This is a genomic window from Corallococcus sp. AB038B (assembly GCF_003668955.1).
GTDB classification, from domain to species: Bacteria; Myxococcota; Myxococcia; order Myxococcales; family Myxococcaceae; genus Corallococcus; species Corallococcus exiguus.
Genome location: NZ_RAWO01000004.1, coordinates 1 through 56,658, shown reverse-complemented (window position 1 = coordinate 56,658; position 56,658 = coordinate 1). Strand labels below are relative to the sequence as shown.

The 56,658-nt window shown below is 68.4% G+C and carries 51 protein-coding genes, 1 tRNA gene and 1 pseudogene (1 of these 53 only partly in view); 13 read left to right on the top strand and 40 right to left on the bottom strand.

The genetic code is table 11. The annotated features are described in order from the left end of the window. Positions 1–266, top strand: the end of a protein-coding gene (locus tag D7Y04_RS19515) for an alanine racemase (protein WP_199749701.1). It extends 829 nt beyond the left edge of the window; the window shows 266 of its 1,095 coding nt (coding positions 830–1,095); its start codon lies beyond the left edge, outside the window; its stop codon occupies positions 264–266. Positions 267–418: 152 nt separating this feature from the next. Continuing rightward, complete coding sequence (locus tag D7Y04_RS19510) at positions 419–1,588, top strand: right-handed parallel beta-helix repeat-containing protein (protein WP_120599109.1); 1,170 nt, start codon at positions 419–421, stop codon at positions 1,586–1,588. Positions 1,589–1,601: 13 nt separating this feature from the next. Here D7Y04_RS19510 and D7Y04_RS19505 read toward each other — a convergent pair whose 3' ends face one another. Next, on the bottom strand, positions 1,602–2,597 hold the full coding sequence (locus D7Y04_RS19505) for a hypothetical protein (protein ID WP_120599102.1): 996 nt from the start codon (positions 2,595–2,597) through the stop codon (positions 1,602–1,604). A gap of 212 nt (positions 2,598–2,809) precedes the next feature. Between D7Y04_RS19505 and D7Y04_RS19500 the strand changes: the two genes are divergently transcribed. Next, positions 2,810–3,709 (top strand): cyclic nucleotide-binding domain-containing protein, encoded by a 900-nt coding sequence (locus D7Y04_RS19500; protein ID WP_120599103.1) that lies wholly within the window; start codon positions 2,810–2,812, stop codon positions 3,707–3,709. Between the two features lie 43 nt (positions 3,710–3,752). Here the strand turns inward: D7Y04_RS19500 and D7Y04_RS19495 are convergent, their stop codons facing one another. Both D7Y04_RS19495 and D7Y04_RS19490 read right to left on the bottom strand, forming a co-directional pair. Next, a complete protein-coding gene (locus tag D7Y04_RS19495) occupies positions 3,753–4,100 on the bottom strand; it encodes a hypothetical protein (protein ID WP_233601504.1) in 348 nt (115 codons plus the stop codon). A gap of 151 nt (positions 4,101–4,251) precedes the next feature. Continuing rightward, positions 4,252–4,752, bottom strand: coding sequence for an NUDIX hydrolase (locus D7Y04_RS19490; RefSeq protein ID WP_121760526.1), 501 nt, complete (start codon positions 4,750–4,752; stop codon positions 4,252–4,254). Between the two features lie 79 nt (positions 4,753–4,831). On the opposite strand from D7Y04_RS19490, the gene D7Y04_RS19485 reads away from it, so the two are divergent. After that, entirely contained in the window at positions 4,832–5,521 is a 690-nt protein-coding gene (locus D7Y04_RS19485; RefSeq protein WP_121760291.1) for a hypothetical protein, read from the top strand. 21 nt (positions 5,522–5,542) lie between these two features. Here D7Y04_RS19485 and D7Y04_RS19480 read toward each other — a convergent pair whose 3' ends face one another. After that, positions 5,543–6,175, bottom strand: a complete 633-nt coding sequence (locus D7Y04_RS19480; RefSeq protein WP_233601503.1) for a YdeI family protein — start codon at positions 6,173–6,175, stop codon at positions 5,543–5,545. Between the two features lie 58 nt (positions 6,176–6,233). Here D7Y04_RS19480 and D7Y04_RS19475 point away from each other — a divergent pair, with 58 nt between their 5' ends. After that, positions 6,234–6,983, top strand: coding sequence for a hypothetical protein (locus D7Y04_RS19475; RefSeq protein WP_233601502.1), 750 nt, complete (start codon positions 6,234–6,236; stop codon positions 6,981–6,983). Here D7Y04_RS19475 and D7Y04_RS19470 read toward each other — a convergent pair whose 3' ends face one another. Then, positions 6,984–7,991, bottom strand: coding sequence for a DUF4105 domain-containing protein (locus D7Y04_RS19470; RefSeq protein ID WP_120599106.1), 1,008 nt, complete (start codon positions 7,989–7,991; stop codon positions 6,984–6,986). 189 nt (positions 7,992–8,180) lie between these two features. On the opposite strand from D7Y04_RS19470, the gene D7Y04_RS19465 reads away from it, so the two are divergent. Further along, entirely contained in the window at positions 8,181–8,408 is a 228-nt protein-coding gene (locus D7Y04_RS19465) for an MbtH family protein (protein ID WP_014397734.1), read from the top strand. Positions 8,409–8,469: 61 nt separating this feature from the next. Here the strand turns inward: D7Y04_RS19465 and fruA are convergent, their stop codons facing one another. Further along, positions 8,470–9,156: a response regulator transcription factor FruA gene (gene fruA / locus D7Y04_RS19460; protein WP_043321786.1), complete on the bottom strand. Its 687-nt coding sequence runs from the start codon at positions 9,154–9,156 to the stop codon at positions 8,470–8,472. A 485-nt stretch (positions 9,157–9,641) separates the two neighbouring features. On the opposite strand from fruA, the gene D7Y04_RS19455 reads away from it, so the two are divergent. After that, a complete protein-coding gene (locus D7Y04_RS19455) occupies positions 9,642–10,412 on the top strand; it encodes an RDD family protein (protein ID WP_171809293.1) in 771 nt (256 codons plus the stop codon). Position 10,413: 1 nt separating this feature from the next. Beyond that, on the top strand, positions 10,414–11,424 hold the full coding sequence (locus D7Y04_RS19450; RefSeq protein ID WP_121760290.1) for a stage II sporulation protein M: 1,011 nt from the start codon (positions 10,414–10,416) through the stop codon (positions 11,422–11,424). On the opposite strand, the gene D7Y04_RS19445 is transcribed toward D7Y04_RS19450, so the two are convergent. Further along, positions 11,340–11,855 carry a J domain-containing protein gene (locus tag D7Y04_RS19445; protein WP_120599108.1) on the bottom strand — a complete coding sequence of 172 codons (516 nt, stop codon included), beginning with the start codon at positions 11,853–11,855 and terminating at the stop codon, positions 11,340–11,342. The genes D7Y04_RS19450 and D7Y04_RS19445 overlap by 85 nt on opposite strands. A gap of 146 nt (positions 11,856–12,001) precedes the next feature. Between D7Y04_RS19445 and D7Y04_RS19440 the strand changes: the two genes are divergently transcribed. The 5 genes from D7Y04_RS19440 to D7Y04_RS19420 all read left to right on the top strand — a co-directional run bounded on the left by D7Y04_RS19440 (position 12,002) and on the right by D7Y04_RS19420 (position 15,529). Beyond that, positions 12,002–12,580, top strand: coding sequence for a HEAT repeat domain-containing protein (locus D7Y04_RS19440; RefSeq protein WP_121760289.1), 579 nt, complete (start codon positions 12,002–12,004; stop codon positions 12,578–12,580). Positions 12,581–12,675: 95 nt separating this feature from the next. Continuing rightward, positions 12,676–13,203, top strand: a complete 528-nt coding sequence (locus tag D7Y04_RS19435) for a DivIVA domain-containing protein (protein ID WP_014397740.1) — start codon at positions 12,676–12,678, stop codon at positions 13,201–13,203. A 9-nt stretch (positions 13,204–13,212) separates the two neighbouring features. Next, positions 13,213–13,512, top strand: a complete 300-nt coding sequence (locus D7Y04_RS19430) for a DUF167 domain-containing protein (protein WP_121760288.1) — start codon at positions 13,213–13,215, stop codon at positions 13,510–13,512. 8 nt (positions 13,513–13,520) lie between these two features. Beyond that, positions 13,521–14,804, top strand: coding sequence for a hypothetical protein (locus D7Y04_RS19425; protein ID WP_121760287.1), 1,284 nt, complete (start codon positions 13,521–13,523; stop codon positions 14,802–14,804). Between the two features lie 182 nt (positions 14,805–14,986). After that, positions 14,987–15,529: a hypothetical protein gene (locus D7Y04_RS19420; protein WP_171809797.1), complete on the top strand. Its 543-nt coding sequence runs from the start codon at positions 14,987–14,989 to the stop codon at positions 15,527–15,529. Between the two features lie 328 nt (positions 15,530–15,857). Here D7Y04_RS19420 and polA read toward each other — a convergent pair whose 3' ends face one another. From polA to tuf, 33 genes and pseudogenes are all read right to left on the bottom strand, one after another. Beyond that, positions 15,858–18,563 carry a DNA polymerase I gene (polA, locus tag D7Y04_RS19415; protein WP_121760286.1) on the bottom strand — a complete coding sequence of 902 codons (2,706 nt, stop codon included), beginning with the start codon at positions 18,561–18,563 and terminating at the stop codon, positions 15,858–15,860. Between the two features lie 59 nt (positions 18,564–18,622). Beyond that, the gene (locus D7Y04_RS19410) at positions 18,623–20,836 is read right to left on the bottom strand and encodes an FHA domain-containing protein (RefSeq protein ID WP_120599610.1); all 2,214 of its coding nucleotides are present in this window, start codon (positions 20,834–20,836) and stop codon (positions 18,623–18,625) included. Between the two features lie 7 nt (positions 20,837–20,843). After that, the gene (locus D7Y04_RS19405; RefSeq protein WP_120599611.1) at positions 20,844–22,601 is read right to left on the bottom strand and encodes an ATPase, T2SS/T4P/T4SS family; all 1,758 of its coding nucleotides are present in this window, start codon (positions 22,599–22,601) and stop codon (positions 20,844–20,846) included. A 151-nt stretch (positions 22,602–22,752) separates the two neighbouring features. After that, a complete protein-coding gene (locus D7Y04_RS19400) occupies positions 22,753–24,201 on the bottom strand; it encodes a type II and III secretion system protein family protein (RefSeq protein WP_120599612.1) in 1,449 nt (482 codons plus the stop codon). 46 nt (positions 24,202–24,247) lie between these two features. Beyond that, on the bottom strand, positions 24,248–24,784 hold the full coding sequence (locus tag D7Y04_RS19395; protein WP_121760285.1) for a prepilin peptidase: 537 nt from the start codon (positions 24,782–24,784) through the stop codon (positions 24,248–24,250). Between the two features lie 112 nt (positions 24,785–24,896). Continuing rightward, positions 24,897–25,751 carry an FHA domain-containing protein gene (locus D7Y04_RS19390; RefSeq protein ID WP_120596194.1) on the bottom strand — a complete coding sequence of 285 codons (855 nt, stop codon included), beginning with the start codon at positions 25,749–25,751 and terminating at the stop codon, positions 24,897–24,899. A gap of 63 nt (positions 25,752–25,814) precedes the next feature. Then, positions 25,815–28,043 (bottom strand): hypothetical protein, encoded by a 2,229-nt coding sequence (locus tag D7Y04_RS19385; protein ID WP_147454573.1) that lies wholly within the window; start codon positions 28,041–28,043, stop codon positions 25,815–25,817. A gap of 2 nt (positions 28,044–28,045) precedes the next feature. Beyond that, complete coding sequence (locus D7Y04_RS19380; protein ID WP_120596196.1) at positions 28,046–29,575, bottom strand: hypothetical protein; 1,530 nt, start codon at positions 29,573–29,575, stop codon at positions 28,046–28,048. A 165-nt stretch (positions 29,576–29,740) separates the two neighbouring features. Further along, positions 29,741–31,849 carry a glycine--tRNA ligase subunit beta gene (gene glyS / locus D7Y04_RS19375; RefSeq protein WP_121760284.1) on the bottom strand — a complete coding sequence of 703 codons (2,109 nt, stop codon included), beginning with the start codon at positions 31,847–31,849 and terminating at the stop codon, positions 29,741–29,743. Beyond that, the gene (gene glyQ, locus D7Y04_RS19370) at positions 31,839–32,831 is read right to left on the bottom strand and encodes a glycine--tRNA ligase subunit alpha (RefSeq protein WP_121760283.1); all 993 of its coding nucleotides are present in this window, start codon (positions 32,829–32,831) and stop codon (positions 31,839–31,841) included. The genes glyS and glyQ overlap by 11 nt, the downstream gene beginning before the upstream one ends. Positions 32,832–32,920: 89 nt before the next feature. Continuing rightward, positions 32,921–35,209 carry a protein kinase gene (locus D7Y04_RS19365; RefSeq protein WP_370457154.1) on the bottom strand — a complete coding sequence of 763 codons (2,289 nt, stop codon included), beginning with the start codon at positions 35,207–35,209 and terminating at the stop codon, positions 32,921–32,923. 70 nt (positions 35,210–35,279) lie between these two features. Next, positions 35,280–36,071, bottom strand: a complete 792-nt coding sequence (locus D7Y04_RS19360) for a DNA polymerase beta superfamily protein (RefSeq protein ID WP_199749700.1) — start codon at positions 36,069–36,071, stop codon at positions 35,280–35,282. Continuing rightward, entirely contained in the window at positions 36,068–37,357 is a 1,290-nt protein-coding gene (locus D7Y04_RS19355; protein ID WP_121760281.1) for a DNA polymerase beta superfamily protein, read from the bottom strand. Before D7Y04_RS19355 ends, D7Y04_RS19360 begins: the two co-directional genes overlap by 4 nt. Before the next feature lie 78 nt (positions 37,358–37,435). Continuing rightward, the gene (locus tag D7Y04_RS19350; protein ID WP_121760280.1) at positions 37,436–38,449 is read right to left on the bottom strand and encodes a carbohydrate kinase; all 1,014 of its coding nucleotides are present in this window, start codon (positions 38,447–38,449) and stop codon (positions 37,436–37,438) included. Positions 38,450–38,481: 32 nt separating this feature from the next. Further along, on the bottom strand, positions 38,482–39,216 hold the full coding sequence (recO, locus tag D7Y04_RS19345; RefSeq protein WP_121760279.1) for a DNA repair protein RecO: 735 nt from the start codon (positions 39,214–39,216) through the stop codon (positions 38,482–38,484). Positions 39,217–39,225: 9 nt separating this feature from the next. Beyond that, the gene (locus D7Y04_RS19340; protein WP_120596202.1) at positions 39,226–39,612 is read right to left on the bottom strand and encodes a RodZ family helix-turn-helix domain-containing protein; all 387 of its coding nucleotides are present in this window, start codon (positions 39,610–39,612) and stop codon (positions 39,226–39,228) included. A 21-nt stretch (positions 39,613–39,633) separates the two neighbouring features. Beyond that, positions 39,634–40,392, bottom strand: a complete 759-nt coding sequence (gene tgl / locus D7Y04_RS19335; RefSeq protein ID WP_121760278.1) for a social motility TPR repeat lipoprotein Tgl — start codon at positions 40,390–40,392, stop codon at positions 39,634–39,636. A 23-nt stretch (positions 40,393–40,415) separates the two neighbouring features. Continuing rightward, complete coding sequence (locus D7Y04_RS19330; protein ID WP_120526752.1) at positions 40,416–40,880, bottom strand: social motility and stimulation tgl protein; 465 nt, start codon at positions 40,878–40,880, stop codon at positions 40,416–40,418. A 23-nt stretch (positions 40,881–40,903) separates the two neighbouring features. Next, positions 40,904–41,596, bottom strand: a complete 693-nt coding sequence (locus tag D7Y04_RS19325; protein WP_121760277.1) for a hypothetical protein — start codon at positions 41,594–41,596, stop codon at positions 40,904–40,906. A 160-nt stretch (positions 41,597–41,756) separates the two neighbouring features. Next, positions 41,757–42,518, bottom strand: coding sequence for a lytic transglycosylase domain-containing protein (locus D7Y04_RS19320; RefSeq protein WP_120596205.1), 762 nt, complete (start codon positions 42,516–42,518; stop codon positions 41,757–41,759). Continuing rightward, positions 42,515–42,865 (bottom strand): phasin family protein, encoded by a 351-nt coding sequence (locus D7Y04_RS19315; RefSeq protein WP_120596206.1) that lies wholly within the window; start codon positions 42,863–42,865, stop codon positions 42,515–42,517. Before D7Y04_RS19315 ends, D7Y04_RS19320 begins: the two co-directional genes overlap by 4 nt. 104 nt (positions 42,866–42,969) lie before the next feature. Further along, entirely contained in the window at positions 42,970–43,431 is a 462-nt protein-coding gene (locus D7Y04_RS19310; RefSeq protein WP_121760276.1) for a hypothetical protein, read from the bottom strand. A 177-nt stretch (positions 43,432–43,608) separates the two neighbouring features. Continuing rightward, positions 43,609–47,820: a DNA-directed RNA polymerase subunit beta' gene (gene rpoC, locus D7Y04_RS19305; protein ID WP_120596208.1), complete on the bottom strand. Its 4,212-nt coding sequence runs from the start codon at positions 47,818–47,820 to the stop codon at positions 43,609–43,611. A 132-nt stretch (positions 47,821–47,952) separates the two neighbouring features. Then, positions 47,953–52,179 carry a DNA-directed RNA polymerase subunit beta gene (gene rpoB, locus D7Y04_RS19300; protein ID WP_120577863.1) on the bottom strand — a complete coding sequence of 1,409 codons (4,227 nt, stop codon included), beginning with the start codon at positions 52,177–52,179 and terminating at the stop codon, positions 47,953–47,955. Between the two features lie 181 nt (positions 52,180–52,360). Beyond that, positions 52,361–52,732, bottom strand: coding sequence for a 50S ribosomal protein L7/L12 (gene rplL, locus D7Y04_RS19295; RefSeq protein ID WP_120568129.1), 372 nt, complete (start codon positions 52,730–52,732; stop codon positions 52,361–52,363). Between the two features lie 89 nt (positions 52,733–52,821). Then, entirely contained in the window at positions 52,822–53,343 is a 522-nt protein-coding gene (rplJ, locus tag D7Y04_RS19290; protein WP_121760275.1) for a 50S ribosomal protein L10, read from the bottom strand. 396 nt (positions 53,344–53,739) lie between these two features. Beyond that, positions 53,740–54,453 (bottom strand): 50S ribosomal protein L1, encoded by a 714-nt coding sequence (gene rplA / locus D7Y04_RS19285; protein WP_120577860.1) that lies wholly within the window; start codon positions 54,451–54,453, stop codon positions 53,740–53,742. A gap of 28 nt (positions 54,454–54,481) precedes the next feature. Then, positions 54,482–54,928 (bottom strand): 50S ribosomal protein L11, encoded by a 447-nt coding sequence (rplK, locus tag D7Y04_RS19280; protein ID WP_120596209.1) that lies wholly within the window; start codon positions 54,926–54,928, stop codon positions 54,482–54,484. Between the two features lie 108 nt (positions 54,929–55,036). After that, positions 55,037–55,585 carry a transcription termination/antitermination protein NusG gene (nusG, locus tag D7Y04_RS19275; RefSeq protein WP_120596210.1) on the bottom strand — a complete coding sequence of 183 codons (549 nt, stop codon included), beginning with the start codon at positions 55,583–55,585 and terminating at the stop codon, positions 55,037–55,039. Beyond that, entirely contained in the window at positions 55,585–56,028 is a 444-nt protein-coding gene (gene secE / locus D7Y04_RS19270; RefSeq protein ID WP_120596211.1) for a preprotein translocase subunit SecE, read from the bottom strand. Before secE ends, nusG begins: the two co-directional genes overlap by 1 nt. A gap of 88 nt (positions 56,029–56,116) precedes the next feature. Further along, positions 56,117–56,192: transfer RNA gene (locus D7Y04_RS19265), tRNA-Trp, on the bottom strand. Between the two features lie 22 nt (positions 56,193–56,214). Further along, positions 56,215–56,379 carry a 50S ribosomal protein L33 gene (gene rpmG, locus D7Y04_RS19260; RefSeq protein WP_002617522.1) on the bottom strand — a complete coding sequence of 55 codons (165 nt, stop codon included), beginning with the start codon at positions 56,377–56,379 and terminating at the stop codon, positions 56,215–56,217. A 94-nt stretch (positions 56,380–56,473) separates the two neighbouring features. Then, positions 56,474–56,658, bottom strand: a pseudogene (gene tuf / locus D7Y04_RS19255) (elongation factor Tu); the annotation flags it as partial.

Genomic DNA, 56,658 nt, shown 5'->3' with positions numbered 1-56,658 from the left:
CGGGGGCCAAGGCGCTGGTGAAGGAGGAAGGGCTGTCACCGGGCTATGGCGTCCTGCTGGACCGGCCGGAGATCGTGGTGAAGAACCTGTCGGAGGAACACGGCCTGCTGGACGTGTCCGGCACGACGTGGCGCCCGCGCATTGGCGAGCGGGTGCGCGTGGTGCCCAACCATGTCTGTGTTTCCGTCCCGCAGCATCCCCGGCTGCACATCGTGCGGGGTGACACGCACGTGGGCACGTGGGAGGTCGCCGCGCGCGGCTGGTGACCCCTCCCCTGGCGCCTGCCTGTCCCGCCCCATCGTGCCCCCTGGCCGTCAGCTTCTGGCTGCTCTGCTGCCACTGGCAGGCAGGAACCCGGCCACTTCCCCTTGTCTAGCATTGCGCCAATCGCCGGAAGGACTTCCGGATGGGAGGCGGCATGCACAAGGCAAAGGGCTTCTTCGTCACAATCGCCATCGCGGGACTGTCCCTGGGAGCACCCCCGGCACTCGCGGAGGACAGGGCGGCGCTCGATGCCCGGCTCCAGCAAGCAAAGCCTGTCGAATGCGACGTCCAGTGCGGCGATGTCATCACCCAGCATACGAAGCTCACGCATGACCTCTCCTGCCCGGGGTCGCCCGAGCCCGCGCTCCGCATCGAAGGTGACGGCATCGTCCTGGACCTGGGCGGCCACACCGTGCGCCGCTCGGGTCCGGACCAGTTCGGCACACGCGGCATCGTGGTCACCAGCGGCAGCTACATGGTGCGCAACGGCACGATTCGCGGCTTCGACCGGGGCGTCCAGACCTTCGGCACCAACCAACTGCGACTGCACGCGCTCACGTTCACGGACAACTTCGCCGCAGTCTACAATTTCGTTGGGAACGCCTTCCTCATCACCGATTCGCGCTTCATTGGCAACAACCTCGGGTTTACCAGTGAGTTCGATGTAGCGATGGGAACGCTCGACGTGAGGTCGAGCCATTTCGAGAACAATGGCCGCGCGCTCTTCCTGAACAGCCACATCGCTGACGTCCTCGATTCGACCTTCACGGCGAACGGCATCATCCTCGACTGCCTCAATGGCAGCGCGCGCGTCCGCTCGAGCATCCTCACAGGGAACGAGGCGGTGGCCCTCGCGACCGACCCCGCCGGGGGCCCCAACATCTGCGGCATCCTGCGGTTCGAGGACTCCCTCCTCGCGAACAACACCTCGTTCGGGCCCACGGGCGCGTCGGTCTGGGTGCTGATCCAGTTCGACATGATCAACAACCTGCTCGTGGGCAATGGGAGCAGCCTCGAGGTCGGAACCTTCACGACCTATGTGCATGGCAACACCTTCTGGGACAACGCAGGAGGGTTGACGCTGAGCGACTATCCCAACGTGTTCATCCCTCTCACCGGCATCGTCCGCGCCAACCAGTTCCTGCGGAACGACGGTGATGGCCTGCGCGTCCTCCCACCGAGCACGCCCACGGTGATTGGCAACGTGGCCCTGGGGAACACGGGCTGGGGCATCCATGCGCCCACCGCCTTTGACGGCGGTGGCAACGTCGCGCGGGACAACGGCGCGGGCAACTGCGAAGGCATCCTCTGCGCCCCCTACTGACCGGGCCGCGCACTCAACCGATGCGCCTCAGCTCCTGCGTCAGCAACTCCTCCAGGTGCCGGATGTTCCGGTAGACAAGGCACCGGTAGCTGGACACGTCGAAGCGCAACTCCTTCACGTCGCGCACCAGCATCAGGGTGGGCTTGCCGCGTCCCCAGGCATAGCCCACCTCCAGATAGACATTGGGATTCGCCAATGACAGGTCCGCGATGACGACCTTCGCGGTGTCGATGCGGTCCCGGATGCGTTGGATGATGGGACCGTCGAAGACGGCCTGGTCCACCCGCTCGCACAGGAGCCCCGCCGCCTTCACGGGGTTCAGGATGCCGTAGTGGTAGGTGTCCTCCAGCTCCTGCGCGAAGGGCATCGCCACGAAGGCATGGGGCTTCTCGTGGGAGTTCGCTCCCGCGGAGGCCATGGGCGGCGCCTGGACGAAGCGGGACGTCCGCCGCACTCGGAAGCCCGTGGCCCCCATCAGCGGCTCCACGCCCGGCGTGAGCCCCAGCCCCAGCGCCATCGCCTTGCGCAGCCGCTCCACGCGCTTGGGGTTCAGCTCCACCACCGTGATGCGCTCCAGGTCGCGTGGGCCACTGCCGCGCTGGAACGCGTCCACGAAGCCGCCCACCAGGGCCAGCACGGCCTCGTCCTCGTCCAGGCCGTAGTTGGGGCCGTGCACCGTGCACGCGAGGTGACGCACGTCCTGCCGGGGCTCCAGCAGTTGGAGCGCGCGCACGGAGAACTGGCGGATCTCGTGGTAGCCGAACTGCCGCAGCCGCACCGTGCCCAGGAAGAGCACCCACGGGGCGCCCAGGCTCCGGCGCGACTCGATGAAGCGGTGGTCCCCGGGGAGCAGGTCGAAGGCGTCCATGGCCACGCCCGCCCCCTCCAGCCGGCGCGCCACCGCGCCGTCCGCCCCATGGAAGCCCTGCGCGTACTTCAGCAGCACGGCATCCGCGGCCGTCTCGCCCACATCCCCCAGGTCCACCACGACGTCCAGCGTGTCTCCCATGGGCCCGGGACTGTAGGGCGTCCCGGTCCGCCCACGCCATCCCCGGCGTCCGTCCCACCGCGTCAGGTGGGATGAACCCAGACGTGGCGAACGCCCGTCAATCCCTGCTCAATAACGCCTCCTGCCCGCCTGGCTCTCTTTCAGGCCGCCTCCGCGCTGCCTGTGAAGCGCTTCACAGTTTCCGCCCGGCCGGGTCGGTAGCATTTGCGACCATGTCCCTGTTCGCGCGCCTGCAGGCCCTGCTGTCCGCCCACCCGTCCGCTCCGGCCCCGGAAGCCGGACAGACGCCCGCAGCCGCCGCGGCACCCTCGGCGGCGACCAGCAGCGCCCCGGCGGAGACGGAAGGCGCCCCCGCGCCGCCGCCCGTCTGCACACGCTACCTGCCCGCGGGCCAGGTGGTGGTGCGCGAGGGCGACCCGGGACACTCGATGTTCGTGGTGCTGGAGGGCCGCGTCGCGGTGCTTCGCGGCGGCGACCACGGCGGCAACACGGAGGTCGGCCGCATGGGGGCCGGCGAGTTCTTCGGGGAGCTGGCGCTGCTCACCGGCACGCAGCGCACCGCCACCATCGTGACGGTGGAGGACGCCGTGCTGCTGGAGCTCACCCAGGCCGGCGTCCGGGAGCTGGGCAAGGATTACGGCGTGAAGGGGGAACAGATGCAGGTCGCCGCCCGGGAGCGCCTGCTCGCGGACGCGCTGCGCAGCAACCCGCTCATCGCCGCCCTGCCCCCGGAAGTGCAGCATGAGCTGGGAGATTCCTTCGTCCCCTGCACCGTCCCCGCCGGAGAGACGCTGCTCACCCGAGGCCAGCCGGGTGACGCGCTCTACGTCCTCCTCCGGGGCCAGTGCGAGGTCTTCCACACGCACAGCGACGGCCGCCAGTCCGCCTATCCCAAGCTGGAGGAAGGCGCCCTGTTCGGAGAGATCTCCTTGCTGCGCAGCCGGCTGGCCACCGCCACCGTGCGCACCGTGACGCCCTGCACGCTGCTCAAGCTGGAGCGCGACGTGTTCAAGAAGGCCTTCCTGGGCCAGCCCGACCTGCGCGGCGCCCTGGTGCGCCTGGGCCTGGAGCGGCTCAAGCACACCATCGAAGTCATGGGCGAAACGAAGTAGTCCGCCGTCCCGCGCAATCCCAGACATGATGAAGCGCTGGGGTCTACCGCAATGCCTTTCGGGCACCGGTGGACCACAGCGCCCAGGCCATCAGCACGGGCTGGAAGAACAGCCGGACCAAGCGCTTCCGGTCCGTATCCAGGCCGAACGCGGAGAGGCGCTTGTCGTACTGATGCAGGTTGCCGGGGAAGACCGCCGCGAAGAAGGCCGCCAGTCCCAGCCCCAGGGGAATCCGGTGGCGCTTGTCGAAGAGCAGCGTCAGCCCGAGGCCGATTTCGACCACGCCGGAGAGCAGGACGACGAGGTCCTTGTCCATGGGAACCCAGTCCGGCACCTGCGCCTGGAAGGGCCCTCGCGCGAAGGAGAGATGGCCTGTGCCGGCGCCGACCATGAACGAGCCCAACACCCCACGCCCCACGTTCTGCAAAGGCGTTGTCCTGGCTTCCTGCAGCACGGTCACCTCCGCTCCAGTTCAATTCCAATCGTTGAAAGGTGAGGTGGCGAAGTGAAGGGTGCAATCCAGGGGTGAGCCCGCCTTCACGCTAGGGGGGCGGGCAAGAAGGCACGAGCCCCCGCCGCCGCGCGGCGTCCTCCAGGTAGGCGCGCACCACGGGCATCAGCGGCAAGCGCAGCGCGGTCTCCACGTCGATCCACCGGGCCCACACCACCTCGCGCTGGTCGAGAACGAGCCGGGGCTCTGTATCGAGCTCCATCTCGACGAAGTGACACGAGTCCCGCTTGAACTCGTCCCGGTGGTGCAGCTCGCACACGACGCGCAGACTCGATGCCGGCACGTGCAGGCCCACCTCCTCGCGCAGCTCCCGCGCACCCGTCTCTTCCGGAGTTTCGCCGCGGTTCCTGCCGCCGCCCGGCAACGAGAAGGCCTGCTTGTAGGAGTTCTGCAGGAGCAGCACCTCACGCCCCCGCCACACCCCCACGAGCGTGCCCTCCGTGCGCGGACGACGCACGAACCACCACGCGAGCGCCAGGTGATACGCGCCACGGTAGGCCACGCGCATGAGGGGATCGATGGGGGTGCTCATGCGGACGATGGTACCCGGACGCGGCGAGGCCACGGCGCCCGGGCGACCCGGACGGAGAGTCCGTGTTAACGTGGAAGGCATGGGAAACGTAGGTCCAGTCGGCAACCGGAGCGTCTCGCTCCCCGTGTCCAACCCGGTGGCGGAGGCCCGTCCGGCGGCTCCAGCGGCCTCCACGGCTCCGGCCGGGCCCACGCGGACGCCGCAGCAGGTGGCGCTCCAGCGGGACGGATTCGAAGGCCCCAGCGCCCCTGCCCCGGTGAACCTGACGGGCGCGAGCGGACCGGCGCCGATGGGACAGCGCGAGCGGGCGCTGGAGGTGGTGCGGCAGGCGCCCGCGGGTTCGGTGGGCGCGGCCATCCGTCCGCTGCTGTCCGGCGCGATGCAGGGGATGGGCGCGGTGGGCTACGCGGCAGGTGCCGCCCCCTCCGCGGCGGCCCTCGCAGTGGAGGGCATGGGCCAATCCCAGATGGCGCCCGCCCTGCTTCAACAGATGCAGCAGCAGGCACGCGCGGGGCAGGCCGCCGGGCGCGAGGCCGCCGCGGGCCAGGTGGGCGACTTCTACGAGGCGAACCGCGAGCTGCTCAACCGGCCCGCGACGGCCTCCAACATCTGGGAGTTCTCGATGCGCGAAACCGCGTTCTTCCGGCAGCAGCCGCTGGGGGTGAGCATGGCGGCGTCGCTGATGAGCGGCGAGACCCGCGCGCACCTCATCACGGGCAGCGCGCTCCTCCAGGCGGGCGGAGCGCTCCTGCAGCGCATCCTGCCGTAGCAGGGCGTCGCGACCGCTGGGTCAGCCGTGGATCAGCTCCCCGGCCGCCAGCATCGCGACGAACTTCTCGATCCGGCGCACGCGCGTCTCCGGCTTCTTCGCGTCGTGAAGCCGGAAGAGGATGGCGTAGCGGTTGGCACCCTTGAGCGCGGCGAAGGCCGCCTTCGCCTTCGGGTTCTTCTCCAGCGCGAGCGTCAGGTCCTCCGGAACCTCCATGGTCCTCTGCCCCGCGTACGCCGCTTCCCAGCGGCCATCCGCGCGCGCGGACTCCACCTCGCGCAGGCCCGCGGGCTTCATGCGCCCGGAGGCGACCAGGGCCTCCACCTTGCCGCAGTTGATCTTCGACCACTTGCTGCGCGGCTTGCGCGGCGTGAAGCGCTGGAGCCAGTACTCCGAGTCGAACGCGCCCTTCTGCCCGTCAATCCAGCCGTAGCAGAGCGCTACCTCCAGCGCCTGCGCATACGTCACGGACGGGATGCCGGACTCGAACTTGGCGAGCTTCACCCAGACGCCCGGCGCGTCGACGTGGTTCTTCTCAAGCCACTTCTCCCACGCCTTCTCGGACGCGAAGGGCACGACGGGGAGCTCCTGCTTCGCCTTCGCATTCATGCGGTGCAACGCCTTTCCCTGCCCCGCGCCTCGCGCCGGGTTCATGACAATCCCACTCTATCGGCGGAAGGCAGGCCGGGCGGAAGCGGTTATGAAACACGCCATGGCTGAAACCACCCACGCTCCGCCGCCGAACGCCGTGCCGCCCTCGCTCGCTCGCGTGGCCTTCCACGCCGTGGCAGCCGGGCTCACCCCGCTCATCCCCGTGCCCTTCCTGGACGACTACGCCCTGCGTCAGGTGCGCGAGCAGTCCGTGCGCGACCAACTCAAGGAGCGGTGCCTGAAGGCGCCGGACAAGGCCGTGGCGGTGCTCGCCGGCTCATACGACGCGCGCAGTCTGGGCGGACAACTGGTGTCCTATCTCAAGGCCGTGGCGCTCTTCCCCGTGCGCAAGGTGTTCCGCAAGGTCTTCTTCGTCCTCTGGGTGAAGGACTGCGTCGACCTGACGAGCGCATGCCTCCACCACGGCTACCTGCTGCACCACGCGCTGGAGCGAGGCGACCTGGACGCGGACTCACTCCAGGGGGACGCGCCCAACAAGGTGCAGGCCGCCATCATCGCCGCCTGCTCGGAGATGGACGCCCGGCCCGTCAACCAGGCGCTGCGCCGCATCTTCCGCAGCAGCCGGGTGCTGCTGGCCGAGGCCACGCGCGTCTTCCTGGATCCGAAGCGCGGCCCCCGCGTGCCCGACCCGAAGACCGAGAACGCGGAGGTGAGGTCCCTCACCGACCAGCTCCTCCAGGAACTGTGGGAAGAGCGTGGCTACTTCACCGCGCTGGAGGCTCACTACGACAAGCACCTGAAGCGAGACCGCACGCCAGAGGAAGAACCCCGGGCCGCGACGGGGACCTGATCACGGCGCGGGCGCGGCGGCGGTCTCCAGCGGCGCGCGGATGCGGGCGGAGAAGTCGTCCCGCCCCTGCGCGGCCAGCGCTCGCGCGTTGATGTGATAGCGCTGGCGGACCTGCTCCAGCGGCGCGTCCGTGTCGATGATGCCCAGCTCGTACGCGAGCGCATCCGAGAACGCCGGCATCAGCGTGCGGTGGTCATACGGCACGTTCTTCGTGGCCACCTTCTCGAAGTGATGCACCAGGTTGGTGGTGCAGTTGCTGGTGAGCGTGTCGTAGAACTCCGGCTGCGTGTGCAGCCCGTTCATCCGCTGCACCATGTCCATGAAGAACGCGGTGATGCGCTCCTTCGACGCGTTCACCGGATACACATACACGTCGTCATGGCGGAAGTTGGAGCGCAGCTGCACCAGGTCCCGCTCATCGCCCACGACGTAGGTGATTTCAAAACGGCGGAACAGGCCGCCCAGCGCGGAGAAGGTCTCCCCCTGCTCGCGCCGCACCTCCACGGAGAACACCACGTGGCGGCCGTCCTGGAAGCCGAAGCTCACCATCGTGTGCGCGGCGCCATAGAAGCCGGAGAAGGGCTCCACGATGAACGACGCGTCCGTGAGCGCGGCCGTGTCGTAGGTGGCCGTGTACCAGGCGGGGTCCCAGTCCGTGGTGCTGCGGTAGCGGAAGTCGCGCACGTCGTGCAGCGTCACCTGCGTCCCGGCCACCTCCGCCCACGGCGCCCGCACCAGGTCCGGCGCCCAATCCCGCGAGTTGGAAGGCTGGAACGTCCGCACCCACCCGTACACGGACAGACAACCCAACAGCATCACCGCCACGCTCCAGCGCCGCGAGCGCCGCCGCCAGGCCGCCACCGCCAGGGCCACCAGGGCCACCGCGACGAGGCCCCGGGCCACGTGCGGCCCCTCCGTCCCCGTCCCCGCCAGGACCAGAGCCAGCGAGGCCCAGATGCCCCCCACGAGGAGCACGAGCCCCGACACGGCGTTCTTCCAGATGCGCATGCGGCCGAGTATCCGCGCCCCACGTCGCTCGTGTCACGGACGCGTATTGTGGGTGCAGCCCCGGCGGGCGGCCGGGCGCGGATCCGCCCTCCCAGGAAGGACCGGGATTTGTCGCAACCGCCTACCTTGACCGCTTTTCCCCGGGTGTGCGACGAAAGGGGGGTCCCCAGCTTCCAGGAGTCACACCCCATGAGCGACGAGCGCGAAGACACGACCGTTTACAAGGTCGTCGTCAACCACGAAGAGCAGTACTCCATCTGGCCCGCGGACCGTGAGAACGCGCTGGGCTGGAAGGACGCCGGCAAGCAGGGCCTGAAGGCCGAGTGCCTGGAGTACATCAAGGAGGTCTGGACGGACATGCGTCCCCTGAGCCTCCGCAAGAAGATGGAAGAGGACGCGGCCCGCAACAAGAACTGAAGGCCGCGTGCGCTTCCCACCGCGCCCTCCCCGCTTCAACGGGGAGGGTGGGCCGGCCCCGTTAGAGGTCCGGCGGAGGCCTGACGCCCAGGTGGCAGGCGCGCAGGGCAAGCTGGGTGCGGTTCTCCGCGCCCAGCTTGCGGTAGAGCTGCGTGACGTGTGACTTCACGGTGCGCTCGGCGATTTGAAGGTGCGCGGCGATCTTCAGGTTGTCCGCCCCGCCCGCCACGTACTGCAGCACCTCGCGCTCGCGCTGCGTGAGCAGCAACAAGACGCTCGCCGTGGGTGAGGTCACCGGCGGATGCTCGAAGTCGTTGCGCAGCAGTTGCACCGGGAAGAGGCGCTCGCCCCGCACCAGCGACTGCACCGCGGAGGACACCGCGTTCACGCCCAGCCCCGCGCGGAAGAGATACCCGGAGGCCCCTTCGTCGAAGCACTGGGAGATGACCTCCGGCGTGCTCACCGCGGACAAGAGCAGCATGCGCACTTCCAGCCGGCGCTTGCGGGCCTCTCGCAGGAGGTTGAGCCCCTCCGTCACGGAGCATCCGATGGCGGCTTCGCCGTCGCTCTCCACGTCGAGGATGGCCACCTGAGGTGGATCCGTGCCGAGCCCGTCCAGGAAGCCGCGCACGTCGCGCGTCACCGAAGTGGAATGACCCTCACCCCGAAGCCCATCGGACAGGCCCTGCCAGGCCGCCCACGGTCCTTCGAGAATCGAAATACGAACTGCCGATTGATTCGCTGCCATGCGATGGCCCCCCAGCCGTCGTGGCGAATTGCTTTCAATGCTACCTGTCGACTTCAACCTGCCCCGGAGTCGGTGGAACCGCGGCGGAACTTCCGCCTGTGCTGAGCGTGCGAGAACCGCGCTTCAACTCCATCCGGGGGTCCTGTCACTGCTGCCCTGCGGACTGCACCTGCGACTGCCGAACTGGCCCGTTCGGGCCGAACCTCCTTTTTCGTTTCAAGCAAATCCAGCCAACCGAGACCCTAACATCATCCAAGGCCTCATGCGAACGGACCCGCGCAGGACTGTCAATTGCGCACGGAACGCATGGAAATCCAGGGCCTCGTCCGTCAGGTCGTGATCGCTGTCGCCCCAGGAACACACGTTCTGCGTCCACATTCGGATGTTTTACTCGTTGTTTCGTCTGAGGTCCGGGCAGGGGCGCCCGCATGCGCGCGGATGGCGCGTCCTGGATGCCAAGGGCGTATGCTGTGCGTCCCACGCGCATGACTCCCTCCGCCCCCGCACCCCATGTCGACGTCGCCACGCCCGAGCGGGTGGCCCTGTCCCTGCCCGTGGCCGGCATCGGCTACCGCTGTCTCGCGTGGCTGGTGGACGCGAGCCTGCTGTTCTTCTTCTGGGTGGCGCTCTACTTCGTCATCACCCTGCTGGTGTCCGACGTGCTGGGGGCGTTCCAGGCGTTGTCGGGGCTCACGCAAACACTGCTCGCGGTGGGCCTCTTCGCCACGCAATGGCTGTACTGGACGCTGGCGGAGGTCTTCTTCCATGGACAGACACCCGGCAAGCGCGTGATGCGCATCCGGGTGGTGCGCGAGGATGGCTCACCGGTGGGCTTCTTCGAGAGCGCGGTGAGAAACCTGTGTCGCGCGGTGGACTTCCTGCCGGTGCTCTACGCCACCGGTTGCATCACCATGCTGCTGGACTCACGCCACCGCCGGTTGGGAGACATGCTCGCCGGCACCGTGCTGGTGCGTGAGGAGGCCATCGACCTGGACAAGTACACGCAGGCGCCCGCGGTGGACGCTCCGGCCGCGGACGCGGGCGTGCAGCGCCCCCTGAACGCGGAGGACGTGGAGCTGGTGCTGGCGTTCCTTTCGCGCGCGCCCGGCCTGGAGCCGGAGGTACGGCGGCGGCTGGGCACCAGGCTGGTGGACCGCGTGGGCGCATCCCTGACGGACGAGGAGCGCACGCGGGTGCTCCAGTCGCCGGAGGCCACGGAGGCCTTCCTGCGCACGCGCGCGAAGGCGGTCCACTGACATGGCCGCGCCCCTGCCCACGTTCGTCACGCGGCGCCGGCCGGACTGGGACGCGCTCCAGTCCCTGCTGACGCGCCAACGCGCGGGCCGCTTGAGCCTGGCGGAGCTGCGCACGCTGGACACGCTGTACCGGCGCGCGGCCGCGGACCTGGCGCAGGCGCAGACGTTCTATCCGGGCACGGACGCGCACCGCTTCCTCAACCAGCTGTGCGCGCAGGCGTATGGCGCCATCTACCAGCCGCCGCGCGAGCGCTGGGCCTCCACGCGCGACTTCTTCCGCCGGGACTTCCCCGCCACCCTGCGCCGCGAGGCGCGCTTCGTGGGCGTGAGCGCGGGCCTGCTGGTGCTGGGGCTGCTGTTGGGCGCGCTGGTGGTGACGCTGGAGCCGCGCGGCGCGGAGCTGCTGGTGCCGGAGGGCGTGCGGCGCTACGTGGCGCAGGGGCGCATGTGGACGGATGATTTGTTATCCGTGGCGCCACCCAATGCCGTGGCCTCCGGCATCGCGACCAACAACCTCACCGTCACGCTGTTCGCGTTCGCGTCCGGCATCCTGCTGGGCGTGGGGCCCATCTTCACGCTCGTGAACAACGGCGTGCTCATTGGCGCGGTGGGAGCGCTGTGCTTCCGCGAGGGCATGATGACGGGCTTCCTGGACTTCATCGCCGCGCACGGACCCGTGGAGCTGTCCATCATCGTCATCGCGGGCGGCGCGGGGCTGATGGTGGGCCAGGCGCTCATCGACCCCGGCGAGCTGCCGCGCGCGCAGGCGCTCCAGGCGCGCGGCCGTGAAGCCGTGAAGCTGGTGGTGGGCTGCGCGCCCTTCCTCGCCGGCATCGGCTTCGTGGAGGGCTTCATCTCCCCGGGCCACCTGTTCCCCACCTGGGCCAAGGTGGGGCTGGGCCTGTCGCTGGGAGTCCTCTTCTGGTTCTACCTGCTGCGCGCGGGCAGGACGGACGCGGGCGCGGCGCGCGTGGACGTGCCGGACGACATGGCCTCCAGCCGCTTGCGCTGACGGTGCTTGAGGATGCGCTCGTAGGCGTCGTTGACCTCGCGCATCTGCTCCGCGGAGCCGCCCCGGTCCGGGTGCCGCTCCAGGGCCAGCGCGTGGAAGCGCGCGCGAATCACGTCCGGCGTATCCAACGGCGACACGCCCAGCGTCTGGTACGGGCACTGCTCCTGGACGGCGGAGAGCCACTTGTCCAGCCGGTCCTTCACCTCCACGAAGCGCGCGTCCGCGTCCGCGGTGTCCTTCACCGGGTGCGTGCGCATCTTCGCGTCCGCGCGGAAGACCTCGCTGTAGGTGCTGGACACCCAGCGGTGGCACGAACCGCACCGGTAGTACTTCACCCGGGTTCCCGGCTGGAGTGTCATCATCACGCCGCAGTGGGTACACTCCACCGTGACGTTCTCCAGTGTCTGCCAGCTCGCGACCGCCGCACCCATGGTGACTTCGTCCTCCGTTCGCAACACGCCTGTAGCACCGGCAAACTCCCACAGCCGGCGATCCCGTCAAGAAAATGTCGCGAACGACCCGGGGGGTCCCTCCGGCGCGCTGCCGGGCTTCCCGGGATTCGGGTAGAACGAGTCCCATGCGACCGCTCCTCGCCGCCGCCCTGCTCCTGACCGCCGCCGCGCACGCCCAGGCCCCGTCGGCCCCCCCGGCCGCGGCGCCCAAGGCCGCCCCGAAGCCCGACAAGGCCCCCGTGGAGCGCGTCGCCCCCGCCCGGCCCCCGGTGGATACCGGAACCTCCGGCGCCGCGGACCAGCCCCTCCTGAGGGGCCTGTTGTGGGCTGCGGAGCCCGCGCCGGAGGAGATCCGCACGCTCGCCATCGAGGACCTGGCGCTCCTGGGTGACCCGCGCGCCCTGGACCCGCTGGCCGCGTTCATCTGGGACCCGAACCCGCGCATCCAGCAGGCCGCGTTGCGCGCGGTGGCCCTCTTCCAGCACCGCCGCGCCGAAGAGATCCTGGGCAACGTCGTGCGCCACCCGCGCCTGCCGGACGCGCTCAAGATTCAAGCGCTGGGAGGTCTTCTGTATCAACGCACCCCCACCGCCCGCCGGGTGGTGCAGGACGTGGCCGCGGACAGCCGCGTGGGCTACGCGGTGCAGAACGCGGCGCGCTCGGTGGCGTCGCAGTGGGAAGCCGCCCCGGCCGCCGCGCCGTGAAACACGCCTGCCTGTCTGCTCTCCAGCCCTGACGCCGCCCTGCCCCGCCGGGCCGATTCCTGGAGTGCGCGCGTGTATGGGTTAGACTGGGGCGCATGAAGATCACCCCCCTCGACATCCGGCAGAAGCGCTTCGAGACGGTGATGCGCGGCTTCGCGCGTCCCGAAGTCGGCGCGTACCTGGAGCTGATCGCCGGCGAGTTCGAGGAAGTGGTGAAGGAGAACATCGCGCTCAAGGAGGAGCTGAAGCGCACGCAGGCGCGGCTCGAGCAGCATCAGGAGCGCGAGCGCACCCTCCAGGAGACGATGGTCACCGCCCAGCGCATCAGCGAGGACCTGAAGGACGCCGCGAAGAAGGAAGCGGAGATCATCATCGCGGACGCGGAGCACCAGGCGGAGAAGATCGTCCACGGCGCGCACCAGCGGCTGGTGCAGGTGGTGGAGGACATCAACGAGCTCAAGCGCCAGCGCACCCAGTTCGAGTCGCAGGTGCGCTCCGTGGTGGAGGCCCACCGCAAGCTGCTGGAGACGTTCGCCGCGCCCACCTTCGCGGACCGCGACTACGCGCGCGTGGAGGACAACGTCGCGTTCCTGTCGCAGAAGAAGGCCACCTCCAACGACTAGCGCCCGCGCATGCCCGCCCCCTGGCTCAAAGCCGTGCAGACAGGGGTGGAGCTGACGGTGCTCGTCCAGCCGCGCGCGTCCCGCACCAAGGTGGTGGGCGAGCATGACGGCCAGCTGAAGATTCAACTCGCCGCGCCGCCCGTGGATGGCGAAGCAAATGCGGCCCTGGTGGAATTCATCGCCAAAACGCTGGGCGTGCCACGTCGCCAGGTGACACTCGTGGCGGGTGACACGTCGCGCCGTAAGCGATTGAGGGTGGAAGGGGTTGATGCGGCGGCGGCCGAGGCTGTTATCTCTCGTGGACCGTGAGGCCACGCATGCTCCGCCTGTTCGCCTTCCTGATGATGCTGCTGGCCTCGCCGGGCGTGTTCGCGCAGGACGAAGGTCCGCGGGGCATCCACGCCACGGAGGCCGTCGTCACGGACGCCGCGCTCGTGCCCCACGCCCGCCCCGCCATCGTCGCGGGCGAGCTGAAGACGCAGCGCTTCGTCATCCTGCACACCGCGAAGGCGGCGGGCGCGGCCCGTGCGCTGGCCGGGCAGATTGAAGGCGTGCGAGACACCTTCGGCGCGATGCTGGGACGCGACTGGCCGGGCACCACCGAAATCCGCCTGGGCGTGGGCCGCCAGGAGTTCGAGGCGCTGGCGCTCCCCGGTGGCAAGCCTCCGGGCTGGGCCGTGGCGCTCGCCTACCCCGGGCATCAAATCATCCTGTTGGACGCGCTCAGCCTGAGCGACACGGAGGGGCCCACCACGCTGCGGCACGAGCTGGCGCACGTGGCGCTGGGCCAGCTGGCGAAGGACTGGCCGCGCTGGTTCCAGGAGGGCGTGGCGCAGAACCTCACGGACGAGCGCTACTCCGTCGCCCACTACAGCGCCCTCTTCCGCGCGGTGACGCAGGAGCGTGTCTTCCACTTCGAGGACCTGTCCGACGAATGGCCGGACGTGCCCGCGGACGTCGAAATCGCCTACGCGCAGAGCGCCGCCTTCGTGGCCTTCCTCACCGGCAAGCACGGCTCGCACGCCATGGGCCTGCTGGTGGACGGCGTGCGCGCGGGTGAGCCCTTCGAGCAGGCCTTCGGCAAGGCCTTCCGCACGTCGCTGCTGCTGGAGGAGCAGGACTGGCGCGAGGGGCTCGCGGCCCGCTACGGCTGGCTGCCGCTCACCACCAGCTCCGCGCTCCTGTGGCTCACCGCCTCCGTGCTGTGCGTGGCCGCCTTCGCGCGCCGGATGCGCCAGAAGGCCGCGAGGATGACGGAGCTGGCCGCGGAGGACGCCGCCGAGGACGCCGCGCTGCGCCTGCTCGCCGCCGCCCGCGCCGCGGGGCCCCTCCCCGTGGACGGCTCCGAGCCGCTGTCCCCTGCCCTCCCCTGGCCGGAATGGCCCGGCGCCACCACGCCCGCGGCCCCGCCCAATCCTTCCGCCCCCAGCCAGCCGGAAGCCCTGGAGGGCGCGCCGGAAGCCTTGGAGTCGGGCGCGGGCCATCCGGAAGGCCCGGACGGTTCGGACATGGAGGACGAAGAGCCGGAGGCCTCCAGCGGCGAGTACGAGCTGGACGGCGAGGCCCCGTCGGGCCGCCCGCCCAAGCCGACGCTCCACTGAGAGGCGCGGCGTGCCCAGGCAGGGAAGGTTCTTCCCCTGCCCCCAGCCTTTCAACATCCGCCCCGTAGGATTTACGTCCTCCGGCCACCCTTCAGGGCGGGCTCGTTGCCCAAGTGGGCGGATTCACTGGGAACCAGCAACCGTCTGGCGTTGGCAAAGCCCTTGCTATGTCTTTGTTCGCGATGCGGACGACAACGGACATGGCGGCGGAGCGGGGACGGAAGAAGGCCGGGGCGGCCCGGGTCTTCAGCAAGCAGCCGGAGCGCATCGCGGCCCTGTGGCGGCGGATGCGGCTGGCAGCGCACGAAGGCCAGGGCGTTCCGGGCGCAAGCCTGCTGGACGGACTGGTGGAGCCCTTCGTCCGGGAGCTGGGGCTGACGCTGGAGGGCTTGGAGTCCAGCCCCTGGAGCCGCACCCGCGCGGTGCTGCGCCTGGCGCCGGAGCGTGGCGCGCGGGCCCTGCACGACGAGTTCGCACTGCTGCGGCGGTGCCTGGTGGACGCCCTGGAAGTCCTGGGCGGTGGGGACACGGAGCGCCAGCGCATCAACCGCGCGATTGACGAGGCCGTGGACAGCGCGGTGGCGCTGCTCCAGCGGATGGCGGACCCGAAGGCGGATGGGCCCCGGGTGCCGTTCGGCGGTCTGGTGGTGGAGTACTTCGAGCGGCCGTCGCATGCGCGCAAGGCCCCGATGGGCCGCCGCGACGAGCGGTCCGCCATGCATTGAGCAGGCTTTCACGGCGCGAGGAAGGCGCCAGGGTTGGGTTGTAACGGTTTGTCGATCCGTCCGGCTTGACACTCCTCAACGAGGAAGGGTCCGGGGGCTGGCGGGAGGGTGCGCTGTCATGGATGGGGGTCCGTGACGCGCCTTGAGGGAGCGTGTTCCTGCTCGGGGGAGCGGTGAGCGCGCACACAGGTTCGAACGCTGGAACGCGTGGATGGGGGTCCGCGCGCTCCGCCGGTCGGACGGATCGGCATGTTTTGTCGGAGGGCTTGGGGATGGGGCAGCGGGAGGGCGCCTACGGGGGTGGGCGCTCTCCCGCATTTTTTCGTGCTCAGTGCGCGTCCGCCCAGCTCTTCCCCGCGCCCACGTCCACCTTGAGCGGCACCTTCAGCTCGGCGACGGACGCCATGCTCTTCACGGCCAGGGCCTTCACGGCCTCCACCTCCGCGTCCGGCGCCTCGAAGAGCAATTCGTCGTGCACCTGGAGGAGCACGCGCGTCTTCAGCTTCTGCTCCCGGAGCGCGGCGTCCACGGCCAGCATGGCCTTCTTCATCAGGTCCGCGGCGGTGCCCTGGATGGGCATGTTGATGGCGGCGCGCTCGGCGGCCTGGGCCACCGCCCGGTTCTTGGAGAGCAGGTCCCCCATCAGGCGGCGGCGGCCGTAGAGCGTCTCCACGTAGCCCACCTTGCGCGCCTTCTCCACGGTGTCCTCCAGGTACTGGCGGATGCCCGCGTACCGGGTGAAGTACCGCTCGATGACGTCGCGCGCGTTCTCCTGCGAAATGCCCAGGCGCGTGGACAGGCCGTGCGCGGACAGGCCGTAGGCGATGCCGAAGTTCACCATCTTCGCCACGCGGCGCTGCTCGCGGTCCACGTCCTTGGGGGCCACGCCGAAGACTTCCGCCGCCGTGCGGCTGTGGATGTCCTCGTCATTGCGGAAGGCGTCGATGAGGACCGGATCCTCCGCGATGTGCGCCAGCAGCCGCAGTTCAATCTGCGAGTAGTCCGCGCTCACCAACTGGTGCCCCGCGTCCGCCACGAAGGCGCGGCGGATTTCACGTCCCAGCTCCGTGCGGACGGGGATGTTCTGCAGGTTCGGGTCGGACGAGGACAGCCGTCCGGTGGCCGTGGCCGCCTGGTGGTACGTGGTGTGGATGCGCCCGTCCTTCGCCACCAGCGTGGGCAGCGTGTCCAGGTAGGTGCTCTTGAGCTTGGACAGGCCCCGGTACTCGATGAGCACGCGCGCGAGCACGCTGTTGTGCTCCTCCGCCAGCTTCTCCAGCACCTCCTGGTCCGTGGACGGGCCCGTCTTGCCGCGCTTGAGGATGGGCAGCTTCTGCTCTTCGTAGAGCACCTGCGCCAGCTGCGGATTGGAGCCCAGGTTGAAGACGTGGCCCGCGGCCTGGTGGCACTCGGCCTCCTTCGTCTTCACCTCCACGTCCACGCGTTCAGAGGTGCGGCCCAGCTCCGCCACGTCCAGCTTCACGCCCTCGCGCTCCATGCGCGCGAGCACGGGCAACAGCGGCAGCTCCAGCGTGCGAGCCAGCTCCGAGAGTCCGCCCAGCTCCAGCTCCTTCCACAGCTCCGGAGCCATCCTGCGCGCCGCGTCCGCGCGCACCGCGTACGCCGCGGCCACCTCTTCCGGCCCGTGGTCCGCCAGCGGCCGCCCCTTCTTGCCCTCCACCGACGCGGGCAGCGCGGGCAGCTCCGAGCGCAGCCGTTCGCGCGCCAGGTCCGCCAGCGCGTGCTCGCGGCGCGACGGGTTGAGCAGGTAGCTCAGGAGCTCCACGTCGTCCTGCGCGCCCTCCAGCGTCAGCCCTTCATGGGCCAGCACCAGCGTGAGCGCCTTGAGGTCGTGGCCGCCCTTCTTCACCGCCGCGTCCGCGATGACGTCCTTCATCACCGCGGTGAAGGCAGCCACCGGCACCTGCGTGGCGCCCAGCTGCTGGTGCCTCAGCGGCACGTACCGCGTGGAGCCATCCGGCAGCGCCACGCCCATGCCCACCAGCGGCGCCGCGAAGGGCATGCCCTCGTAGGCGGGAACCAGGGTGAGGGCCCCGGCCGCCTTCGCCGCGTCCGCCAGCGCCTTCAGCTCCGCCTCGGTGGTGATCAGCGTGGTCGTGGTGGCGAGCGGCGCCACGTCCGGCCGCGCCGGGGCCTCCTCCGCGGGCAGGTCGCGCAGGAGCGCGAAGAACTCCAGCTCCGTGAACAGGTCGCGCGCGCGCGTGGCATCCGGCGCGCGGCGGACCAGGTCCTCCAGCTTTACGCCCAGGGGCAGACCGGTGTTGAAGGTGACGAGCTGCTTGGCGCGCGCAAGGCTCTCGCGGTGGGACTCCAGCGCCGCGCGGATCTTCGGCTTCTTCACTTCCTCCACGCGCGCGAGCAGCGTCTCCACGTCGCCGAACTGGTGGAGCAGCTCCACCGCCGTCTTGTCGCCCACGCCGGGCACCTTGGCGACGTTGTCCACCGCGTCGCCCACCAGGGCCAGGAAGTCGCGCACCTGCTTGGGCAGGATGCCCATCTTCTCCTGCACGTCCGCGATGCCGATGCGCTTGTTCTTCGCGGGGTCGAAGAGGGTGATGTCCTCGTCGACAATCTGCATGAAGTCCTTGTCGCTGGTGACGACCAGGACCTGGAAGCCCTCCGCCTTCGCCTGCAGCGCCAGCGTGCCGATGACGTCGTCCGCCTCCCAGCCCTCCGCGTCCAGCGAGGCCAGGTTCAGCACGTCCCCCACCTTGCGGATGAGCGGGAACTGGGGCGTCAGGTCCTCCGGCGCCGCCTTGCGGTTCGCCTTGTACGTGGGGTCGATCTTCTGACGCTCCACGCGGCCGGACTTGTCGAACGCGAGCGCCACGTGCGTGGGCTTCAGATCCTGCAGGGCCTTGAGCACCATGCGGGTGAAGCCCAGCACCGCGTTGGTGGGCACCCCCTTGCTCGTCGTGAGCGGGGGGATGGCGTGGTAGGCGCGGAAGATGAAGCCAGACGCGTCGAAGAGCGCCAGGCGGCGCTCGGAGCGCGGGGGGCTGGTGTCGGCCATCCCCCGTCCCTAGCGCGCCTACCGCTGTCTGTCCACGAAGCCCCGCACCGGAGCGCCGCTCAGCGGCACTTCAGCTCGGCCTTCTTCGTGGCCATCTGTTCGGCGATGCCGTCACCCGGCACGGCGTAGTCCTCCACCGCCTGGAAGTCCGAGCAGCTGCCCACGCTGTTCAACGCGTTCTGCGCCTGCGTGGAGCAGAACGCCACCACGCGGTTCAGGTTCGTGTTGCCCTTGTAGAAGTCGAAGCCCATCTTCCAGATGCGGCAGCCGCGGCGGCGGTCCTCGCGGTCGGCGAAGTGCTTGCCACGCAGGTAGGCGGAGGCCGCCAGGTCCTGGAACATGTTCTTCCGGTAGAAGGACAGGTGCGACTCCGCCAGCTCCGCCATGATGCGCTTGTCCGTCGCCAGCGCGTCCTTGAACGGCGCCACCGCGCGCTCGGGGTCTTCGTTGGTGATGTTGCTCCCGCCCGTCTTGAAGAGCTGATCCACGTTGGACACGTCGCGGATGAGGTCGTCCGCGAGCTGGTGGTACTGCGCCTGGTCTTCCTTCGAGCGCAGCTTCTGCAGCGTCGCCATGGCCTCGCTGCCACGGCCGGCCCAGTAGTCCATCATCGCCGCCTGGATGAGCTTCGGGGCGTAGCGCTTGGCGAACATGGCGCGCACCTCGCTGGCCTGATCCACGCCCAGACCGTCCTCCTGGAGGATGTCGGACACGGGGCACGACCACGGCTGCGCGTTCCGGTCCACGCGCTGGCGGGCCACCAGGAACTTCACGAACATGGTGTCCTTGGGGCGCCACTCGTTCTTGCGCAGACCGCCCTCCAGGCGGAGCGTCTGACCGATGGGCGGCTCCATGTCCTCCTTGCTCTGCTTCTGGCACCACACTTCCATGTACTGCTGGCAGCGCTGGACCGCGGGCCCCCACTGCGAGTTGTTCAGGTAGCGATTGCAGTCGAACTTCGCGCGATCCACGAACTGCTCGGCCGTCTCCTTCGCCTTGGAGCGGGCGCGGCGGAAGTACTCGCTCTCCTTCGGAATCTTGCGGAGGTACTCCAGGGCGTCCTTCTCGCGGTTGAGCTCGATGGACTTCTTCGCGGCCTCGAAGTTGTCGAAGGCCTCCTTCTCCAGCTTGATGCGCCGCGCGAGGGTGTTCGCCTCGGCGTTGATGGGGTCCATGTCCAGCGCCTGCTCGCACGCCTTCTCGGCGCGGCCCCAGTCCGGAGCCCCCGTCTCGTTGGAGGAGTAGGAGCGGCACTCGCTGAGGAACTCCTGCACCTGCTGCGCGGGATCCAGCGGCGCGGCGGGCCCCGTCGGCTGCGTCTTCTGCGGCGCCCCGACGGAGGACTTCACCACCGCCGCCACCGCGAGCAGCGCCACCACGCCGCCCGCGATCACCATCAACTTGCGCTTCTTGTCCGACTCGGGCGACGCCCGGCCGCCACGACGTGCCGGCGCCGCGCCCGTGCCAGGACGGCGCGCGGGCGTCTCGGCGGCCTCGTAGGTCATCTCCACCACGCCGAACTGGAGGACGTCCCCGGGCTGCAGGTCGACGAACTCTTCGCCCAACAACTCGCCGTTGAGCAGGGTGCCGTTCGCGCTGCCCAGGTCGCGCGCGAGCACGCCCGTGCCCTCGCGCTTCACCTCCGCGTGCTTCCGGCTCACGGAGTCGTCATCCAGGACGACCACCGCCGGAGGCGCCCGGCCCACCAGCAACGTGCCGTTGATGGGATAGGACTTGCCCGCCCACGGCCCCGTCATGCCCTTGAGCACCGGACCCGAACCCGCGCCCGCCGCCGCTGCACCCGCACCCGCGGGCGTGGAGCGCGCGGGCCGCTTCGCCAGCGCGCCTTCGGGCTTCGCGGCCCCGTTCTGCGTGGCCTTGGCGCGGATGCTGGGCATGGCGCGCGTGCCCTTCACGGGCGCGTCCGAGAGCGTCGCCGGATCGCCGGGCGGAGGTGTGGCCGCGCGGCGCCCGCTGGTGCTCCGGGCATTGCCCTTGAGCTTCATCTCGTAGTCGCCCAGCAGCACCTGCGAGGCCGGCGTCAGCGCCGTGGGCCCCTCGATGCGCTCGCCGTCCACGAAGGTGCCGTTCTGGCTGCCTCCGTCCTCGACGTAGACGGTGCCGCCCTCCACGTAGATGCGCGCGTGCTGCCGCGACACACCGCCTTCCGTGAGGACCAGGTCATTGCCTTGCTGGCGGCCAATCTTCAGCTCGCCCGCGACTTCGTGCTCGTGCTCAGTGCCGTCAGGATGACGGACGACCAGGGTAGGCATGGGCGCGTCAGTCCTCGCGGAAGATGCTCATGTTCACGGGGATGCCCTTGCGCTGGAGCTCGTCGTAGAACTTCGGGACGAAGCCTGACGCCACGTAGCGTCCGCGCACCTTGTGGTCCTCGGTGAAGCCGTCCTGCTTGTAATAGAAGATGTCCTGCAGGGTCACGATGTCGACCTCCATGCCGGACACCTCCGTGATGTAGCAAATCTTCCGAGAACCGTCGGAGAAGCGCGTCTGCTGCACGATGAGGTGCACGGCGCTGGAGATCTGCTCGCGGATGGCCTTCACCGGCAGCTCCATGCCGGACATGAGCACCATCGTCTCCAGCCGGGCAATCGCGTCACGCGGCGTGTTCGCGTGCAGCGTGGTGAGCGAACCGTCGTGGCCGGTGTTCATGGCCTGGAGCATGTCCAGCGTCTCGCCGGAGCGGCACTCGCCCACGACGATGCGGTCCGGCCGCATGCGCAGGCAGTTCTTCACCAGCTCGCGGATGGTGATGGCGCCCTTGCCTTCCAGGTTGGGCGGGCGGCTCTCCAACTGCACCCAGTGGTCCTGCGGCAGCTGAAGCTCCGCCGCGTCCTCCACCGTGATGATGCGCTCACCCTCCGGGATGAACGAGCTGATGATGTTCAGCGTCGTCGTCTTACCGGAGCCCGTGCCGCCGGAGATGACGATGTTGCGCCGGGCCGTCACGCACATCTCCAGGAACTCGGCCATCTGCGCGGTGACGGTCTTGTACTTGATGAGATCCTGGATCTTCAGCGCATCCTTCTTGAACTTGCGGATGGTGATGCAGGGGCCCTTGAGCGCCAGCGGCGGGATGATGGCGTTCACGCGGCTGCCGTCCTTGAGGCGCGCGTCCACCAGCGGGCTGGATTCGTCGATGCGGCGGCCAATGGGCGCCACGATGCGCTCGATGACGCCGAGCACCGCCTGGTTGGAGGAGAACGTCTTCTCCGACAGGGTCAGCTTGCCCTTGCGCTCGATGTAGATCTGGTTGGCGTGGTTCACCATGATCTCGCTGATCTCTTCCGACGCGAGGAACGCTTCCAGGGGCCCCAGGCCCAGCGCCTCGTTGATGACGTCGGTGAGCAGCTCCTCCCGGTCCACGTCCCCGGGAAGCTCCTGGTCCGCCTCCATCTGGTCGATGATGTCCCGGATGGCCTTCTCGGTACGGCGCCAGAGCTCCTCGTCCCCGAGCCGGTCCATGTCCATGCGGCGCAGGTCCAGGTACTCGATGAGCCGGTCGTGGATCTCCTTCTGGAGCCGCGAGTAGCGCTCCAGCCGGGGGTCCACCTTGCGCTTGTTCTTCGCCATGGCCGCGGCCATGGACGCGGGCATGCGGCTGGGAGCCGCGGGGGCGGGCGCGGGCGCCTCCTCCTCCTCGTAGGGCTCCTCCTCTTCGTAGGCCTCTTCCTCCTCGTAGGCCTCTTCGCCCTGCTCCTCGTCGTAGCCCTCCTCAGCGGGCTCGTCGGCGAGCGCCTCGACGTTGAGGATGTAGTCGCCGATGGAGACCTGGTCGGTGGGCTTCAGCACCATCGGCCCGGCGATCTTCTTGCCGTTCACGAAGGTGCCGTTCGTGGACTTCATGTCCACGATGATGAAGCGGCCGTCCTTTTCGACGATGCGGGAGTGGGTCTTGGAGACGTTCCCCTTGGCGAGCACGATGTCGTTGCCAGCAATCCGGCCGATCGTGATCTCGTTCTTGGGGTACTCCCGCTGCTCCGAACCGCCGCCCTTCTCCGTCAGCGTGATGAGAAACATGGGCCGGGATGCTACCAAGCCCTCCAACGACCTCAAAGACTCCTGCGACGCTCGCCCGCCTGCTGCCCGGAAAAGGACGGGCCGGCACCCTCCCCCCTCTGAAGCAGGGATGGGGCCGGCCCGGATCCGACGTGAGGGCTTTTGAGTGCCGTCAGTCGAAGATGTTGAAGTTCACCTCGGAGCGGGCCTGCTTGTAGCGGGTCTTCACGTCCTCGATGATGCTGCGGACCTTGTCCGAGTCCGGGTTCACGATGCGCGGGGTGACGAAGATCACCAGCTCGCGCTTGGTGGTGTCGAACGCGCGGTTCTTGAACAGCTCGCCCACGATGGGGATGTGACCCAGGCCGGGCAGCTTCGCGACGGCCTTCTGCTCGTCGTGGCTGAACACGCCGGACAGCACGATGGTCTCACCGTGGCGCACGGTCACGTTCGTCTTGACCTTGCGGGTGCGGAAGCCGGGGATGGCGGACGAACCACCGAAGGACACGGACACGGAGGTGTCGATTTCAGAGGCCTCGGCCTCCACTTCCGTCTGGATGTTGCCGTTGCGGTCCGCGGTGGGGCGGATGTTCAGGATGACGCCGTAGGGCTTGTACTCCACCGTGAACTGCGTGTTGGTGATGAGGGGGATGGGGACCTCGCCGCCGGCGAGGAACTCCGCCTTCTCACCGCTGGCGCACACCAGCTTGGGCTGCGCCAGCAGGCGGCCGTAACCGTCGTTGGCCTGGAAGCCGATGCTCAGGTCGGAACCGCCCGTCGCGCTCATGATCAGGCCGGAGACGGCGTCGCCGGAGGGGATGAGCGCCTTGTTCAGCGTCGCGGCGGCGGTCAGCGTACCGGTGATGTCCGTGGGGTACTTGATGCCGTAGCGGTCGCGGCTGTTGCGGCGGATTTCGACGAACTGGACCTCGGAGAGGATCATCCGCTTGATGCCGACGACGAGCAGGTTCTCCACCTTCTCACCGATGGCCTTGGTGATGAGCTCCGCCTTCTGGAGGTCCTGCTGGCTCTCCACGGAGCCCTCCAGGAAGATGGTCGCGCCCACCACGTTGGCCTGCACGTTCTTCAGGCCCGCCTTCTGGAAGGCCGCGTTCAGGTTCTGCGCGACCAGCTTCTTGGCGTTGGGGGCGATCTTCACGAACGACTTCACGTTCGGGTACAGGCTCACCACCTGCTCGATGCGGTCCGCGTCCTGCGTGGTGTAGGCCTGACCGTCCAGGTAGATGCGGTCACCCACCATGCGCACGGACACGCCTTCGATTTCACCCAGGAGGCGCTTGATTTCGGAGATGACCTCGTTGGGGTCCTGCTTGCGGACCGTCACCAGGTAGCTGATGCGCTGACCGGAGGACTTCCAGACGAGCAGCGTCGTCTTGCCTTCGGCGTTACCGGTGACGAGCAGCTGGCCGGTGCCGAGCGTCTTCACCTCGGCGATGGACGGATCACCCAGCGCGACGCGGCTGAGTCCGGGAATGGTGAGCACCTTCTGGGTACCCACACCCAGGCTGACGGAGCTTCCCTCCTGGGCCAGGGCGGGGGCACTGGCCACCAGGGTGACGAGGGCGCTGAGCGCCAGGGCTTGCGTGAAGCGAGTGGACATCGTGTGAATCCCCTTCTTGCGTGCGCGCGCCCGGCCTGACGGCGCGCTATCCCAGATGTTGTTGCTGCCACCACATGGCCCAGAAAGTCCCGACCGCGATGGAGACGCCGTAGGGGATGTGTCGCACGGGAGCGGTCGAGGTTTCCTCGCGCATCCATTTCATCCGCACCGCCCAGCGACGGGCCACCGCCGCCAGCGTGTCCCAGACGGCCCCCTGCCACAGCAGCGTGACGATGGCCTGCAGCGCGCCCGTAAGCGAGATGAAGGCCGCCGCGGCGAGCACCGTGGGAAAGCCCAGCACGCAGCCCACGCCCGCCATCAGCTTGACGTCACCCCACCCCATGCGCCCGCGCCGCGCACCCGGCACCAGCAGCAGCGCGAGTCCCGCGCCCGCCAGTAGCCCGCTCACCACCCCCGACTCCAACCCGCCCACCCCTTCGGACACACCGCGCACCCCGAGCCCCAACACGATGAGCGGATAGGTCACGGCGTTCGGGATGAGCCGGCGCAACACGTCGGTCACCACCGCAATCACCAGGGCCACTCCCAGAATCGTCCAAAGCGCGAGCTGAGCAGGTGTCATTCGGCACCTGCTCCCATGGGGAGCAGGCGACCCCCATCAAACAATGGAGGCACCAAGCCCGTCAATTCCTGAACAAGGCCATCGCACCGTGGGGCCCCGCGTCATGCCGGCTTCAGTGGATGACGAGGCGGATCTTCTCGCTGCAGATGAAGTACTCGTCCCCGTCTTCAACCTTGCGGCGCTTGATGCGCTGCTTGTTGAACCAGGTCCCGTTCGAGGAGCCGAGATCCTCGATGTAGAAGTCGCCGCCGTCGCGGGCGATGACGGCGTGCTCGCGCGACACCTTGCCGGAGTTGATGACGAAGTCGCAGTGCTTGCCACGGCCGATGACGTACCGGTCCTTGACGATCTTCTCCTCTTCGCCGGACTCCAGGACGAGGTAGAGCGAGGCGCCCTCCTCCTCGTCCGGCTCCTCCATCGGCTCTTCTTCGGCCTCCTCGGGAGGCTCGTCCTGCATGTCGTCGAGCGGCGGCTCCTCCTGCTCCGGCAGGGGATCCTCCTCGTCCTCGATCATGTCGTCCGCGGAGGGCGGGGGCGGCTCGTTCTTGCCCTTGATGAGCCGCTCCAGCTCGGCGGCCGTCTCCAGGACGCGTTCGGCGACCTCGCGGCGCACCGGATCATTGTCCAGCCCGTTGGAGGACGGACGCTCCTCCACGTTGCGCGCGGCGGCGCGTGCGGGCGGCGGCGCGGGGGCCAGCACCGGAGGAGCGCCCTTGGCGGCGGCAGGGGGCGGCGCGGCGGCAGGACGCGCGGCCGGGGCGGGCGTGGCGGCTGGCACCGCCGCCACGACAGGCTCGCCCTTCGTCCTCACGTCGATGAAGCCGTTGAGACGCGCGAACATGAACAACGCCTGGTTGATGAGCGCGTCGCGATCCGAGCCCATCTGCTGGGCCATCTCTTCGTACGTCTCCCACAGGTGCTCGGCGATGCCGACCTTGCGTGCGGGACGGGAGTTCTGATCGATCATCGGTCTTGGCTCGGGAAATGCTGGACGTAGGGGACGATAGCAGAGCCGCTCGGGCGCGCCCAGTTACTGGAACGCCCGGAGATACGTGAGGTTGTCCAGGTTGTCGGTGATCGACTCCAGGGCCACCTGGAGCACGCCGTCCGCGGAGGGGTATGCGACGTAGGCGAGGCTGGCCCCCGCCACGTCCGTGGCCACCACGGAAGCAGGCAGGGTGTAGACCGCCAGGCCGCTCGACTGGGTGGTGTCCACGCCGAAGACGTAGCGGCGGAAGCGCGGCAGCAGCGTCACCACGTAGCGGTCACCCGCCGCCAGCCGGCTTCCCGCGCCGATGGTCGGCGTCATCGTGAGCGACAACGGCGCGGGCACGTAGGTGGTGGGCGACTTGGGCGGCTCCAGGCCCAGGTCGAAGCCGTCCGGGTGGTAGTAGTAGTCCAGGAAGGTGGAGACCGTGTACGTCTCGTTGACGTTCAGCCGCTGCAGGTACGTGTCGCTGGTCTCCGCGCCTGCATAGAGCACGAAGGGCTTCACGTTCGGGCCCGCGCGCACGGTGAACAACGGATACGACGCACAGGGCTCCGCCGCGGCGGCGACCGCGGGGTCGGACAGGTCCGGGAAGAGCCGCGTGAGGCCATTGCCCTGATCCTCCAAGCGCAGGATGGGGATGACCGCGGCGCAGGCGCCCGCGTTGTTCGCCAGGATGATGGAGTCGCCAGCGCTCACGCCGCGGGCCGTCGCCAGGGTCGTCTCGATGAGGAGCGGAGGATCCTCCTGGGTCAGGTCGCGTGAGAGGCCGACCAGTCCGGGCAGCACGCCCTGGAAGACGAAGCGGTACGTCCCGTTGGGCACCGAGCCGTTGCAGAGAAACGCGGTGACGTTGGTCGAATCCGTCGCCTGGGGGCAGCCGGGCTGGACCACGGTGATGCCCTGGAACTGGTCCGTGCGCGCCTGCTCGTTGTTGTCACGCAGCTCCGCGACCACCGACGAGTTCAGCGGCGTGTTGTTGGAGTTGCGGTCCAGGTTGAACGGGCGACGCTCGTCCGCGCGGAACAGGGTGATCCGCCCGTCGGACGACGGCATGATGCCCAGGAGCGGGATGGCGGTGAGGTACGCCACGCTGTCCGCCAGGAGTTCGCGAACCTCCAGGCCCGTGCGCAGCGTGAGGCCCGTGGGCAGACCCGCGGACGGCCGCAGGGTCAGCATGGCCGCTCCGGTGATGTCGCGGGCGAGCACCGGCGCCGGGGACGGCTCCTCCACCGGCTTCGGCCCGTTGTCGAGCGCGATGACGCCCTCGCAGTCAGACGAGTTGCACGTCAGCTCATCCAGCACCACGAACACGAAGCGGCCCGCGGGCCAGGGCTCGACGCATGTCGTCGTCTCGTCCTCCTGGGTCTTCACATCCGTGCCCGGCGGGCAGCTCCCATCCCCGAGCTTGGGCTTCGGCACACCGTAGCTGGGGTGCGTGGTCACGAGCCGCGCCGGGATGTCCACCAGGTCCGCGTAGTTGGGCACCGCGTAGGGCGCCGGGCGCGGCCGCTTGTAGGGAATCTCCACGGAGGCCCCGTCCGCGACGACGCGCACGAGCCGGCTGGTGCCGGACACGTTGCGGATGGCGACCACCAGCGAGTCCACCAGATCGGCCCGCGCGGGCAGCGTGAGCATGGACATCACCGTGTCCGCCGGCTTGAGGCAGAAGACGGGCAGCGCGGGAGGCAGCGTGGCCGCGTCGAAGCCCTCCGGGCCGGGCAGATCCTGGCGCATCACCACCCCGCCGCCAAAGGGGCCGCAGAGCTGCTCGGCGGCCTCCGGGCGCGTCTGGAGCGCGTAGTACAGGACGCTCGGGGCGCCCTCCGCCACCGGGGCGTGCGCGGCGAAGGCGGTGATGAGCTGGCCGGTCGCCAGGCGCGTCACCTCGTTAAGGCGCGCGCGGTCCGCGGCCACCACGGAGATGCCTCGGCCGCCGGAGCTGCGCGCGTAGATGTACGGGCCGGACACGTCCTCGCCCTTGTCGTTGTAGCCCACGTCGCGGGTGAGCGAGTCGGGCCGCGCGATGACGGGGATGGCCAGGGGCTCCAGGGGGTTGGGCGCGGGGATGAACTCACGCGGCGTGCGCGTCAGGTCCAGCACGCGCAGCTCATCCCGGTCCTGGGACGTGACGAAGACGAGCTGGTTGGAGAGCACCACGTCGTACGTGCCGGACAGACCGGCGGCGCCCGCGGTGGAGGTGGTGTCGGAGCAGGCGAGCGCGAGGCTCGCGCCGCTCAGCAACAGGGCAGCAAGAAAGCCGCGCTTCAAGGTCAGTTCTCCTGGCACACGCTGGTGCCCTGGTTCGGATCGCGCTGCTGCTGGATGCCCAACTTCGCCACCACCCGCGCGTCCTGGGGACGCGACAGGTCGGGGATGTCCACGATGGCCACCTGGCTGTCACCGAAGTTGGTCACGAACAGCCGCGCCGCGTTCGTCCCGGCGGGGTTGTCCACCGTCAGCCCGAAGGCCTGCGACGGGTTGCTGGTCTGGTTGAGTTCGTTGACGAGCGGCACCTGCGCCACGACCTGCCCGAGCGCCTCGTCGTAGAGGGACACCGCGCTGTCGCCGGTGCTCGTCACCGCGATGATGTGGGTGTCCGCGTTGGACGTGCCCGGAGTCCGCGAGATGATCTGCATGTCGCTCACGCCGTCGGGCATGGGCACCGCGGAGACCACCCGGAAGAAGGGCTGGGTGGCGGCGGTGCCCGGCACCGCGTCGTATTCGAAGTCGAGGGTGAGCAGCGTGTCCGGGCCGCGCGCCAGCATGTACAGCCGCTCGCGCACGAAGTTCGGACGCGCCGCCAGCTCCGCCGCCGTCACCGGGCGGGGCACCACGCGCGCCGCGCGAGCCTCGCGGATGCGGTACTCGGACTGCAGCGAGGGCTCCAGGATGGTGCCGGGGTCGTTCTTGTCCACCAGCCGCAGCACGTAGTTGCCGGCCACGGTGCCGCTGATGCCGGCCACGAAGTTGCGGCCCGTCACGTAGAGGTAGCCTGCCCCCACCGTCACCGAATCCGAGCCGCCGTAGAGGTAGCCCTCGGGAGACAGCGAGATGAAGCCCAGCGAGTCCCGCGTGGGGTTGTCCAGCTTCAGCGTGGCCAGGTAGCTCTCGAAGTTGGTGCTGGACTTGGCGGGCGAGTCCGCCGCCTCCGAGTGCGTCACATACAGGTTGCCGCTCGCCTCATCCACCGTCACGCCGATGGGCGACGGAGCGCGGGGCAGGCCCGGCCGGCCCTCGTCACTGAGGGACGACGGGATGTCCTCGGTGAGAGACAGAGCGCCGTTGCGGCAGTCCACGCCGCCCTGCACGCAGGTGAGCACCGGAGCGCCGTTGGCCTCCAGGCTCACGTCCACCGCGTTCAGGTTGTTGCCCTCCGCACGCGAGGGCACGAACAGGCGCGGCAGCCCCGTGGCGGGGTTCACCCACATGGCCAGTTCGCCGGCGAAGCTGCGGATCTGCACGAGCGACTCGTCCCCGGAGGACAGGTCCTCGAAGGCGAGCGAGGCTTCCGGGAGCACGCTGCCCAGGTGGGGCACCATGACGGTCTGCCCGTCCACCTGCGTGCTCAGCGTGTCCAGGTTCAGTGCCACCACCGAACCGGAGTCGTAGCAGTTGTCGAAGTTGGCGTTCGCGACGAACAGATAGCCGTTGCTCGCGGATGGCCCGCCCGCCGCTGGAGGGCGCCAGAACGCCACCCCGCTGGGGTAGACAAAGCGGGTGGACGGAGGCGGGTTCGGTTCGGATTCAATCGAACACGCACCGAGGAGCAGCAGCGCGGGGGTCAGGAAGTAGAGGCGCATCAGAGGGGGGCGGAGTGTAGGAACGCGGCCCTGCGCCGGGCAACTGAATAGGGGTGCCACTATTCCCGGTCGCCTTCCCGCCGACATCCGCCCCCGTCCGGAAGGCGTGCGCCGCCCCCCTGGTGGGGGAACGGGCACGCTCCGGCGGTGAAGCGGCGGCCAGGCTCAGGCAGCGGCGGTCTCGGCCTGGATCTTGGAAAAGTCCGCCACCTGGTTGAACAGGGCGCCAATCTCCGTGAGGAACCGGATGCGGTTCTCCCGCAGGTCCTTGTCCTCGGCCATCACCATCACCTTGTCGAAGAAGGTGTCCACGGCGGGCTTCAGGCCGGTGATCTCCTTGAGCGCGCTGGCGAAGTCGTCCGCGCGCACGTGCACGCCCACCTTGTCGCGCGCCTGGGTGAAGGCGGTGTGGAGGTTCTTCTCCGGCTCGTCCGTGAAGCGCTGCGGGTTGGTCTGCCCGCCTGCCACGTCCTTGCCCTGCTTCTCCACGATGTTGACCACGCGCTTGAACGCCGCCGCCAGCGGCTGGAAGTCCGAGTGGCCCACGAGCAAGCTCAGGGCCTCCAGGCGCTTCTTCGCCGCGACGAGGTCATCGAAGCCCACGGCCAGCACCGCCTCCACGACGTCGGTGCGGTGCTGCTCGCCCCAAAGCGCCTTGAGGCGGCCGCGGAAGAACTCCAGCACCTGCTCGCGCGGGGCTGCCTCACCCGGCTTGCGCTTCACGTTGGCCAGCTTGGGGGCCAGCAGGCGCAGCGCCTCGTCCACCGCGGCGGAGAGGCTGAAGCGGTAGCCGCGCCCCAGCACGATGCGGATGATGGACAGGCACGCGCGGCGCAGCGCGAACGGATCCGCCGCGCCGGACGGTGCCTTGCCGATGGCGAAGATGCCGCACAGCGAGTCCAGCCGGTCCGCCAGGCCGATGAGCGCGCCCGCGTCCTGGGACGGCAGCGCGTCCTCGGCGCCACGGGGCAGGTAGTGCTCGAAGATGGCCAGCGCCACCGCGTCGGGCTCGCCGCCTGCTCTCGCGTACTCGCGGCCCATCACGCCCTGGAGCTCCGGGAACTCGCCCACCATGCCGGTGACGAGGTCCGCCTTGGACAGCGTGGCGGCGCGCTCCACCGTGGCCGCCTCCCCTGCCCTGCCCGTGGCCTGGGCCAGCCAGCCCGCCAGTGAGCGGAAGCGCTCCACCTTCTCCAGGTACGTGCCCAGCTGGCCCTGCCACACCACGCGGCCCAGCTTCTCCACGCGGTCGGCCAGCGGCGTGCGGCGGTCCTCGTCGAAGAAGAAGCGCCCGTCCGCGAGCCGCGCCGCCAGCACGCGCTGGTAGCCGCGCAGGGACAGCTGCTCGTCGCGCACCGGCGTGTTGGACACGGCGATGAAGCGCGGCAGCAGCTTCCCGTTCGCGTCCGTCAGCGAGAAGTAGCGCTGGTGGCTCTTCATCTCCTGCACCAGGACTTCCGGCGGCAGGTCCAGGTGGCGCTCCTCGAAGCTGCCCACCACGGGGCTCGGCAGCTCCACCAGGTTCGTCACCTGGTCCACCAGGCCCTCGTCCTCCAGCAGCCGAGCGCCCGCCGAAGTGGCGGCGGCGTTCACCTTGCGCAGCAGCTCCGCGCGGCGCTTCGCGATGTCCGCCACCACGTGCGCCTTCTCCAGCGCGGCCTCGTAGTCCGCGGGCGCCTTCAGCGTGATGGCACCCGGCGCGAGGAAGCGGTGGCCGTAGGTCGTCCGGCCCGCCTTCACGTCGCCCAGCACCACCGGCAGCTCCGTGTCGCCCAGCAGCGCCACCAGCCACTGCACCGGGCGCGCGAAGGCCGTGTCCACGTCACCCCAGCGCATGGACTTCTTGAAGTTGATGCCGTGCACGGCCGCGTGCAGCGCGTCCTGGAGGATGGCCTCCGCCGGACGGCCCTTCTCCTCCACGCGCGCGGAGACGTACTCGCCCTTGGCCGTGGTGGTGCGCCCGAGCGCGTCCACGGACAGCTTGAGGCTTTCGGCGAACTTCTCCGCCGCCTTGGTGGGCTTGCCCTGCGCATCGAAGGCGGCCTTGGCGCTGGGGCCCAGCACCTCCTTCGTGATGTCCTCGCCCGCGTCCGCCACGTCGCGGACCCAGACGGCCAGCCGGCGCGGCGTACCGAACGTGCGCAGCTCGCCGTGCTTCAGGCGGGCGTCGGCCATGCGCTCGGTGAGCACGCGCTTCAAATCCTCCAGCGCGGGGATGATGAACGACGCCGGGATCTCCTCGGCACCGACCTCCAGCAGCAGATCACGCGCCACGGGACACCTCCGCCTTCTCCTTCTTCTCCACCGGCTTGTTGAGCTGCACCGTCTTCCAGTAGTCGCTGGCGGGCTTGCCCTCCAGCACCGGCGGCTGCTCACCCACGGTCCACGGCGTCTTCGTCAGCGGATAGCCCAGGCGCTCGCGCATCTGCAGGTAGCCCTCCGCGCACAGGCGCGCGTTGTCACGCACGCGCTTGATGAAGTTGGCGCGCTCCGTGACGGAGATGGCGCCGCGCGCGTCCAGCAGGTTGAACGTGTGCGAGCACTTCAGCGCGTAGTCGTACGCGGGCATCGGCAGGTGGCGCTCGATGAGCCGCTTGCACTCCTTCTCGTACGCGTCGAACATCGAGAAGAGCATCTGCGGGTCGGACTCGTGGAGGGCGTACTTGCTCATCTCCACTTCGTTCGCGTGGAAGATCTCGCGGTACTTCACGCCCTTGACCCACTCGACGTCGTAGACGCTCTCCACGTTCTGCAGGTTCATGATCAGGCGCTCGAGCCCGTACGTCAGCTCCGCGGCCACGGGGCGGCAGTCGAAGCCGCCGCACTGCTGGAAGTAGGTGAACTGCGTCACCTCCATCCCGTCGCACCACACCTCCCAGCCCAGGCCCCAGGCGCCCAGCGTGGGGGACTCCCAGTCGTCCTCGACGAAGCGGATGTCGTGCTCCAGCGGATCCATCCCCACCTTCCTCAGCGACTCCAGGTACAGCTCCTGGACGTTCTTGGGCGCGGGCTTGAGGATGACCTGGAACTGGTGGTGCTGGAACAGGCGGTTCGGGTTCTCACCGAAGCGGCCGTCGGCCGGACGCCGCGAGGGCTGCACGTACGCGACGTTCCACGGCTCGGGACCGAGCGCGCGCAGGAACGTGTACGGGGCCATCGTGCCCGCGCCGACTTCCGTGTCGTACGACTGGGTGACGATGCATCCCTGGTCGGCCCAGTGCTTCTGGAGCGTGAGGATGAGGTCCTGGAAATACATGTTGGCGAGTCCTTCTCGCAGTGCGTCGAAGGCGAAGGCGGAACGCGGCGGACCCTAGTGAGGGGGTCCAGGAGCGTCAAGGACGGCGGTCAGTCCGAGTAGGCCGGGAGGTCGGCCAGTCGAATCTGCAGCTTCGTCACTTCGCCGGGGCGGATGGGAGCGGACAACAGCTTGCTCGTACCGCCGGGGTCCTGCGGGTCCACTACGCGCAAACGGTACGTCCCGATGGGTATGGCGAGCTTGATCAGCGGGGACGTGCCCAGCTGAGTGGCGCCGTCGAACACCGCCGCGTTCTTCGGCACCGTGTAGAGCGTCAGCCAGCCCAGGCCCGCCTTCGCCGCGCCCTGCGGGGTGGTCGTGTCGAGCACCGTCGGCTTCTCCTCCTGCGTGACGGTGGTGAAGGGCTCCGGGGGCCGCTCCGAGGGCTCGGGCTTCGCGGGGCGCGGCTCCACCTTCGCCACCGCGGGCGCTTCCGTCGTGGCGGCAGGCTTCGTCTTGCGTCCCCCCTTGCCGGCGGGGGCCTTCTTCGTGTCGACGGGCGTCGCGTCCACCACCGGTTCGGGCGTGGGCGGCGGCTCCACCACCGGCTCGGGCTCGGGGGTGGTCTTCTGGACGAAGCCCGGCGGAGGACCGGAGGGCTTCGGCGGCCACTGTCCGTTCGCGGCGGGGTCCACGGGCGGAGGCGGATCCATCTCCGCCTTCACCCACTGCTTCGCGGAGTCGAAGGCCGGCATGAACATGCGGCGCACGGGTTCGAGCGTCGCCAGCCCGACCACGCCGCCCAGGATGAGGAGCAGGAACAACCGCATGCCCCAGCCGGAGCCCTCGCGAGCAGGCGGGGACACGGGGGGCGCTTCAACGGATTCCTCTTCCTCCACCTGGCGTGAGGGCCGCGTGGTGCCGCGCACCGGACGGGCCTTGAAGCGCTGGGTCTGGAGTTCGCTGGGCGGATCCATCAGCCCGTCGGACTCAGCCGCGTCGCGGGCCTCGGTAGGCTCGGGGCGCGCGCTGGGACGGGCCCTCGAGGGCCGCACGGCGTCAGCGGGAGGACGGATGACCCGGGGAACGGGCGTCCCATCCGAGCCCGAGGGCCGCTGCGCTCGCGGCGTCACCGTGGGCGTGTTGACGCGAGAAGCGCGGGCCTCCACGGCCTCATTGGCGGGCCGAGGGGTCGCGCGGGGCGCGGGCGCCGCGGACTCGGTCGCGGTGCGGCGGACGGGCGTGGGCTTGAAGGACGCCGCGACATCCGCGGCCGGGGCCTCCGCGTGCGGCGACTGCACCTGCGCGGTGGCCGCGGCGGAGGCCTGTTCACCGCCCTCCTCCACCTGGAGCGCACCGGCGGCCTCGCTGACGCGGGCGTCCTCGGCGCGGCTGGCCAGCTCCAGGAGCGTGCGCGTCTTCTGGCGCTTCTCCTCGAAGAGCTCGCCCATGACGGCGGTCATCTGGTCTTCGTCGAACAGCTCGGCGCCCAGCGTGGCCTCGATGGCGCGCCCCATCTCCCGGCAGGTGCCGAAGCGCTGGGTGGCATCGCGAGACAGCGCCTTGAGCACCACTGCTTCCAGGGCCTCCGGCACGGTCGCGTTGAGCGAGCGCGGCGCGGGAATGTCCCCGTCCACGATCTGCATCATCACGGCGGCTTCGCCGGGCGCGTTGAACAGGCGCTGTCCGGCCAGCAGCTCATGGAGCATCACGCCCGTGGAGAACTGGTCGCTGCGGCCATCCAGGTCCTTGTTGCGAACCTGCTCCGGGGACATGTACCCGCTGGTCCCCTTCACGGTGCCCACCTGCGTGCGGCCCAGCTTGCCGCGCGCCTTGGCGATGCCGAAGTCGATCACCTTCACGACGCCGTCGTAGGTGAGCATCACGTTCTTCGGGGACACGTCGCGGTGCACCACGGCGACGGGGCGGCCCGACGGATCCATGAAGTGGTGGGCGTAGTGCAGGCCCAGGCACGTGTCGCGAATCACGCGCGCGCTGAAGCCCAGCGGCAGCGCGTACTTGCGCCGCTCCGCCATCTTCACCACCTGCTCCAGGTTCTGGCCGGGCAGGAACTCCATGGCGAGGTACAGCTCGCCGTCCTCCTCACCCAGGTCGAACACCTGTCCGATGTTCGCGTGCGAGAAGGCTGCGGTGATGCGCGCCTCGTCGAGGAACATCTTGACGAACTGGTCGTCCTTCTTGATGTCGGGGAGGATCTGCTTCACCGCCACGAACTTGCGGAAGCCACCGGGGCCGGAGGTGTACGCGAGAAACAACTCCGCCATCCCGCCCATCGAGAGGCGGGTGAGGATCTCGTACTTTCCGATGCGCCGCCCCCGGTCGGGATCGTCTCCGGCGACTCCCTGCGTGCTCATGGCGGGGCGGATGTTACCCGCCATGCCCTCCCAGGTCGATGACCGTCTTTACAGGCGGCTCCAACACCGGCCTCCGGAGCCCGGTGAAAGCGGATTAGGCGCCGAACCGCCGCCGCCGCACGTCGAGCATCCAGCCTTCGAGCGCGGCCACGGCCGACGGTTGTGGCTCCAGAGGCAACACGGAGGCCACATCCGCCTCGTCGAGCACCGCGAAGGCGCGCGTCACCTCCCGCTGCCACTGCTCGCTGAGCGCGTCGGTCAGCTCGATGCGCTCACCGCTCCGCTTGCGCTCCACCAGCGCGCGGGCTTCACCAAAGCCATACGGTTCCAGCAGGACGGTGACGTCCGTCTCCACCTCGCCCGTGCGCAGTGCATGCGTTCCGGTGAGCGTGGTGCGCAGCACGTACAGCAACTTCTTCACGGAGCGGAATCCGCTCTTCTCCCATTCGCGGAACTGCCCCTGCGCGAAGCCGCGGTAGTGCCGGTGGATGCGCCGCGACAGCACGGCCCGCACCAGGGGCCGCAGTGTCTCCAGCTCCTCCGACAGGGCCCGCACGGTGATGGCACCCAGCACGCGCTCGATGTAGTTGCCGTTGCCCTGGATGATGCCCAGCAGCACGGGCTGCAGCTCGTTGGACGAGTAGTCCACCTCCACGCCCTCCAGCACCTCCAGCCGCTCCGCCGGCACGTGCCGGGGTTGGAGGCCGAGGAGCGCGGCGGTGGGCGCGATGTGGATGGCCTTGAGGTCCAGGTCGCTGTCATGCGACGGGAAACCGTACGCATGCGCGCCAGACAGCGAGATGACCAGGTGCTCGCGCAGGAGGGACTCCGCGTCCAGCACGCGGTCCGCCATGCGCTCCTGATGTTCCGTCACCCTGCCCTTCATTCCGTCCCTCCTTCCAGTGCCGGAGCCTCCGGCGCGTCACGGCCCAGCGGTCCAGGCGACTTCAAGACCCAGCGCCGAGCCACCTCGTCCCCCACACGGCGCAACAACTGGTCAGCGCGGGCGTAGTCCGGATGCTCCGGTAGCTGGCTCTCGCGGTGCGCGGCCTCCAACGCCGGAGCCATCGCCTCGGCGTCCCGCAGCACGTCCTCCAGGGGCACCTGTCCCCCCTTGATGTCGAGCAGCCGCGCCTTCAACGCCCCCGTCGCCTCGAACGTGGGCACACCGTCACGCAGCCAGCCCGTCGCCAGCGCCACCAGCCGCAGCAGGTTGTACGCATTCTTCGGCCGCAGCTCGCGAGCGGACGGAGGACGCTGGCCGCCGCCGCGCGCGTACGCCGTGAGCGCCGCGAAGTCGTTCGACGTAAGCAGCCCCTGGTCCCAGAGCGAGCGGTAGAGCTGCTTGACGTAAGTCTTCGCCGCGAGCACCGCGTCCTCGGGAGTAGGCGAGGCACGGGGAGACACGGCGGCCAGGCGACGGGCCACCTCGTCCAGGTCCGGCGTGGGCTCCTCGCACAGCCACGCGAGGAGCAGGTCGCGGTGCTCGGCCAACCGCTGGCTGCGGGTGAGCTTGTCGAGCTGGCTCATGGCATAGCGCCCGAAGCTGCCGAAGATGGCCTTGGAGACGAACGCCTCGCGCGCCTCCAGCACCCACGTGCCCAGCTCGTCCACCGCCGTCGCGCCAGGGACGAAGAGGGTCTCCAGCGTGTTCGGATCCGCGCGCAGCGCCTGCTCCACCGTCTTGCGGACCTCCCAGTACGTGGTGCTGCCATCCGCGCTCACCAGGTCCTGCGGCGGCTGCCCCAGGCCCAGCGTCCACGGGAGCGGCAGCGCGAACACACCGCGCACGTCCACGTCGGAGCGCTCATCGGCGAGCCCCCAGGCGTGACTGCCCACGCGAGTCTCCAGCACCACGCACGGTCGCAGCGCGCTCCAGGCCGCCTCGCGCCGCTGGGCGAACTGCACCTGTCCCGTGCGCCGGGGCACCAGTTCGTCGCGCGCGAACCACTCCTCGCCCACGCCGACGATCTGCACGTCGAAGCCGCCGTCATGCGCGCGCACCACGCGGCCCACCACGCCCTGGGGGATGCGGCGTCCCCCAGACGCCACGCGTTCCACGCGGGTCGTGACCTCGGTGCCATGCGGCAGGGGCACCGACAGCCGGTCGATCTGCTCCAGTCCTCGGACGCGAGCAGGGGCGGAGGAAGAAGTCTCACGGGTGTCGCTCATCGGTCCCTCCTGGATGGGATGGTGGGCCACGCAGGACGCAGCGAAGCACGCGAGCCTGACCCGGAACAGCGCTTCCCGTCAGCGTGCGATGCGTCGCGCTGCGGGTAGAGCGGGCAGAAGCCCCTCCACTTCGGATGCCAGGGGGAGCGCCGCCACCGCGCCCAGCTTCGTCACCACCCGGGCCCCCACGCCCGCCGCGAAGGTCATCAGCGCGACCAACTCCTCGCGTGTCGCGCCCTCCAGCGAACGCGCATCGCCGTACCAACGCACCAGGCCGCTCAACATGGCGGACACGAAGCCATCCCCCGCGCCTGTCGTGTCCACCACCGTCACCTGCGGCGCGGGAACGGAGAGGATCTCGCCCCGCCAGAGGAACACCGCGCCACGAGGCCCCAGCGTCACCACGGGGAGCCGCACGCCCCGCGCGGCCAGGACGTGCAGGGCCGCCTCGGGCAAGTGCTCGCCGGTCGCGAAGTGGATCTCCTCCTCGGACAGCTTCACCACCGTGCACAAAGGCAGCATGCGTCCCAGGAGCGCCTGCAGCTCCTCGGGCTGCGTCCACATGTGCAGCCGCAGGTTCGGATCACAGCTCACCAGCATCCCGGCCTCATGGGCCAGGGTGAGCATGCGCACCATGGCCTCGCGTGCCTCCGGCAGGAGCAGGGAGTTGGAGCCGCAGTGCAGCACCTTCGCGCGTCGCACGAAGTCGCCGTCCACGTCGGAGTCGTCCAGCAGGAACTCCGCGGACCGCGTCCGGAAGTACGTGAAGCTGCGCTCGCCATGCGCATCCAGTGAGACGAACAACAGGCCCGTGCGAGCGTGGTCCACCTGTCGCAGGCGGCTCACGTCCACGCCGTCCGCCGCCAACCGGTCGCGCAGGAAGTGGCCGAACTCGTCGGAGCCCACCACACCCACCATCGCCGAGCGCAGGCCCAACCGCGCGAGCCCCACGGAGACGTTGGCCGGTGAGCCTCCCGGCGATGGCTTCCAGGCCTCCACGTCCCGCACGCGCGTGGCGCCGCCGGCCACGGGAAGGAAGTCCACCAGCGTTTCGCCGACACACACCACGTCCAGCGGCCCGGCTCCGTGCATGACAGCTCCCCCTGGGGACCGCGTGCTACCCGTCAGTCCAGGCCCACCTGCGCCATGAAGTCCACGCTCTTGAGCTTTCGGCCCACGTGGTGCGCGATGAAGACGTTGAGCAGGCCACGAGCCCGCGCACGGAGGTCCGCGGGCAGCGGCGTACGTTGACCCTCCTGGAGCGAGCGCAGGCCGGCCAGCAGCGCCACCGGCACCGGCACCGAGTCACGCGCGCGTCCGCCACACGGCTCGCACACCGCGCCACCGTGGCCCTGGTCGAACCGGGGACGCTCGCCGGGCTGACCGCCACACAGCGAGCAGGAGTCGAACCGGGGCATCAACCCCGCCTGCGCCAGCGCGGCCAGCTCGAACGCGAGCAATGACGTGGGCCCGGCCTCCTTCGCATCCAGCCGGTGCATGTAGCCCTCCACCAGCTCGAACAGCTCCGGGTGCGGCTCGTGTTCGCGCGTGAGCTCGCGGCACAGCTCCACCGCGTACAGCGCCCGGGCGATGAGCGACAGGTCCTCGCGCGCGGCGTAGAAGCCCGCGACGATGTCCGCCGAATCGATCCGCACCGTGCTGCCGCGCGTCTCCACCAGTTGCACGCGCAGCCGCATGAACGGCTCCAGCGCCCCCGCGAACCGGCGCTTGCTCTTGCGCGCGCCCGCGGCGAACGCGGTCAGCTTGCCGTGCTCGCGCGTGAGCAGCGTCACCAGCCGGTCGGACTCACCGTAGTCCACCGTGGACAGCACGAACGCGTCGTCGGCGTACCGCTCCATGATCCCTCGTCAACGCGCGGCGGGAGGCGGAAGCTTCCCGGACAGCACCAGGAACAGCCCCGCGCCCAGGAGCACGACCGCCAGGAGGATGGCCAGGATGACGTACGCCCGCTTGCGACGCGCCTTTTCGAGCTGCGCCGGAGAAGGAGCGGGCACCGCCCGGTCCACCTCCTCGTAGCGCAGCGCCGCTTCCTCCGGCGACAGGCCGATGACCTGCGCGTACGCGCGGATGTAGTTCAGCACGAACACGCGCTCGGGCAGCCGCTCCACCTGCCCCGCCTCCAGCGCCGCGACGAGGCTGGGGGGAATCTTCGTCTCCCGGGAGACGTCCTCGCGCGACATGCCGCGAAGCTCGCGCTGCTGGCTGAGGTATTTGCCAAAGTCGACGTGGTCCACGGTCTTTCGGGGCCCCCGCGGCTAGAGGTGGTCCAGCAGTGAGCGGCAATCGTCCTTGAGCACCTGCTCGTTGGACTGGGCCTTGGCCTCGCAGCCCGCGAACGCCTTCTTCGCCTCCTCCACCCGCCCGAGCTTCGCCTGGCACACGCCTTCGCGCTGGTAGGCCTCCGCCACTTCCGGGCACTTCTCACGGTAGTGGGCGAACTGCCGGCACGCCTCCTCCGTCTTGCCCGTCTCGTCGTAGATGATGCCCAGGTTCTTGTAGCCCAGGCAGAAGTCCGGGTTGGTGGTGATGGCGGCCTTGATGTTCTGCACCGCGTTCGCCGTGTCGCCCTTCTTGTAGAGCGCCCAACCCAGGTTCCCCTGCGCGGAGAAGCCGTAGCGGTACTGCATGTCGTTGAGCGACTCCTCGTACAGCTTGATGGCGTCGTCGTAGCGCCCCTGGGCCAGGCGCAGGTTGCCCAGGTTGGTGCGCGCGTCGGAGAAGGACGGCCGCAGCGTCAGCGCCTTCTCGTAGTGGGACGACGCCTCGTCGAGCCGCTGGAAGGACAGGTGCAGCAGCAGACCCACCGCGTTGTGGGCCTCCGGGTTGCCCGGGTTCAGCTCCAGCGCCTTCTGGTACTCCGCGAGCGCGTCCTGCACATGGCCGTGCTGCTGCGCCTGCACGCCCAGGTCGTAGTGGATCTCCGAGCCCTGGCGCTCCTTCTCCGTGGGGACGTGCGCACAGCCCGCCGACGCGAGCGCGAACGCGAGGAAGCAGGAGGAAGTGATGCGGGACATGGGTGCCAATCCAGGGTGGGGGGTCAGAACGCGGCCAGGAAGCGGCCCAGGGTGGTGGCGACGTTGCGCTTCTCTTCGGCGCGGGCCTTCACGGCGGGCACGAGCGTGGGCTCCCGGAAGAACACGGGCAGCGTCTTCAGCCACTCGTCCTGCTGCGCGGGGGCCGCGGCACGCCAGTTCGCGTTGTCCATCATGAAGCCCAGCGACTCCACGAACGCGAGCGCGTCGTCCTCGTCCTCGCGCAGCTCATCCGCGGACTGGATGCGCCGGCCGGACACGTACACCGCGCAGTCCCCCGCCTCCACGAGGTACAGGTACACGAAGACGCCCGCGCCCTGCCCGCCGCGCAGCCCCACCACGAAGGCCTGCGCGGGTCCGGCCTGCTTGCCGGGAATGGCCACGTGCGGCGTGTTGAGGGCCAGGTGCAGCGCCAGCACCTGGTCGCGGTTGGCGGGAAGGCCCCGGTAGCGCTCGTCGATGGTGAACACCGTCGTCTCCCTTCCCGCGCACCCTAACGGGTGGTGAGCGTGAACTCCTCGGTCGCGTCCTGCACGTCCGCAGCCGTCTTCTGGAAGCGGATGAGGGGCGTGTCAATCATCACGTTGCCGCCGCCCTCGTTCCCCTCGCCGATGATCACCTTGAAGACGTTCCCGGGCGACGTGCTGCGGCGGCTGCCCCCAGCCTGCTTGCGGGCAATCAGCGTCACCGCGTTCGCGCCGGGACGCAACTGGCTGGTGATGTCCACCACCACCTGGTCCTCGTTGTTGCGCAAACGGCGCAGCCAGCGCGAGTTCACGTACACGTCGATGTCGAAGTCCGTCATGCCCGGCGTCGTCTGCTCCGTCACCAGCCAGTAGCGCTGGCTGATGCGCCCCGGTGATGTCGAGGGGGCAACGGGTACGGCCGGCGCGGGGGCCTGCGCGACGATGCCCGCGTCCAGGGGCGCGGCGGCAGGAGGCGTGGCGGTGGAATGCGTCGCGGGCGTGGGCGTCGCAGGCGTCACGGTCGTCACGCGGGCGGCGTACCCCGGCGCGTCGATGTAGATGTTCCCTTCCGCGTCGATGCGGACGGTGGCTTTCTCGAAGCGCGTGTTCGTCACCCCGTCGATCTTCACGCCGTTCAGGAAGACCGAACCGGCCAGGGCCAGCATGGGGACGAGCGAGGCCACGACGGTGATGGCAATACGGGCGGACGGACGGGGCATGGGGGCATTCCTCCAGGGAATCCTCAACAGTCCCGGGAGCTTGCGAACGACTTAGCGCACCCGGGGGAGCGGGACAAGGCGGGGACGACCCTCCTTGGAGCGCTCCGCCGCCCCGAACATTCACCCGGGGGCCCGTCTTCCAGTCCAGCCGCGAAGACCGTCAGGGCGCCGCGGTTGGCGTCTCGTCAGGCGCCGGAGGCGGCGGCTCGCGCTGCGCGAGCGCCCAGTCCCCGCCCAGGCCATGGCCCTCGCGGAAGCGGCGGAAGTCGCGGCGCACGGCCCGGGGGTAGCGGCGGAACTTCTCGAGCTCCCCGGCCTTCATGGCATCCCGGATGCGCGTGGGGCCCGCGTTGTAGGCCATCAGCGCCAGGTCCAGGTCGCCGCCGAAGCGGCCCTGGAGGTTGCGCAGGTAGCGGATGCCCAGGCGCACGCAGACGGCGGGATCGGCCACCACCTCCTCGCGCGACAGCCTCAGGCCTTCCTTCTCCGCCAGGAAGTGCAGCGTGCTGGGCTTGATCTGCATCAGGCCCCGAGCGCCCTTCTCGGAGACGGACTCCTCCTCGAAGTCGGACTCCACGTCGATGAGGGCCAGCACCAGCAGCGGATCATACCCCGTGCGGCGCGACTCCTCGTCGATGGCCTGCCCCAGCCGCCGGCGCAGCGTGAGACCCAGGTCCGGGGCGCGCTTGGCCAGCACGGCGTCGATGAGGGCCGCCTCCTCGGAGACGGACTCCAGCGCCACCATCTCGGGGACCACGGGTTGGGAGGCAGGCTCCTCCAGGAGGGGCACCACCCGAGCGGACACCACGAGCGCCACGCCCGCGAGCAGCGGGAGCCGGGAGCACCCGCTGCTCAGGGCATGCAGCCCCGCGAAGAACCGCGTTCCCAACGACCTGCCGCCCGAGGCGGCGGGTCCACTCACTTGCGGTGCTCCAGGGCCTGGATGCGTTCGTTCAGACGCTCCAGGCGGGCACCGAATGCCTGCAACTCCTCGCGGCGCGGCAGCTTCAGGAGGATCAGGGCCGTGCGGACCCGCTCCTCCACGTTGTGCTCCAGGTCCTTGCGGTGCCCCGTCAGCCGGTCCGCGAACTCACGGGCCTGACGCTTCACCTCGTCCTGGCTCCAGCCCGCGACGGACGCCACGCGCTGCACGGCGCGGGAAGCCTCCTCCTCCGCCGTGTTCACCGCCAGGAGCGCCTGGCTCCAGATCCGTTCGAATGCCTCCGCCACGGAGGTCTTCTCTCGGGGGGCCTCGGTGTTGGTGTCCATGAAGTCTCTCCGGGAGTTACCCCGGGCTCCTTCCGCGGAAGGATCCCTGGGCATTCAAAGGGGTTTGCGACCTAAGCACACCCCATGGGTGATGAAAACGCTGCTCAGGCCCGCGGAGAAGACGCCGCGCCGCCCGAATTCTTGGTCGTCCGGTGGGCACGACGGGTGGGCTTCAGGAGCACATCCAGCTTCTTCGACAGGCGGTTCAGCTCTCGGGTGATCTGCTGCACCTGGGACTGGCTGGCAACTCCCACCGCCTCCACGACCTTCGTCTGGAGCCCGTCCAACCGCTTGCGCAGCTCCCCGCTCGCGGCGTCCACCTTCTTGCTCAACTCCTGCACGCGAGGGTCGGCACGCAGCTCACCGGCCTGAACCTTCGTCCACAGGGTCTGGACCTCCTTCGCCGCCACCTGGCCTCGCGTCTCCAGCGAACGGAAGGCCTTGTTCGCCTCCCCTTCCAGGCCCTGGAACCGCTTCTGCGCCTCGGTGAACCGCCCCTTCAGGTAGGCCTCCACGTTCTGCTTCACGCCCGTCTTCTCGTCAGCCTTCGCACTCGTCGTCGCCATGTCGCGCTCCCCCCCGGTGTTCCGGGTCTCACAACGTGATGCGTCAAAATAACGCACCGCGACATACTGTCAAGCGAACAGGCAGCGGAGTGTGCAAAACGAGAAAGCCGCCGCCCCGGTATGACACCAGGACGGCGGCTGACTCACGAAGCGTCAGGGATGCTTCTTACGGAAGCACTAGGCGACGTCGGTGGACCGGGTGTCCGGCCGCGACGGAGGAGGAGCCAGCGGGCCGGTGTCGCCGTGGGTGGCGGCCAGGGCGGCCTCCATCTCGTTGACCTCGTCCGTGGGGCTCTCCACCTCGATGTCGAGGTGCTTGTAGTTCGGCAGGCCCGTGCCAGCGGGGATGAGCCGGCCCATGATGACGTTCTCCTTGAGGCCGCGCAGGTAGTCCACCTTGCCGTTGATGGCGGCCTCGGTGAGCACCTTCGTGGTCTCCTGGAACGACGCCGAGGAGATGAACGACTCGGTGGAGAGCGACGCCTTGGTGATGCCGAGCAGCAGGGGCTCGCCCACGGCCGGGCGCTTCCCTTCGGACATGACCTTCTCGTTCTCCTCCTCGAACACCCACTTCTCGACCTGCTCGTCGACCAGGAAGTTGGTGTCGCCCACGTCGGTGACGCGCACCCGGCGCAGCATCTGCCGGACGATCGTCTCGATGTGCTTGTCGTTGATCTTCACGCCCTGCAGTCGGTAGACCTCCTGCACTTCGTCCACCAGGTAGCGCGCGAGTTCCTTCTCGCCCAGCACCTTGAGGATGTCGTGCGGGTTGGCCGCGCCGTCCATCATCGCCTCGCCGGCCTTCACGCGGTCGCCGGAGTGGACGTTGATGCTCTTGCCCTTGGAGATCAGGTACTCCTTGGCCAGGTCCGCGCGCTGCTCGCCGCCCACCTCGGGGGTGATGATGAGCTTGCGCTTGCCCTTGGTGTCCTTGCCGAAGGACACCACGCCGTCGATCTCCGCGATCGCCGCCGCGTCCTTGGGCTTGCGCGCCTCGAAGAGCTCGGCCACGCGGGGCAGACCGCCCGTGATGTCCTTGGTCTTCGTGGTCTCGCGCGGCACCTTGGCGATGACTTCACCCGCGGAGATCTCATCCTGGTCGTTGACCGTGATGATCGCGCCCTGGGGCAGGAAGTAGCTCGCCTGGTTGCGGGAGGACGGCAGGTCCTTCACGTTGCCGGCCGCGTCGCGGATGGTGACGCGCGGACGCGCCTCCGGGTCCTTGGACTCGATGACCGTCTTGCGCGACAGGCCCGTCACCTCGTCGAGCGTCTCGGACATCGTCACGCCTTCGATGATGTCCTCGTAGCGCACGACACCGCCCACTTCCGTGAGCAGCGGGATGGCGAACGGGTCCCACTCGGCCACCAGCACGCCCGGCTCCAGCTTCTGGCCTTCCTTCACCATGATGCGGGCGCCGTAGATGATCTGGTAGCGCTCGCGCTCGCGGCCCGACTCGTCAACGACGACGATCTCGCCGTTGCGGTTCATGGCCACCAGCGTGCCGTCCGCCTTCTGCACCGTGTTCAGGCCCGCGAACTTCACGGAACCCGCGTAGCGGTTCTCCAGGCTGGACTGCTCCGCGCGACGGGTCGCCGCACCACCGATGTGGAAGGTGCGCATCGTGAGCTGCGTACCCGGCTCACCGATGGACTGCGCCGCGATGACGCCCACGGCCTCGCCCACGGACACCTTGCGGCCACGCGCCAGGTCACGGCCGTAGCACTCCACGCAGATGCCGCGCTTGGCCTGGCACGTGAGCACCGAGCGGATCTTCACCTTGTCCAGACCGCTGTTCTCGATGCGGCGGACGCGCTCCTCGTCGATCTCCTCGTTGGCGCGCACCAGCACCTCGCCCGTCACCGGGTCGAGGATGTCGTCCAGGGCCACGCGGCCCAGGATGCGCTCACCCAGCGGCTCGATGATCTCGCCGCCCTCGACCAGGGCGCCGATGAACAGACCGTCCATGGTGCCGCAGTCGTACTCGTTGATGATGGCGTCCTGCGCCACGTCCACGAGACGGCGGGTGAGGTAACCAGAGTTGGCCGTCTTCAGCGCCGTGTCCGCCAGACCCTTACGGGCGCCGTGCGTGGAGATGAAGTACTGGAGCACGGAGAGGCCTTCACGGAAGTTGGCCGTGATGGGCGTCTCGATGATTTCGCCGGAGGGCTTCGCCATCAGGCCACGCATACCCGCCAGCTGGCGGATCTGCTGGGCGCTGCCGCGGGCACCGGAGTCGGCCATGATGTAGATGGGGTTGAACGACGGCTGCTTGCGCGTGATGCGCTTGCCGTCCACGTCCCCGGAAGCCTCGTCCTGGGAGATCTGCTGCATCATCTCCTGGGCGACCTTCTCGGTGATCTCCGCCCAGATATCGATGACCTTGTTGTAGCGCTCACCGTCGGTGATGAGGCCTTCCAGGTACTGGTTCTCGATCTCCGCCACTTCCTTGCGCGCGTAGTCCAGGAACTCCTGCTTCTTCGCAGGGATGATCATGTCCTTGAGCGCGATGGAGATACCGGCGCGGGTCGCGTGGAAGTAGCCCGCGCTGCGGATGCGGTCCGCCAGCAGCACCGTCTCCTTCTCACCCGTGAGGCGGTAGCAGAGGTCGATGAGGTTACCGAGCGACTTCTTGTCGAGCACCTTGTTGATGGCGTCGAAGCCCACGCGGCGCGGAACGACTTCCCACAGCAGCACGCGGCCGACAGTGGTCTCCTTGCGCTTGCCGTCGATGCGGCACACCACCTTGGCCTGCAGGTGGACCTCACCGTGGTCGTACGCGGCGCGCACCTCGTCCGGCGACGCGAACACGCGGCCTTCGCCGTTGGCGAACTCGCGGGCGCGGGTCATGTAATAGATGCCAAGCACCATGTCCTGCGTCGGGACGATGATGGGCTTGCCGTTCGCGGGGCTGAGGATGTTGTTCGTCGACATCATCAGGACGCGCGCTTCCATCTGAGCCTCGATGGACAGCGGCACGTGCACGGCCATCTGGTCGCCGTCGAAGTCCGCGTTGAACGCGGCGCACACCAGCGGGTGCAGCTGGATGGCCTTGCCTTCGATGAGCACGGGCTCGAAGGCCTGCATGCCCAGGCGGTGCAGCGTGGGGGCGCGGTTGAGGAGCACCGGGTGCTCGCGGATCACGTCCTCGAGGATGTCCCAGACCTCCGGACGCTCCTTCTCCACCATCTTCTTCGCCGACTTGATGGTGGTGACGTAGCCCTTCTCTTCGAGCTTGTTGTAGATGAACGGCTTGAAGAGCTCGAGCGCCATGATCTTCGGCAGGCCGCACTGGTGCAGGCGCAGCTCGGGACCGACGACGATGACGGAGCGGCCCGAGTAGTCCACGCGCTTGCCGAGCAGGTTCTGACGGAACCGGCCCTGCTTGCCCTTGAGCATGTCGGACAGCGACTTCAGCGGCCGCTTGTTCGGGCCGGTGATGGTCTTGCCGCGGCGGCCGTTGTCGAACAGCGCGTCCACGGCCTCCTGGAGCATCCGCTTCTCGTTGCGGATGATGATGTCCGGCGCGTTCAGTTCCTGGAGCCGCTTGAGGCGGTTGTTCCGGTTGATGACGCGGCGGTACAGGTCGTTGAGATCGGAGGTCGCGAAGCGGCCGCCGTCCAGGGGCACCAGCGGACGCAGGTCGGGCGGGATGACCGGGATGACGTCCAGCATCATCCACTCCGGCTTGTTGCCGGAGACGCGGAACGCTTCCGCCACCTTCAGGCGCTTGGCGTACTTCTTCCGCTTCGCCTCGCTGGTGGTCTCGCGCATGTCCTTGCGCAGTTCCTCGGACAGCTTCTCCACGTCCAGGGACTTGAGCATCTCGCGGACGGCCTCGCCGCCCATGCCCGCGGAGAACGAGTCCTCACCGTGCTCCTGGAAGAGCCGGTGCATCTTCTCCTCGGAGATCAGCTCGCCCTTCTGGAGCGGCGTCGCCTTGGGGTCGATGACCATGTAGCTCTCGCAGTACAGCACCTTCTCCATCTCCTTGAGGGTGATGTCGAGCAGGTTGCCGATGCGGCTGGGCAGCGACTTGAGGAACCAGATGTGGGCCACGGGCGTGGCCAGCGTGATGTGTCCCAGGCGCTCACGGCGCACCTTGGACTGAATCACCTCCACGCCGCACTTCTCGCACACGACGCCACGGTGCTTCATGCGCTTGTACTTGCCGCAGTTGCACTCGTAGTCCTTCACCGGCCCGAAGATGCGAGCGCAGAACAGGCCGTCCCGCTCCGGCTTGAAGGTGCGGTAGTTGATCGTCTCCGGCTTCTTCACCTCGCCGTGCGACCACTGACGGATCTTGTCGGGCGACGCCAGCGCGATGCGGATGGCGTTGAACGACAGCGGGTCCTTCGGCTTCTCGAAGAAGTTGAAAATGTCCTTCACGTTGCCTCCGAAAACTTATGAGCGCTCAAGGCGCCAAACGTTTCGGGCCCCCGCCCTGCGCCCGGCCAGCCGCTCCCTCCACGAGGAAGCAGCCAGCCGGTCAGGCGGGCGCGCCGGCTTCTTTGAAAAGGCCTAGGCCTCGGTCCCGGACTTCCGGTCCTCGCCGTCGCCGCCACCCAGGAAGTCACCGCCGAAGCTGCGCTGCCGCTCCGGGGGCGCGCTCTCCAGCAGCTCCACGTCCAGGGCCAGCGACTGGAGCTCCTTGAGGAGCACGTTGAACGACTCGGGCAGGCCGGACTCCAGGACGTTGTCGCCCTTGACGATCGCCTCGTACATGCGCGTGCGGCCCACCACGTCGTCCGACTTGACCGTGAGGAACTCCTGCAGCGTGTACGCCGCGCCGTAGGCCTCCATCGCCCAGACTTCCATCTCGCCCAGACGCTGACCGCCGAACTGGGCCTTGCCGCCCAGGGGCTGCTGCGTGACGAGCGAGTAGGGCCCGATGGAACGGGCGTGGATCTTCTCGTCCACCAGGTGGTGCAGCTTGAGCATGTACATCACGCCCACGGTGACGTTCTGGTCGAACGGCTCACCCGTGCGGCCGTCGAAGAGCACCATCTGGCCGGAGCGCGGCAGCCGGCCCTCGTCGAAGAGGGCGTGCAGCTCCGTCTCGCGAGCGCCGTCGAACACCGGCGTCGCCACGTGGATGCCCTTCTTCAGGCGGCGGCAGAGGTCCTGGACCTCCTGGTCGGACAGCCCGTCCACGAAGTCGCCGAAGGCCTTGTCGTCGTAGACGGTCTTCAGCTGCTTCTTGAGCTGCTCGCCACTGAAGTTCTCTTCGATGTAGCGCTGCAGCTGCTCGCCCACGCCCTTCGCGGCCCAGCCCAGGTGGACCTCGAGGATCTGCCCGATGTTCATGCGGCTGGGAACGCCGAGCGGGTTGAGGACGATGTCCACCGGACGGCCATCCTCCAGGTACGGCATGTCCTCCTCGGGGAGGACGCGGGACACGACGCCCTTGTTGCCGTGGCGGCCGGCCATCTTGTCGCCCACCGCCAGCTTGCGCTTGATGGCGACGTACACCTTCACCATCTTGATGACGCCCGGGGGGAGCTCGTCGCCCTTCTTGATGCGGGCGATCTTCTCGCCGAAGGCCAGCTTCACGGCCTCCTTCGTCTCCTCCAGGCTGCGCAGGATGTCGCGCAGGCGCGCGTCCAGCGGGTCGCCCACGGAGATCTCGCCCCAGTACTTGTACGGCACCGTGGCCAGCAGCTCGTCGTTGAGGATGTCCCCCTTCTTCAGGAGGATCTTCCCCTTGTCGTCCACGAGCTTGCCCTGGACCTCCTTGCCGCGGACCAGCCCGCGGAGGCGGCTGTACGCGGAGTCCTGGAGGACCTTGATCTCGTCGTTCTGGTCCTTGAGGAGCTTCGCCTCCTCCATGGACTCGATCTGCTTGGCGCGCTCGTCCTTCTCCACGCCCTTGCGGCTGAACACCTTGGCGTTGATGACGGTGCCGACAACGCCCGGGGGCACACGCAGCGAGCTGTCGCGCACGTCGCCGGCCTTCTCACCGAAGATGGCGCGCAGCAGCTTCTCTTCGGGGGAGAGCTGGGTCTCGCCCTTCGGAGTGATCTTGCCCACCAGCACGTCGCCGGGCTTCACCTCGGCGCCGATGCGGATGATGCCGCTCTCGTCCAGGTCCTTGAGGGCTTCCTCACCCACGTTCGGGATGTCGCGGGTGATCTCCTCCTTACCCAGCTTGGTGTCGCGCGCGATGCATTCGAACTCCTCGATGTGGATGGACGTGAAGACGTCCTCCTTGAGGATGCGCTCGCTGAGCAGGATGGAGTCTTCGAAGTTGTAGCCCTGCCACGGCATGAACGCGACGACGATGTTCTGTCCCAGCGCCAGCTCACCGGTCTCGGTGGCCGGGCCGTCCGCGATCACGTCGCCCTTCTTCACCCGGTCACCCTTGCGGATGATGGGCTTCTGGTTGAGGCACGTGTTCTGGTTGGAGCGCTGGTACTTGAGCAGATTGTAGATGTCCACTTCGCTGGACACGTCGCTCAGGGCCGCGTTGGAGTCCGCCTTCACCACGATGCGGCCGGCGTCCACCGACTCCACGACGCCGTCACGGCGGGCCACGCACGTCACGCCCGAGTCGCGCGCGACGATGGCCTCGATGCCCGTACCCACGAGCGGCGCGGACGTGCGCAGCAGCGGCACGGCCTGGCGCTGCATGTTGGAGCCCATGAGCGCGCGGTTCGCGTCGTCGTTCTCCAGGAACGGGATGAGGGAGGCGGCCACCGACACCAGCTGGTTCGGGGACACGTCCATCAGGTCCACGTCCTCGGCCTTGACCTGGACGAACTCGCCGCTGCGGCGGCTCTGCACCAGCTCGTTGACGAACTTGCCCTTCTTGTCCGTCTCCGCGTTCGCCTGGGCGATGGTGTGCTTCTCCTCTTCGAGCGCCGAGTAGAAGGCCACGTCCCCCGTCACGCTGCCCGCGTCCACCTTGCGGTACGGCGTCTCCACGAAGCCGAACTCGTTGACGCGCGCGTAGGTCGACAGCGACGCGATGAGGCCGATGTTCGGGCCTTCCGGCGTCTCGATGGGGCAGATGCGGCCGTAGTGCGTCGGGTGCACGTCGCGGACTTCGAAGCCCGCGCGCTCACGCGTGAGTCCGCCAGGCCCAAGGGCCGACAGACGGCGCTTGTGCGTGACTTCCGAGAGCGGGTTCGTCTGGTCCATGAACTGCGACAGCTGGCTGGACCCGAAGAACTCCTTGATCACCGCCGTCACCGGCTTGGCGTTGATCAGGTCGTGCGGCATGAGCGTCTCGATCTCCTGGAGGCTCATGCGCTCCTTGATCGCGCGCTCCATGCGGACGAGGCCGATGCGGTACTGGTTCTCCAGGAGCTCGCCCACCGCGCGGACGCGACGGTTGCCCAGGTGGTCGATGTCGTCGATCGTCCCCTTGCCGTTCTTCAGGTCGATCAGGTAGCGGATGACCTCCAGGATGTCGCGCTTGGTCAGGATCTGACCGTCGAGGGGCTCCTCGAGGCTGAACTTGAAGTTCAGCTTGAGGCGGCCGACCTTGGACAGGTCGTAGCGCTCCGGGTTGAAGAACAGGTTGCTGAACAGGTTCGTCGCCGTCTCCGGCGTCGGGGGATCGCCCGGGCGCAGACGCCGGTAGATCTCCATGATCGCCTGCTCGGGCGACTCGATCTTGTCCAGCATCAACGTCTCACGCAGGTACGGACCCACGTTGAGGTTGTCGATGAAGAGGACCTTGAACTCCTTGATTTCGCGCTTGAGGAGCTCGTCCACCTTCTCCTGCGAGACCTCCTCGTTGCACTCGAGGATGACCTCACCGGTGTTCTCGTCCACCACGTCGTAGGCGGACACCTTGGTGAAGAGCTCGTCCGCGTCGATGGGCAGCTTGGTCATCTTCGCCGCCTCAAGCTTCTTGATGGCGGCGCGCGTGAACTTGCGGTTCTTCTTGACGATCAGCTCACCGGACTTGGTCTTGATATCGCGCGTGGCGCGCTGACCCGGCAGGAGCTCCAGCTCGACGGACTTCTCGAAGTCCGCGGCGCTCTGCAGGTAGATGGTCTCGGTGGCGTAGTAGTAGTTGAGGATCTCCTCGGTCGAACCCTTGAAATCGAGCGGGTTCTTCTTCGCCGTGTCACCGACGGCGCCCAGGGCGCGGATGAGCACGGTGGCCGGCAGCTTGCGGCGCCGGTCGATGCGCACGTACAGCAGGTCCTTGTGGTCGAACTCGAAGTCGATCCACGAGCCGCGGTACGGGATGATGCGGGCGTTGTAGAGCAGCTTGCCCGACGAGTGGCTCTTGCCCTTGTCGTGGTCGAAGAACGCACCCGGGCTGCGGTGCAGCTGGCTCACCACGACACGCTCGGTGCCGTTGATGATGAACGTACCGTTCTGGGTCATCAGCGGGATTTCGCCGAAATAGACCTCTTGCTCCTTCACGTCGCGGATGGACTGGGCGCCGGTCTCCTCGTCCTTGTCCCAGACGACCAGGCGCACGACGACCTTGATAGGCGCCGAGTAGGTCATTCCACGCTGGTGGCACTCATCGACGTCGTACTTCGGCTTCTCCAGGTGATAGCTGACAAACTCCAGCGAGGAGGTCTCGTTGAAGTCCCGGATCGGGAAGACGGACTTGAAGACACCCTGAAGGCCAAGATCCTCACGCTTCTCCGGGGCGATGTCGGCCTGGAGGAACTTCTCGTAGGATTGCTTCTGGATGTTGATGAGATTGGGAATGTCGATGATCTTCGCGATTTTGGCGAAGGTCTTCCGCACGCGGAAATTGTTCTGGATCTGCGTCGGCATTCGGTCTCCGGGGACGGCTGCTCGGGCGGGGCAAACTTCAGTAACGCGCGGCGGCGCCGGGAAATTTGGCAAATGTCAAATGGGCAAAGCCGGCGCCCCAGCATAGGGAGCGCCGGCCTGCTCATCCGATCAGGCGGCTACCCGGGATTTCCCGGAAGAACAGGGTAGCCCCTGCACAGAACTACTTGATCTCGACGGTGGCGCCAGCGGCGACGAGCTGGTCCTTGATCTTCTTGGCGTCGTCCTTGTTGACGCTTTCCTTGACCGTCTTGGGCGCGCCCTCGACCAGGTCCTTGGCCTCCTTCAGGCCCAGGCCGGTGATGGCGCGGATCTCCTTGATGACGTTGATCTTATTGGCGCCGGCGTTCGCCAGCACCACGTTGAACTCCGTCTTCTCCTCAACAGGAGCGGCGGCGGCGGCGGGGCCCGCGGAGGCAACGGCCACGGCGGCGGCGGAAACGCCCCACTTGTTCTCCAGCAGCTTCACGAGCTCGCCCGCCTCGAGGACGGTGAGCTTCGAGAGTTCTTCAGCAATCGCGTTCAAATCGGCCATGGAACTGTTCCTTCTGGTTGACTAACGGCCGGCGACCCATTTGGGCGGCTCGGCCGAAGAGGTTGCGGTAGAAAAACTTCTCGGGACGATTACTGACCCTGCGCCTTGTCCGCGTGCGCTTGGATGACGCGCGCGAGCTGCGACCCGGGGGCCGCGATGGTCCGGACCAGCTTGCCTGCAGGCTGGTTGAGCATGCCGAGCAATATCCCGCGCAGCTCATTGAGGCCCGGCAGCTTCGCCAGTGCCTTCACGCCGTTGGCGTCGACCTTCTTACCGGCGACGACGGCGCTACGAACCTTGATGGTCTCCATGTCCTTGATGAAATCCATCAGGATCTTCGCAGGAGCCACCTCGTCGTCGTAGCTGATGCACAGCGCCACGGGACCAGTGAAGTCATCAGAAATCGCGGAGACGGTCGTACCCTGAGCGGCACGGCGCGCCAGCGTGTTCTTGATGACCTTGTACTCGACCTTGCCCTCGCGGAACTTGCGACGCAGCTTGGTGACGGTCTCGACGTTCACCTTGGAGGACTCCACGAGCACCGCGGTCTTGGTCCGCGCAAACTTCTCGTGAAGGTCCTTGATCATCTCTTCCTTCTCGCTCTTCAGCACCTTGACTCACCTCCTTCATGGCCCGACCTGACGGTCGGGCGTGATGCCTGGGCCAAAGTGGCAGAGCGAGAGAGGAGCCTCCGAGAGGCACCACACCGCACCTCCAGTCTCGGCAGGGCTGACCTTGCGGTCGTTTGAACCAGGAGCGGATGGACGGCCCGACCGGTTGCCCGGTTCCCAACGGACGCGTCTTCTCCAATCCAGGTCCCTGCTGTCATGAACCAGGTCGGAACGCCGCGTCTCTCGACATGGCGCCCCAATTGCAAAAGCCGGGGGCCTATACCCCCGGCTTTCGCAAAGATCCAGCACTTTCTAACGGACCGACGTTCGCGGGCGACGGGATTGACGCTCCCCGTCAGGGAGCGCACCCTTCCCTGCCCGTCCTGGCACCCGCGATTAGCGGTGACGCGCCAGGATTTCCGTGGTGTCGAGCTTGATGCCCGGCCCCATGGTCGTCGAGATGGCGATGCCCTGCAGGTACACGCCCTTGGCGGTGGCCGGCTTGAGCTTCATCACCAGGTCCACCAGCGCGTTGAAGTTCGCCTCGAGCTTGTCCGCGGGGAAGGAGGCCTTGCCCATCTTCGCGTGGACGATGCCCGCCTTCTCAGCGCGGAAGTCGACCTTACCGCCCTTGGAGTCGCGGATGGCCTTGGCGACGTCCATGGTCACCGTGCCGACCTTCGGGTTCGGCATGAGGCCACGGGGACCGAGCACCTTACCGAGGCGGCCGACGATGCCCATCATGTCCGGCGTCGCGATGACGGTGTCGAAGTCGAGGAAGCCCTCCTCGATGCGCTTCTGGAGGTCCTCGGCGCCGACGATGTCCGCGCCGGCGTTGGTGGCCTCGGTGGCGCGCTCGCCCTTGGCGAACACGGCCACGCGCACGGTGGCGCCGGTACCGTGCGGGAGCACCACGGCGCCACGGACCATCTGATCCGCGTGCTTCGGGTCCACGCCCAGGTTGATGGCGACATCGACCGTCTGGTCGTACTTCGTCGCGCGGGTATCCACCGTCTTCTTCAGCAGCGCGAAGCCCTCGGCGACGGCGTAGCGCTTGTTGCGGTCCACCAGCTCGTTGGACGCGCGGAACTTCTTTCCATTGGTAGCCATGGCAGGAATCCTTGAGATGTAGGGCGGGCTAGCCGACGACGTCGATGCCCATGGAGCGCGCGGTGCCAGCAATGGTGTTCATGCAGGCTTCGATGGACGCGGCGGTGGTGTCCTGGATCTTCTTGTTGGCGATCTCCTCGAGCTGCTTACGGGTGATCTGCCCCACCTTCTCCTTGCCCGGCTTCTTCGCGCCCGAACCCTTCTTCTTCTCCGTGTGGAGACCCGCGGCCTTCTTGATGAGGATGGCGGCGGGAGGGGTCTTCAGGATGAAGGTGAAGGAGCGGTCCTGATACACGGTGATGATCACCGGGATGATCAGACCCTCCTTGGCCTCCGCCTGCGTCTTGGCGTTGAACTGCTTGCAGAACTCCATGATGTTCACGCCCTGCTGACCGAGCGCGGGACCAATCGGCGGGGCGGGGTTCGCCTTGCCGGCGGGGATCTGCAACTTGACCTGACCTGTGACCTTCTTCATCGGCGGACTGCTGCCTTTCGAGAGGGTGGTTCCAACGGGCCGCCAGACGGGGCGACCCTCCCACCCGTTGATCCGCGCCCGTCACCCGGGCGCGGAAGACTTGTGAAACTAGCCGGTGGTCTTCTCCACCTGCATGAAGTCGAGCTCCACGGGGGTCGCACGGCCGAAGATGCTGACGAGCACGCGCACGCGGCCCTTCTCCGGGTTGACCTCTTCCACGGTGCCATTGAAGTTGGCGAACGGGCCGTCGATGACGCGCACCGTATCGCTGGTCTCGAACTGGACCTTGGGCTTGGCCTTGTGGGCGCCCTCGGTGACCTGCACGGTGAGGCGCTCGACCTCGCGGTCCGACATGGGCCGGGGCTGCTCGTTCTGGCCGACGCCCGGGAACCCCGTCACCTTGGAGGTGTTCTTCACCAGGTGGACGGTGGTGTCGCTGAGCTCCATCTGGACGAAGATGTAGCCCGGAAACAGCTTGCGGCGGGTGGTCTTCTTCTCGCCGTTCACCATCTCCACGACCTGCTCCATGGGGATGAGGATCTCACCAATCAGATCCTGGTCCTGCAGGCCCTTGAGACGCACCTGCTCTTCCAGGTTCTTCTTCGCCTGGTTCTCGTAGTTCGAGTAGGTCTGGACCGTGAACCATTTCTTCGCCATTACAGCTTCCCCCACAGGGCAGGCAGCCACTCCACCATCAAGTTGTAGGCGACGGTGTCGATGCAGAAGAGCAGAACGGCCGCCACCAGCGAGGCGACGACCACGGCCATGGTCGAAGCGCGGGTCTCCGACCAGGTAGGCCAGGTGACCTTCATCAACTCGGACGCCACGTCGATGGAGAGGGTGTGCGTGCGAGGGTGGAAGTAGGCCGCCAGCACCAGGGCGAGAGCGACCACGTAGCCCGCCAGCGTCGACACACGCCAGCCGAGGCCTTCGAAGAGCTCCACGTCGCTCCAGCCGAACCGGCTCCAGAGCAACCCGAAGACGTGCTCCAGGAAGAGGGCCAGGACGATGCCGGTGACGAGATAGAAGATGACCACGAGCCGCTTGGGGTCGATGCCCGAGCGGTTAGCCTGCTGGCTGGCCTCAGATGCCGTCGCCATGGTGCCTCACGAGGGAGTGCGGAAGCGGGACTGCGAAAAGGCAGGGACCCCCGGCACCGCTCGGTACCGGGGGTCCCTGTACTGAAGCTGGCAGGCCAGGAGGGATTCGAACCCCCAACACGCGGATTTGGAGACCGCTGCTCTACCGTTGGAGCTACTGGCCTAAACCTTCATGAAACCGACGACCTAGACCTTGCCTTCCTTGTGGTCCGTGTGCTTGCGGCAGCGAGGGCAAAACTTGCTCAGCTCAAGCTTGTCCTGGCTCTTCCGCTTGTTCTTCGTGGTCGTGTAGTTCCGCTCTTTGCACGTGGTGCACTCGAGCGAGATGATGGAGCGATTACCCTTAGGCATGGTTCATTTCACCAGATGCGAGAAGGGAAGGCTACAAAAGCAGCCCTCCCCTCCGCAACTCAGTGCCCGTGAAAGCCGGTCGGCGGGAAGCCGACTAGGCGATGATCTCCGCAACGACGCCGGCGCCCACCGTACGGCCACCCTCGCGGACGGCGAACCGGAGCTCCTTCTCCATCGCGACCGGGGTGATGAGCTCCACCTCGATGGCGATGTTGTCGCCCGGCATGACCATCTCGACGTTGTCCGGCAGCTTCACCGTGCCCGTCACGTCCGTGGTGC

Bases quoted from the DNA above. Each gene is read 5' to 3' on its own strand.
- D7Y04_RS19365 (WP_370457154.1), bottom strand. From the start codon at position 35,209: ATGGCGGGTAACATCCGCCCCGCCATGAGCACGCAGGGAGTCGCCGGA.
- secE (WP_120596211.1), bottom strand. From the start codon at position 56,028: ATGGCGACGGCATCTGAGGCCAGCCAGCAGGCTAACCGCTCGGGCATC.
- D7Y04_RS19390 (WP_120596194.1), bottom strand. From the start codon at position 25,751: ATGATCGATCAGAACTCCCGTCCCGCACGCAAGGTCGGCATCGCCGAG.
- D7Y04_RS19350 (WP_121760280.1), bottom strand. From the start codon at position 38,449: ATGCACGGAGCCGGGCCGCTGGACGTGGTGTGTGTCGGCGAAACGCTG.
- rplK (WP_120596209.1), bottom strand. From the start codon at position 54,928: ATGAAGAAGGTCACAGGTCAGGTCAAGTTGCAGATCCCCGCCGGCAAG.
- D7Y04_RS19395 (WP_121760285.1), bottom strand. From the start codon at position 24,784: ATGACACCTGCTCAGCTCGCGCTTTGGACGATTCTGGGAGTGGCCCTG.
- rplA (WP_120577860.1), bottom strand. From the start codon at position 54,453: ATGGCTACCAATGGAAAGAAGTTCCGCGCGTCCAACGAGCTGGTGGAC.
- D7Y04_RS19475 (WP_233601502.1), top strand. From the start codon at position 6,234: ATGGCTGAAACCACCCACGCTCCGCCGCCGAACGCCGTGCCGCCCTCG.
- D7Y04_RS19455 (WP_171809293.1), top strand. From the start codon at position 9,642: ATGACTCCCTCCGCCCCCGCACCCCATGTCGACGTCGCCACGCCCGAG.
- D7Y04_RS19440 (WP_121760289.1), top strand. From the start codon at position 12,002: ATGCGACCGCTCCTCGCCGCCGCCCTGCTCCTGACCGCCGCCGCGCAC.
- D7Y04_RS19405 (WP_120599611.1), bottom strand. From the start codon at position 22,601: ATGTTTCTCATCACGCTGACGGAGAAGGGCGGCGGTTCGGAGCAGCGG.
- D7Y04_RS19325 (WP_121760277.1), bottom strand. From the start codon at position 41,596: ATGCCCCGTCCGTCCGCCCGTATTGCCATCACCGTCGTGGCCTCGCTC.
- rplL (WP_120568129.1), bottom strand. From the start codon at position 52,732: ATGGCCGATTTGAACGCGATTGCTGAAGAACTCTCGAAGCTCACCGTC.
- D7Y04_RS19420 (WP_171809797.1), top strand. From the start codon at position 14,987: ATGCGGACGACAACGGACATGGCGGCGGAGCGGGGACGGAAGAAGGCC.
- tgl (WP_121760278.1), bottom strand. From the start codon at position 40,392: ATGTCCCGCATCACTTCCTCCTGCTTCCTCGCGTTCGCGCTCGCGTCG.
- glyQ (WP_121760283.1), bottom strand. From the start codon at position 32,831: ATGTATTTCCAGGACCTCATCCTCACGCTCCAGAAGCACTGGGCCGAC.
- D7Y04_RS19500 (WP_120599103.1), top strand. From the start codon at position 2,810: ATGTCCCTGTTCGCGCGCCTGCAGGCCCTGCTGTCCGCCCACCCGTCC.
- D7Y04_RS19400 (WP_120599612.1), bottom strand. From the start codon at position 24,201: ATGTCCACTCGCTTCACGCAAGCCCTGGCGCTCAGCGCCCTCGTCACC.
- D7Y04_RS19315 (WP_120596206.1), bottom strand. From the start codon at position 42,865: ATGGACACCAACACCGAGGCCCCCCGAGAGAAGACCTCCGTGGCGGAG.
- rpoB (WP_120577863.1), bottom strand. From the start codon at position 52,179: ATGCCGACGCAGATCCAGAACAATTTCCGCGTGCGGAAGACCTTCGCC.
- D7Y04_RS19450 (WP_121760290.1), top strand. From the start codon at position 10,414: ATGGCCGCGCCCCTGCCCACGTTCGTCACGCGGCGCCGGCCGGACTGG.
- D7Y04_RS19445 (WP_120599108.1), bottom strand. From the start codon at position 11,855: ATGGGTGCGGCGGTCGCGAGCTGGCAGACACTGGAGAACGTCACGGTG.
- D7Y04_RS19505 (WP_120599102.1), bottom strand. From the start codon at position 2,597: ATGGGAGACACGCTGGACGTCGTGGTGGACCTGGGGGATGTGGGCGAG.
- D7Y04_RS19485 (WP_121760291.1), top strand. From the start codon at position 4,832: ATGGGAAACGTAGGTCCAGTCGGCAACCGGAGCGTCTCGCTCCCCGTG.
- fruA (WP_043321786.1), bottom strand. From the start codon at position 9,156: ATGGCAGCGAATCAATCGGCAGTTCGTATTTCGATTCTCGAAGGACCG.
- D7Y04_RS19360 (WP_199749700.1), bottom strand. From the start codon at position 36,071: ATGAAGGGCAGGGTGACGGAACATCAGGAGCGCATGGCGGACCGCGTG.
- D7Y04_RS19435 (WP_014397740.1), top strand. From the start codon at position 12,676: ATGAAGATCACCCCCCTCGACATCCGGCAGAAGCGCTTCGAGACGGTG.
- D7Y04_RS19470 (WP_120599106.1), bottom strand. From the start codon at position 7,991: ATGCGCATCTGGAAGAACGCCGTGTCGGGGCTCGTGCTCCTCGTGGGG.
- D7Y04_RS19465 (WP_014397734.1), top strand. From the start codon at position 8,181: ATGAGCGACGAGCGCGAAGACACGACCGTTTACAAGGTCGTCGTCAAC.
- D7Y04_RS19510 (WP_120599109.1), top strand. From the start codon at position 419: ATGCACAAGGCAAAGGGCTTCTTCGTCACAATCGCCATCGCGGGACTG.
- rpmG (WP_002617522.1), bottom strand. From the start codon at position 56,379: ATGCCTAAGGGTAATCGCTCCATCATCTCGCTCGAGTGCACCACGTGC.
- D7Y04_RS19380 (WP_120596196.1), bottom strand. From the start codon at position 29,575: ATGCGCCTCTACTTCCTGACCCCCGCGCTGCTGCTCCTCGGTGCGTGT.
- D7Y04_RS19495 (WP_233601504.1), bottom strand. From the start codon at position 4,100: ATGGTCGGCGCCGGCACAGGCCATCTCTCCTTCGCGCGAGGGCCCTTC.
- nusG (WP_120596210.1), bottom strand. From the start codon at position 55,585: ATGGCGAAGAAATGGTTCACGGTCCAGACCTACTCGAACTACGAGAAC.
- recO (WP_121760279.1), bottom strand. From the start codon at position 39,216: ATGGAGCGGTACGCCGACGACGCGTTCGTGCTGTCCACGGTGGACTAC.
- polA (WP_121760286.1), bottom strand. From the start codon at position 18,563: ATGGCCGACACCAGCCCCCCGCGCTCCGAGCGCCGCCTGGCGCTCTTC.
- D7Y04_RS19430 (WP_121760288.1), top strand. From the start codon at position 13,213: ATGCCCGCCCCCTGGCTCAAAGCCGTGCAGACAGGGGTGGAGCTGACG.
- D7Y04_RS19480 (WP_233601503.1), bottom strand. From the start codon at position 6,175: ATGAACCCGGCGCGAGGCGCGGGGCAGGGAAAGGCGTTGCACCGCATG.
- D7Y04_RS19410 (WP_120599610.1), bottom strand. From the start codon at position 20,836: ATGCCTACCCTGGTCGTCCGTCATCCTGACGGCACTGAGCACGAGCAC.
- D7Y04_RS19490 (WP_121760526.1), bottom strand. From the start codon at position 4,752: ATGAGCACCCCCATCGATCCCCTCATGCGCGTGGCCTACCGTGGCGCG.
- D7Y04_RS19310 (WP_121760276.1), bottom strand. From the start codon at position 43,431: ATGGCGACGACGAGTGCGAAGGCTGACGAGAAGACGGGCGTGAAGCAG.
- D7Y04_RS19355 (WP_121760281.1), bottom strand. From the start codon at position 37,357: ATGAGCGACACCCGTGAGACTTCTTCCTCCGCCCCTGCTCGCGTCCGA.
- D7Y04_RS19425 (WP_121760287.1), top strand. From the start codon at position 13,521: ATGCTCCGCCTGTTCGCCTTCCTGATGATGCTGCTGGCCTCGCCGGGC.